The organism is Botrimarina sp. (genome assembly GCF_040219535.1).
Lineage (GTDB): Bacteria > Planctomycetota > Planctomycetia > Pirellulales > Lacipirellulaceae > Botrimarina.
In genome coordinates this window covers 115148-172818 of the sequence record NZ_JAVJSH010000006.1, presented here as the reverse complement: position 1 = coordinate 172818, position 57671 = coordinate 115148, and the positions used below count along the sequence as shown (strand labels likewise).

36 protein-coding genes and 1 pseudogene (1 of these 37 cut by a window edge) are annotated in these 57671 nt (G+C 69.1%); 21 read left to right on the top strand and 16 right to left on the bottom strand.

Translation table 11 applies throughout. The annotated features are described in order from the left end of the window. Positions 1-48 precede the first annotated feature (48 nt). Positions 49-209 (bottom strand): annotated as a pseudogene (locus tag RIC11_RS02520) (IS3-like element ISBlma5 family transposase); the annotation flags it as partial. Between the two features lie 309 nt (positions 210-518). Between RIC11_RS02520 and RIC11_RS02515 the strand changes: the two are divergent. Continuing rightward, entirely contained in the window at positions 519-1712 is a 1194-nt protein-coding gene (locus RIC11_RS02515; RefSeq protein ID WP_350208256.1) for an ATP-binding protein, read from the top strand. Positions 1713-2630: 918 nt separating this feature from the next. Here RIC11_RS02515 and clpX read toward each other — a convergent pair. Beyond that, positions 2631-3908 (bottom strand): ATP-dependent Clp protease ATP-binding subunit ClpX, encoded by a 1278-nt coding sequence (gene clpX / locus RIC11_RS02510; RefSeq protein WP_350208255.1) that lies wholly within the window; start codon positions 3906-3908, stop codon positions 2631-2633. 323 nt (positions 3909-4231) lie between these two features. Beyond that, positions 4232-4723 carry a hypothetical protein gene (locus tag RIC11_RS02505; protein WP_350208254.1) on the bottom strand — a complete coding sequence of 164 codons (492 nt, stop codon included), beginning with the start codon at positions 4721-4723 and terminating at the stop codon, positions 4232-4234. A 290-nt stretch (positions 4724-5013) separates the two neighbouring features. On the opposite strand from RIC11_RS02505, the gene RIC11_RS02500 reads away from it, so the two are divergent. From RIC11_RS02500 to RIC11_RS02465, 8 genes are all read left to right on the top strand, one after another. Then, on the top strand, positions 5014-6705 hold the full coding sequence (locus tag RIC11_RS02500) for a hypothetical protein (RefSeq protein WP_350208253.1): 1692 nt from the start codon (positions 5014-5016) through the stop codon (positions 6703-6705). A gap of 138 nt (positions 6706-6843) precedes the next feature. Then, positions 6844-7716 carry a dockerin type I domain-containing protein gene (locus RIC11_RS02495; protein ID WP_350208252.1) on the top strand — a complete coding sequence of 291 codons (873 nt, stop codon included), beginning with the start codon at positions 6844-6846 and terminating at the stop codon, positions 7714-7716. 54 nt (positions 7717-7770) lie between these two features. Next, on the top strand, positions 7771-8838 hold the full coding sequence (gene holA, locus RIC11_RS02490; protein ID WP_350208251.1) for a DNA polymerase III subunit delta: 1068 nt from the start codon (positions 7771-7773) through the stop codon (positions 8836-8838). 157 nt (positions 8839-8995) lie between these two features. Continuing rightward, a complete protein-coding gene (locus RIC11_RS02485) occupies positions 8996-10387 on the top strand; it encodes a hypothetical protein (protein WP_350208250.1) in 1392 nt (463 codons plus the stop codon). An 83-nt stretch (positions 10388-10470) separates the two neighbouring features. After that, positions 10471-10947 carry a hypothetical protein gene (locus RIC11_RS02480; RefSeq protein WP_350208249.1) on the top strand — a complete coding sequence of 159 codons (477 nt, stop codon included), beginning with the start codon at positions 10471-10473 and terminating at the stop codon, positions 10945-10947. A 180-nt stretch (positions 10948-11127) separates the two neighbouring features. Beyond that, complete coding sequence (locus RIC11_RS02475; protein ID WP_350208248.1) at positions 11128-11493, top strand: hypothetical protein; 366 nt, start codon at positions 11128-11130, stop codon at positions 11491-11493. A 170-nt stretch (positions 11494-11663) separates the two neighbouring features. Further along, positions 11664-14912: an ABC transporter permease gene (locus RIC11_RS02470; RefSeq protein ID WP_350208247.1), complete on the top strand. Its 3249-nt coding sequence runs from the start codon at positions 11664-11666 to the stop codon at positions 14910-14912. A 61-nt stretch (positions 14913-14973) separates the two neighbouring features. Next, entirely contained in the window at positions 14974-16122 is a 1149-nt protein-coding gene (locus RIC11_RS02465; protein ID WP_350208246.1) for a hypothetical protein, read from the top strand. A 43-nt stretch (positions 16123-16165) separates the two neighbouring features. Here the strand turns inward: RIC11_RS02465 and RIC11_RS02460 are convergent, their stop codons facing one another. From RIC11_RS02460 to RIC11_RS02430, 7 genes are all read right to left on the bottom strand, one after another. Then, on the bottom strand, positions 16166-16960 hold the full coding sequence (locus RIC11_RS02460; RefSeq protein ID WP_350208245.1) for an SDR family NAD(P)-dependent oxidoreductase: 795 nt from the start codon (positions 16958-16960) through the stop codon (positions 16166-16168). A gap of 10 nt (positions 16961-16970) precedes the next feature. Continuing rightward, positions 16971-17774: a sensor histidine kinase gene (locus tag RIC11_RS02455; protein WP_350208244.1), complete on the bottom strand. Its 804-nt coding sequence runs from the start codon at positions 17772-17774 to the stop codon at positions 16971-16973. Between the two features lie 120 nt (positions 17775-17894). Further along, a complete protein-coding gene (locus RIC11_RS02450; protein WP_350208243.1) occupies positions 17895-18458 on the bottom strand; it encodes a suppressor of fused domain protein in 564 nt (187 codons plus the stop codon). 404 nt (positions 18459-18862) lie between these two features. After that, positions 18863-20983 (bottom strand): polyribonucleotide nucleotidyltransferase, encoded by a 2121-nt coding sequence (locus tag RIC11_RS02445; protein ID WP_350208242.1) that lies wholly within the window; start codon positions 20981-20983, stop codon positions 18863-18865. A gap of 317 nt (positions 20984-21300) precedes the next feature. Then, on the bottom strand, positions 21301-21582 hold the full coding sequence (rpsO, locus tag RIC11_RS02440) for a 30S ribosomal protein S15 (protein WP_350208241.1): 282 nt from the start codon (positions 21580-21582) through the stop codon (positions 21301-21303). A 379-nt stretch (positions 21583-21961) separates the two neighbouring features. Then, entirely contained in the window at positions 21962-22861 is a 900-nt protein-coding gene (locus RIC11_RS02435; protein WP_350208240.1) for an acyl-CoA desaturase, read from the bottom strand. A gap of 359 nt (positions 22862-23220) precedes the next feature. Then, on the bottom strand, positions 23221-25788 hold the full coding sequence (locus RIC11_RS02430) for a ComEC/Rec2 family competence protein (protein WP_350208239.1): 2568 nt from the start codon (positions 25786-25788) through the stop codon (positions 23221-23223). 225 nt (positions 25789-26013) lie between these two features. On the opposite strand from RIC11_RS02430, the gene RIC11_RS02425 reads away from it, so the two are divergent. The 4 genes from RIC11_RS02425 to RIC11_RS02410 all read left to right on the top strand — a co-directional run bounded on the left by RIC11_RS02425 (position 26014) and on the right by RIC11_RS02410 (position 36216). Beyond that, positions 26014-28236, top strand: coding sequence for a S9 family peptidase (locus RIC11_RS02425; RefSeq protein WP_350208238.1), 2223 nt, complete (start codon positions 26014-26016; stop codon positions 28234-28236). A gap of 225 nt (positions 28237-28461) precedes the next feature. Beyond that, positions 28462-33459, top strand: a complete 4998-nt coding sequence (locus RIC11_RS02420) for a beta-propeller domain-containing protein (protein WP_350208237.1) — start codon at positions 28462-28464, stop codon at positions 33457-33459. 691 nt (positions 33460-34150) lie between these two features. Beyond that, the gene (locus RIC11_RS02415; RefSeq protein ID WP_350208236.1) at positions 34151-35254 is read left to right on the top strand and encodes a baeRF3 domain-containing protein; all 1104 of its coding nucleotides are present in this window, start codon (positions 34151-34153) and stop codon (positions 35252-35254) included. Positions 35255-35277: 23 nt separating this feature from the next. After that, positions 35278-36216, top strand: coding sequence for a diacylglycerol/lipid kinase family protein (locus tag RIC11_RS02410; RefSeq protein WP_350208235.1), 939 nt, complete (start codon positions 35278-35280; stop codon positions 36214-36216). Here RIC11_RS02410 and RIC11_RS02405 read toward each other — a convergent pair. Then, on the bottom strand, positions 36136-37038 hold the full coding sequence (locus RIC11_RS02405; RefSeq protein WP_350208234.1) for a metallophosphoesterase family protein: 903 nt from the start codon (positions 37036-37038) through the stop codon (positions 36136-36138). The two genes, RIC11_RS02410 and RIC11_RS02405, sit on opposite strands and share 81 nt — an antisense overlap. 571 nt (positions 37039-37609) lie before the next feature. Here RIC11_RS02405 and RIC11_RS02400 point away from each other — a divergent pair. Together RIC11_RS02400 and RIC11_RS02395 are read left to right on the top strand one after the other, a co-directional pair. Next, positions 37610-38941 carry a hypothetical protein gene (locus RIC11_RS02400; protein WP_350208233.1) on the top strand — a complete coding sequence of 444 codons (1332 nt, stop codon included), beginning with the start codon at positions 37610-37612 and terminating at the stop codon, positions 38939-38941. 105 nt (positions 38942-39046) lie between these two features. Next, positions 39047-39181: a hypothetical protein gene (locus RIC11_RS02395; protein ID WP_350208232.1), complete on the top strand. Its 135-nt coding sequence runs from the start codon at positions 39047-39049 to the stop codon at positions 39179-39181. Here the strand turns inward: RIC11_RS02395 and RIC11_RS02390 are convergent. Next, positions 39135-40706 (bottom strand): hypothetical protein, encoded by a 1572-nt coding sequence (locus RIC11_RS02390; RefSeq protein WP_350208231.1) that lies wholly within the window; start codon positions 40704-40706, stop codon positions 39135-39137. The genes RIC11_RS02395 and RIC11_RS02390 overlap by 47 nt on opposite strands. A gap of 349 nt (positions 40707-41055) precedes the next feature. Here RIC11_RS02390 and RIC11_RS02385 point away from each other — a divergent pair, with 349 nt between their 5' ends. From RIC11_RS02385 to RIC11_RS02360, 6 genes are all read left to right on the top strand, one after another. Then, positions 41056-42078: a LacI family DNA-binding transcriptional regulator gene (locus RIC11_RS02385; RefSeq protein ID WP_350208230.1), complete on the top strand. Its 1023-nt coding sequence runs from the start codon at positions 41056-41058 to the stop codon at positions 42076-42078. A 444-nt stretch (positions 42079-42522) separates the two neighbouring features. After that, positions 42523-43980, top strand: coding sequence for a hypothetical protein (locus RIC11_RS02380; protein WP_350208229.1), 1458 nt, complete (start codon positions 42523-42525; stop codon positions 43978-43980). A gap of 109 nt (positions 43981-44089) precedes the next feature. Continuing rightward, positions 44090-45322, top strand: coding sequence for a DUF1559 family PulG-like putative transporter (locus RIC11_RS02375; protein WP_350208228.1), 1233 nt, complete (start codon positions 44090-44092; stop codon positions 45320-45322). A 174-nt stretch (positions 45323-45496) separates the two neighbouring features. Beyond that, positions 45497-46939: a glucoamylase family protein gene (locus RIC11_RS02370; RefSeq protein WP_350208227.1), complete on the top strand. Its 1443-nt coding sequence runs from the start codon at positions 45497-45499 to the stop codon at positions 46937-46939. Next, positions 46936-48483 carry a sulfatase family protein gene (locus RIC11_RS02365; RefSeq protein WP_350208226.1) on the top strand — a complete coding sequence of 516 codons (1548 nt, stop codon included), beginning with the start codon at positions 46936-46938 and terminating at the stop codon, positions 48481-48483. The genes RIC11_RS02370 and RIC11_RS02365 overlap by 4 nt, the downstream gene beginning before the upstream one ends. Before the next feature lie 105 nt (positions 48484-48588). Then, positions 48589-50616: a hybrid sensor histidine kinase/response regulator gene (locus RIC11_RS02360; RefSeq protein WP_350208225.1), complete on the top strand. Its 2028-nt coding sequence runs from the start codon at positions 48589-48591 to the stop codon at positions 50614-50616. On the opposite strand, the gene RIC11_RS02355 is transcribed toward RIC11_RS02360, so the two are convergent. From RIC11_RS02355 to RIC11_RS02340, 4 genes are all read right to left on the bottom strand, one after another. After that, positions 50613-52073, bottom strand: a complete 1461-nt coding sequence (locus RIC11_RS02355; protein ID WP_350208224.1) for a DUF1501 domain-containing protein — start codon at positions 52071-52073, stop codon at positions 50613-50615. The two genes, RIC11_RS02360 and RIC11_RS02355, sit on opposite strands and share 4 nt — an antisense overlap. An 18-nt stretch (positions 52074-52091) precedes the next feature. Next, entirely contained in the window at positions 52092-54938 is a 2847-nt protein-coding gene (locus RIC11_RS02350) for a DUF1553 domain-containing protein (RefSeq protein WP_350208223.1), read from the bottom strand. A gap of 250 nt (positions 54939-55188) precedes the next feature. Next, positions 55189-57021 (bottom strand): polysaccharide biosynthesis protein, encoded by a 1833-nt coding sequence (locus RIC11_RS02345; protein ID WP_350208222.1) that lies wholly within the window; start codon positions 57019-57021, stop codon positions 55189-55191. Continuing rightward, positions 57018-57671, bottom strand: the 3' portion of a protein-coding gene (locus tag RIC11_RS02340; protein ID WP_350208221.1) for an O-antigen ligase family protein. Its footprint extends 2106 nt past the window's final position; only the last 654 of its 2760 coding nucleotides appear in the window; its start codon lies beyond the right edge, outside the window; its stop codon occupies positions 57018-57020. Before RIC11_RS02340 ends, RIC11_RS02345 begins: the two co-directional genes overlap by 4 nt.

Below are 57671 nucleotides of genomic sequence, written 5' to 3'. Positions count from 1 at the left end.
GGCCCCACGAGGGGCAGCGGGGCGACGCCTCCTCCGACTTCATGCCGGCTTCATCCCGCCGTACTGCCGGCGCCAACGCGCGTTCGTCGACTCTCCACCTCCATCGCTTGCAGCACGGCCGACGGGTCCTTCTCGGCGCTGGGCATCGCGTGCGCGTCGCGGAGCTTCTTCACGATCTGCTCCGGGCGGTGCCGCTCTCGATCGTAGATCCGTCGACGGGCTTTAGCCCCATATTCGTCAGCCGCCGACGGCGCGAACAACCTCCTGGGCTACGCCCACGGACAATCGGCCGACGACGCGTGTCACTCGATCACTGAGCCTTCCGCGGCCGACGGTCCGTGCCACCCGCGAGACTGAAAAACGCAGGGAATTCCGCCCACGAAACAACCCGATGGACCAAGATGCGACGATAAGTGGCTTGTTCGCGCCATCAGCGAAAGCGTAGAGTGCGGCTTGGTCCGCAGGGTAGGCTCCCGTGAAAGCGCCGCCCTTGCCCGTTTAATCTCGATTGAGAGTTCATGCGACTCGCTGATTTTATCACGGCCAATCGAGAGCCGATTCTCCTCGAATGGGAAGCGTTTGCTCGGGAGATTGACTCTAGCCACGAGATGGACGTGCTTGCCCTGCGCGACCACGCAGAAGAAATCTTGCTCGCGACGATTCAGGATATGCGGTCCGCGCAGAGTGCGTCCGAGCGTACGGCCAGGTCTCGGGGGCACTTCGGTGGGAACGACGGAGCGGCTCTGGAGGGGGCCTCCGAGCAACACGCCATCGATCGGCTCGGCTCCGGCTTCAACCTGCTAGAGGTGGTCTCGGAGTATCGGGCGTTGCGCGCGAGCGTGCTCCAGCAGTGGCACGATCATGGGTTCCCGTCGCATGATAGCGATGTCGACGACGTGACTCGCTTCAACGAGTCCATCGACCAATCTCTTGAAACGGCGGTTCGCAGTTACACGAAGCGGGTCGACCAGTCGCGCGACCTTTTCCTGGCGATCCTCAGCCACGACCTCCGGAATCCGCTGAACTCTATCTCTATGTCGGCCTCGTTGCTCCCGCACTTGGGCCCCCTCGCGAATGAAGCCATCGAGGTCGCTTCTCAGATAACAACCGACGCCGGCGTGATGGCGAGGATGATCAGCGATCTTCTCGACTACACACGCACGCGGCTCGGAGCGGGGATGCCCGTTTCACCGGCCCCGATGGACCTGAGAGCGCTCTGCCATGAGTTGCACCGAGAGTTCGTAACCGCCCACCCTGATCGGCAAATCCGACTCCGGGCAGATAGCGAAGTCCGCGGCAGCTGGGATCGGGATCGCCTGCGTCAGGCGATTTCCAACCTCATGGGAAATGCCATCCAGCACAGCCCCGACAGCGCCCCCGTTGACCTGACACTCCGTGGCGAGAACGCTAACGCCATCGTGACGGTCCACAATGGTGGACCGCCCATCCTCCCAGGGGAGCTGGCGAGGATCTTCGATCCTCTCGTGCGGGGTTCTAGCGCCGACCACCCCAGGGCCAACCGCACAGGCAGCATCGGGTTGGGCCTCTACATCGCCCGAGCCGTTATCGAATCGCACGGCGGCGCCATCACGGTGGTGTCCTCCCAGCAAGCCGGAACGACATTCACCCTGTCTCTGCCATGCGCATCGGCGGAGATATCGTCGCGAGTCAACGCGACGGCAAAGAACCTTCCTAGCGGCCGGTTGCAGTAATCAAACCGTGCGGTTGGTCCGTTGCTTGTGAGCGAAGCGGAATCGGCTGCGCCTCATCGGGGCGACCCAGCTGCGGATGGGGGGGCGGGTCGCGGAGCCGTTTCTCAAAGCCGGTGTGGCGCCGACTCAGCCAGTTCAGCCAAACAGGCTGTTAAGTAACGCCGGGTGATCCTGTGAGAGGAGGCCGCGGCGGGGTGGCACGCTAATTCGGGCGCCGCTGTTGGCTCGCCAGCAGCGCGAAGCGGGCGCCAGTCCACCACCCAACTCCGCGTGACTCAACCCGAGTAGTCTCGTCGTCCCGGCCAGCCATCGACCGGTAGCGGCCGCAGCAAGCCGGGTTCCTCGGGCTCTGCGGCGGAGTGTTGCAGCGGCGCCTTGCTGCCCCGCTTGGTCCGCGGGCACGCCTTCACCGCGTCGGCGGGTCAGCCACGGCAATAGATTAGCGCGGCCAATTCGCGTCGGCCACGCCGCGGGTCGGCGACAATTGGCGGATTTCGCGTTCGCCGGCTTGGCAGCGTATCGGCCGGGTTACGCGACACGACTGGCGACTGCGGAGCCGCGTTTCGTTACTTTCGGGGGCTCCAAGAGCGAGGTGTAACGGATCAGAAGTCGTTAATTGGCAGGCGCTTAGGATGAGAATTGGGGTTTTAAGCGTGGCGCGCGCTTCGACAGGCGTGTCGCGTTTCGTTTCGAAACCGCGGCGACGCGCAACAAAAAAGCCGGGCCCTACGAGCGAGCGGCTCGCGGGGCCCGGCCAGCTTGGATTAAGGCGACTCGACCTCCGACGGCGGCGCGAATAGCGCGGGCGCCCCGGGATTGAACGTCGCCTAGTGAGTGGGAGGCTTCGGGCTTCGGGCTTCGGGCTGTTGGCGCCATTCCTTTCCTGAAGCCCGGCGCCTGACGCCTGAAGCCCGGCCGTCAGGCCGACTTCTTCTCTGGTTCTCCGAACAGCTTTTCGCGGCCGGCGACGATCGCTTCGGTGACCGTGTAGTGCTCGCCGCGGGGTTGGTCGGGCAGGTCGAACATGATGTCGAGCATGACGTTTTCGATGATCGACCGCAGGCCGCGGGCGCCGGTCTCGCGCTCGTGGGCGCGTTGGGCGATCGCGGTTAGTGCGCCGGGCGTGAAGTGCAGCTCGGCGTCCTCCATGGCGAACAAGCGTTGGTACTGCTTGGTAAGGGCGTTGTTCGGCTCGGTGAGCACGCGGACAAGAGCCGATTCGTCGAGAGGACGCAAACTGCTGACAACCGGCAGGCGGCCGACCAGCTCGGGGATCATGCCGAACTCGATGAGGTCGTCGGCGTTGACCTGCGAGATCGCCTCGGCGAACGAGACCTCGTCGTTCTGCTCGAGGTCTTGGCTGAAGCCGATCGACCGCTTGCCCAGCCGCTTGCGGACCACGTCCTCCACGCCGGCGAACGTGCCGCCGCAGATGAAGAGGATGTTGGTGGTGTCGATCTGGATGTACTGCTGCTCGGGGTGCTTGCGGCCGCCTTGGGGGGGGACGTTGGCCGTGGTCCCTTCGAGCATCTTGAGGAGGGCCTGCTGCACGCCCTCGCCGGACACGTCGCGGGTGATCGACACGTTCTGGCTGGTTTTGCCGATCTTGTCGATCTCGTCGATGTAGAGGATGCCGCGTTGGGCGGCCTCGACGTCGAAGTCCGCGGCGTGGAGCAGCTTGAGCAGGAGGTTCTCGACGTCCTCGCCGACGTAGCCGGCCTCGGTCAGCGTGGTGGCGTCGCCGATGGCGAACGGCACGTTGAGGCTGCGGGCGAGGGTCTTGGCGAGGAGCGTCTTGCCGCAGCCGGTGGGGCCGACCAGGAGGATGTTGGACTTGTCGATCTCGACGTCGGACTCGTCCTCGGCGGCCACCAGGCGCTTGTAGTGGCTGTGCACGGCGACGGCCAGCACGCGCTTGGCGGAGTCTTGGCCGATGACGTAGTTGTCCAGCTCGGCGACGATCTCCCGCGGCGAGGGGATCTTGGTGAACAGCGCCTTGCTGGCGCCGCGGCGTTTGCGTTCTTGGTCGAGGATGCTCTGGCAGAGCTCGATACACTCGCCGCAGATGTAGACGTCGCCGGGGCCTTCGACGAGGGGCCCGACGTCGCGGTAGCTCTTGCGACAGAACGAACAGAATGCGTTCTTCTTCGACGCGCCGGTGCGACGCGTGCTCGTGATATCCTTACCCGAAGGCATGACAACTCCTTACCCGTCTTGCGTGACAGTGCCGCGGCGGTGTGCCGGGCGCCGTGGTTCGTGGTGCCGCTCGATGCTCGCTCGCCGAGGGGGAGGGGTCGCAACCAGCTTCGGGGGGAGGCGGCGTGCGTCCCGACGCCACGCCTCGGTCGATGAACCGGCGGTCCGCCGGGTCGTGACCGACCCAGCCCCGAACGCTCTTGACTCTCTGCGACAGCTCCTTCTCGGTTTGCTCACCTCACGCCAGGCGGGGCTTCCTTGTCCACGCTCTTCAGTTCGAGCAGTGCAAACGTCCGTGTGTACGAGACGCCGACGAGAATCGTTCATCGGTCCTCCCGCGTGCTATCGCCACCAGCAGGGGGCGCCGCGTCACAACCCCCCCGCGCGGCGCCGCCCGCCGCTCCGGACGGCTCTCGCTGTTCAGACTGAGCCGCCCTTCCCTCGCCGGGCGACGGGGCCCCCGCGGCCCGCTTCTGCTGCCGCTCCGCCACGAAGTGCGTCGCCTCGCGCAGCGTCTGCCGAGCGTCGGCCGACAGCTCCTGGGCCGCGGCGGCGCTGTTTTCTGCCTGCAGAAGCGGCGCCAGTTTGGCCTTGATGTGCTGGAACTCGCCCGTGCTCAGCCCGCCCCGCTCGTGCAGGTCGCGGAACTGGCTCATCAGCTCGCTCGCCCGATCGCCGGCGCCCTGGCCGTACGCGTCGCGCCAGCTCGGGGCCAGGCGCTTCGTCCAGTAGAACAACAACGCGCCGAGCAGCGTCGTCACGCCGAACAACGCGATCGCCTCGGCGGCGGCCGGTATGGTGAATGCGGCGAACAAGCCGTCCTCTCCCGTATCCTGCTGACTGACCCGCTAGCTTATCCCAATCGGAAGGGTTCCCGCACGCCCGTTCCGCGACTTTTTCTCTACCCCGCGGACTTCCACCCGAAGCCGCACGGTCCACCCTAAGCCCCACCGCAGCTTACCCCAACCGCGCGGACGACCGCCCGCGTGGAGGGTGGCGTTCCCCCCGGCCGATACCTGCCGATGGGCCGGCCGCGCCGCCCGCGCGTCGGCCATCGAGCGAGCGAGGCATTATTCGCGATCAACAAGCCGGTGGGACGGATCGAGTGACGACGCTGCCGGCCATCGACCGACCTACCCGCCGCGGCCTTGGGCTGCTGGCCGCGCTGGTGGGCGTGGCTTCGGCGGCGGCCGGGGCGCCGGTCCTGCCGCCGCCGGTGGTTTCGCCGCGGCTCGACTTCACGATCCCCTACCGCTGGACAGGCCCGACCACCGGCACGCAAGAAGTGGTCCTCTTCTACTCGGCCGACGAGGGCCGCTCTTGGCGCCGGGCCGGGTCGGCCGCCCCGCACGTGCGGGCCTTCGCGTTCAGGGCGCCGGCCGACGGGGAGTACTGGTTCGCGATCCGCAGCTACGACGGCGCCGGCCGCGCGACCCCCCCTGCCCCGCTCGGGCCCGAGATGCGTGTCGTCGCCGACACCGAGTCGCCCCGCGTCGAGCGGTTCGACGCCACGCTGGTTGGCGGCCGCCTGCGAGTCGACCTAGCCGCCACCGACGCGCGGAGCTTCGGCGAATCGCCGGCGACGATCTACGCGCGAGCCGACGGCCAACCCGCGTGGGCGCCGCTGGAGGTTCGCTCGGCGGCCACCGGCGGCGGCACGGCGCTGGAGGTCACCGCCGAGTGGACGCCGCCGGCCGGGACCAGCCGGGTCGAGGTCCGCGCGGCGGTCGCCGACGCGGCCGGCAACCGGGCCGAGCAGACCGCCACCGCGGGCCCGAGCACAAGCGGCCCGGCGCCGCAGAGCGTCGCCACCGGCTCGCCGCTCGACAGGGCGTGGTCGGCCTTGGCAGGCGCGGCGCCAGGCGGGCCGCCGCCACAACCCGCCGCAGCCAGCAGCGACCCGTTCGTCGTGGCCGAACGCAACCGCCCCGCCGCGCTCCCCGCCGCGCCGCCCGGCGGCGCCGCCGCCCCGGACGCTCTCCGCCGCGGCGAAGGCCGGTCGACGGCCTGGCCGGCCGAGGTCGCGAAGCTCACGCCGCTGGGGGGCGCCGATGGCCCGCCCGCCGGCCGCGGCGCGTCGGCCTTCCGCTCGGCCGGCTTCCGGGTCAGCGACCCCTTCGCCCGCTCCGACAGCGGGGCGCCCGCGCTGAGCGTTGGCGGCTTGGCCGACGCGCCGCCGGCTCGGCTGGTCAACAGCGCGGAATTCGAGTTCGAATACGAGCTCGAAGACTCCGGCCGCTGGGGAGTGGCGAACGTCGAGCTGTGGGGCACCGACGACGGCGGCCGCAGTTGGCGCCGCTTCGCGATCGACAGCGACCGCCAGAGCCCGATCCACGTGGTCACGCCGGGCGAGGGGACCTACGGGTTCCGCTTGGTCGTCGAGTCGGTCGGCGGCCTCGGGGCGGCGCCCCCGCAGCCGGGCGACGCCCCCGAGGCGGTCGTCCGGGTCGACCTGCACGCGCCGCGCGTGGCGATCCGCTCGGTCCAGCAAGGCGACGGTTACTTCGCCGACCAACTGTCGATCGATTGGACCGCCGACGACGAGCACCTGGCCGACCACCCCATCGCGTTGTCCTACAGCAACCGCCCGACCGGGCCTTGGATCCCGATCGCGACCGGCTTGGCCAACTCCGGGCGGCACGACTGGCGGCTGCAGCGACACCTGCCCAAGCGGCTGTACGTGAAGCTCGAAGCGGCCGACGCGGCCGGCAACACCGCTTCGGCCATCACGTCCGAGGCGATCGAGATCGACGTGCCGACCGCTTCGGGAAGCCTCAGGGGGGTCCGGTCACGATAGCTGGGCGGGCGAGGGGGATGACCGAAGGACGAAATCCGCGCCGCGCCGGGCCGGCCCCGTTAGAATGAGAGCCCGTCGAGCGGTCCGGACCGCGGCGACGCGGCCCCCTTGAGCCACCACTTTGACGAGCACCCCCTCATGATCCGGCCCCCCGTTGTGCGCCTCGGCTTGGCGCTCGGTCTTCTGGCGGCCCCGTCCGGCGCCGTGGCGGCCCACATCGATAGCTTCGCCGACGGCGCCCTCTCCGCGTCGGGCACGCCGTTGCTGGTCGCCCAAACCCAGACGGGCCTCGACGCCGCGGCGGTCATCGGCGGCGCCCGGTACGTGGAGGCCGAGCACCCGGGCGCGCTGGTCATCGACACCGCGTCGGGATCGCTGGCCTTCGATCATGCCGGACCGGGCGTCGGGATCCCGGTCGTGCAGTACGGCTCGTTCCGCGCGTCGCTCTCGCCGCTGGGGGCCGACCTGACCGACGGCGGCGCGTCGGACCGTTTGCTGATCCGCGTCAGGGAGAGCCTGCCCGACGGCCAGACGCCGCTGGGCGTCACGATCCAGCTCCAGTCGGGGGCCTCGCAGGGCGAGACTTTCGGCGCCGGGGGCGTGGCGGTCTTGCTGCCGGCTTCGGCCACTCCGTTCGTGATGTCGGTCCCGCTGGACGCGATCGACGGGCCCATCGACTTCACCGATGTCGACGGCCTGGCGTTCAACTACTTCCTGCAGCGCGGCGGGAGCCTGGTTATCGACGCGATCGAGTCGGGCTCGATCCCGCTTGGTGATCTCGACGCCAACGGCGCCGTCGAGCCGATCGACTACGTGCAGTACGAGCGCTTCTACGGCTCGGACACCTTCGTAGCGGCCGACGCCAACGGCGATGGCGTCGTCGACGCGGCCGACTACACGATTTGGCGCGACAACCTCGGGCCTCCCGCGGCGGCCGTCCCCGAAGCGGCGAGCCTCGCTATCGGGGTGATCGCGGCGGCCCCCTTGTCGATCGCGCGGCGACGGCCGTAACTGGGGGGGCTGCCTGCGACCCCCCGACCGGCGCCCCCCGACCGCGTGTGAAGGATGGCTACTCGCTCCGAGACGGGCCTCGCCTACCTGCTGTCGCCCACCGAGCCGCCCGGGGCGATGGTGGCGATCAGTGGCGACGACCAGTTCGTGCGCCGCGAGGTGCTCAAGGCCCTCCGGGGCGTGCTCTGCGCGGGGCCCGACGACCTCGACTGGCGTGTGTTCGACGGGGCGACCGCCGACTGGCGCGACGTCGCCGACGGGGTCGCTGCGCGGAGCCTTTTCGGCGGCGGCAGGCCGGTGGCCGTCGTCGAAGAAGCCGACCCGTTCGTGACCCGCTACCGCGATCAGCTCGAGGCGTTCGCCACTAGCAAGCCGGCCGGCGTGGTGGTGATCGACCTGAAGTCCCTGCCGGCCTCGACCCGGCTGGCCAAGGCCATCGGCGAGCACGGCCTGCTCGTCGCTTGCAAGTCGCCCGACCGCGGCGCCGAAGCGGCCCGCCACCGCCGCGACGCCGGCAAGTGGCTCACGAAGAGGGCCGCCGAAGCGCACCGCGTTCGAGTGACCGGCGAAGCGATCGACGCCCTGCTCGACCTGCTGCCGATGGACCTGGGCGTCGTCGACCAAGAGGTGGCGCGGCTCGCCCTGCTCGCCGGCGACGGCGCCGCGATCGACGCGAACCTGGTGCGCGACAACGTGGGCGGCTGGCGGGTCCGCACCGCGTGGGAGCTGGTCGACGCGGCCGCCGACGGACGCATCGCCGAGGCGATCGCGCAGCTCGACCGGTTGCTCCTTGCCGGCGAGCAGCCGATCGGCGTGCTCGCGCAGCTCGGGTCGACGCTCCGCAAGTTCGCCGCGGCCGCGGCCCACGTGGATGCGGCAGAGCGGGCCGGCGGCAAGCCCTCGCTGCCGGCGGCGTTGCGGGCGGCGGGCTTCGCCCCCTTCAAGCTGGCCGACGCGGAGCGCCAGCTCCGCCGGATCGGGCGCCGCCGCGCGTCGCAGCTGAGCGAGTGGGTGCTGCAAGCCGACCGCGCGATGAAGGGCCACAACAGCGCCCCGGCCCGGGCCCGTGTCGAGCTAGAACGGCTGCTGTTCCGCCTCGCCAACGAAACGCCCCGCCCCTAAGCCGGTCCTCTCGTCGGCCGCCCGCGTTTCCGTCGCTGCTCCTCCCACGACTGAGCTTGCCGCAGGCGGCGGCCCTCCCCTACGCTCGGCCGCCAATCGCCCGATGGGGGGAAGGACGCCTCCCGACATTGGCCAACGGACCACGGACGGCGCCGCGATGCGCAACGAGTTGACCCACCGATTGCTAGCGGTTGTCGTGATAGCCGCCGTGGGGTGCACCCCGTTCGGCCGCCGCAGCAGCGTGCTAGCCAAGGCGCACGCGATCGGGGAAACGACGCTCGGCCGGCACAAATCAGCGCCGTCCGGCGAGGGGATCGAAGCGGTCGTTAGTCCCCTCAGCGGCCCGGCGCCCGAGGTCACCGAGAAAGAAGCTATGGCGCAGATCGCGCCGGGCCTCGGGCAACTGGCCGAGGGAGACCCCGCTCTGCACGCGGAGGTCCTCGAGAAGCTGAGCATCGCGCCGCCCGCGTTGTGGTCGCTGACGGTCGAGCAAGCCATCGGCACGATGCGCTACCGCCAGCACATGGCCGCCCCGGACCGCCTGCTCGCCGAAACAACGCCGGTGGCTCTGCCCCCCAAGCCGGCGCAAGACCGCGAAGTCGTGCAAGCCAGCGCCGAGAGCCCCGCGTCCCTGCCGCCGACGGAGTCAGCGGCCAACGATTCGACGCGGGCGTACGTGGTCAACGGCGCCGGACAGCCCCACCCGGCCGTGATCAACAACGTGCACGCGGCGCAAGGCTCGGCGGCGTACCCGCTCACCAGCGAGCCCAGCTCAGCGGCGATCGCTTCGGCCACGGCGCCCCCTTCCGGCGCCGCCCGCCCCGCCCCGCCGGAGGAACCGACGGACTGGCGCGGGCGAGTGGCGTCGGCGATCGAGTCGCTCGAATCGACCGCGTCGCAGCGGCCGCGCAACACGGCCGAGGCGCACGACCAGGTCCGGCTGCGGCTGTTGCGGCTCGCGCTGGGCGAAACGGAACAAGCGGTCGAGCCGCCGGCGGGGCTGTCGGTCGCCGAGCAGCAGTTCTGGTCGAACGAGCTGTGGGCCCTGGCGACGTTGCTCGACGAGGCCAGCGGCGCCGACCCGATCGCCCGCGCCGACGCGGCGCTGCGGCACCAAAGCGAGGCCTCCGCGAAGCTGCGCGAGACAGGCAGCCTGCAGGTCCGCAACCTGGTGGCGGTCGAGAAGGTCTACGGCTTCGGCGCGTACGAGCCGGCGACCACGGCCGCCTACGCGGCCGGCGAGCGTGTGGTGCTCTACGCAGAGATCGACAACTACACAAGCAAAGCCGCTCCGGACGGCTACCGCACGTCGATCGCAAGCCGGTACCGGCTGCTCGACTCGGAAGGCCGAGAGGCGGCCGCCGGCGACTTCCCGGTCGACGTGGACGACCTCTGCCTGTCGCGCCGCCGCGACTTCTATATCCAGTACGCGGTTTCGCTTCCCAGTGACCTCGAGCCCGGCGAGTACCGCTTGGAGCTCACGGTGACCGACCGCTTGGGCGACAAGATCGGCGCCGACGAGTTGAACCTGACAGTGAAGCAGCGCTAGCCTGCAACAGCCCGCCCAATTCGTGCGGATTTCGCCCCCCGGCTCCGGAACCAGCGTGCGGCGGCCCACGTAACAACGAGACCATGCTCGCCATTGCCCGCAACCGCCGCCACCTGATCGCCCGCCTGTTGGTGGCGGCGCTCGTCGCGGTGCTGGTGACGCCCGCCGGCGCGTGGGAGACTTGCTGCTGCCAGCCAGCCAGCCAGCCGCCCGGCTCTTTGCAGTCGCAGGCGGCTGAACCGGCCGCATCGCAAGGCGGCGGCTGCCCGCATCGCAGCGAAGCGGCTGCCTGCAGCTCTTCCGGAGCCGCCGCCGCCGCCGAGTCCGACGCCTGCGGTCAGCCGCTGTCCAACGGGTGCGGATGCGAAGGCTGCCCAGTCGCCAGCCCGACCCCACCGCGGCAGGCCGCCCCGGTCGATCACCCGCAGCCCGTCGCAACCGCGGCGGCGCCGCCGGTGCTACTTACCGCCGAGGCGCCCTATTACAAGCATTCCCCGCCGCTGCCCGCGGCGTTTGCTCTGCGAGACTTTCAGGCGCTCTTCTGCCGGTGGGTCATTTGAATCGCGCAGGTCGACACCCCGTCTAGCGTGCTCTAAGCGCGCCATTGACGAGCGGTCGGCCAACCGAAGCTGTCTGCCAAAGCGTTTCGCGATTCATTACCTCTCTGGGCGCAGAACCGGTCGGCGAAAGACTCCGACCACGCCCGGAACCATTCCCACGATCTACCGGAGATTTCTCTCATGGCTCGTATCCTGATGCTGTTCGGCTTGGCGGCGATGCTCTCGTTTGGGGCTCGCGCGATCCCGACCGAGGCGGGGCCTGTCGACGACACGGCGGTTGCGGCTTGTTGCTGCGGCGATTCTTGCGAGTGCGAAGACTGCACCTGCGACGCCAACTGCCCGGGCGGCGATGAGTGCTGCTGCAAGTCTGGCGAATGCTGTGACGATGGCAAGTGCTGCGACGATGGCCAGTGCTGCGACGGCGACAAGTGCTGCGACGAAGGTTGCTGCGATGGCGACAAGGCCACGGCCGACGACGCCACCGCCAACGGGGCGAAGCCGTGCTGCGGCGGCGCTTCGTGCAAGGCCGACAAGTCGGCGGCGTGACCGTCTCACCGATAGCGGATTGAAGCAAACCGAACCCCTCGGTCCGACGCACGGGCCGAGGGGTTTTTCGTGCCGCCACGCCATGCTCTGCTGGACGGATGCAAAACCGGTTTACTCCTTGGCGCCTGGCCCGGCGCGGGCTTTGGGCGCGCCGCGCGGCCCACGCGACGGTGGCCGCTGGCGTCGTCGTGGCGACGGCCGTGTTGGTCGGGGCGTTGGTTGTCGGCGAGTCGGTCCGCGGCAGCCTGCGTGGCCTTGTCGAAGAGCGCCTAGGCAGGGTCCAGACGTCGCTCACCCCGGGGCGGTTCTTCGGCGCCGGGCTGGCGGACCTGCCCGACGCGATCGGAGCGGCCCCGCTGATCGTCGCGCCGGCCTCGATCGGCGCCCGCTCCGACGGCGAGAGCCGGCTCGCCAGCGGGGTCACCTTGATCGGCTGCGACGAGCGGTTCTTCTCGCTGGGTGAGTTCCCCATCGGGGGCGAGGCCCGCGGCGGCGCGGTGCTCACCGAGGCGGTCGCCACGGAGCTCGGCGTGAAGGAGGGAGACTCGATCGTGCTGCGCGCCGGGCTCGCGTCGGCGTTGCCGGCCGACAGCCCGCTCGGCGAGAAGCTCGACACGATCGGTTCGACTCGTGTGAAGGTAGCGGCCGTGGCGCCGCCGCGCGGCCTGGCGCGGTTCTCCCTCACGCCGACCCAAGCCCCGCCCCGCAATGTGTTCTTGCCGCTGGCGGCCGCTCAGCGTCTGGTGGGCGCCGAGGGAAAGGCGAACACCCTCCTCGCAGCGGCCGCTCCCGAGGAGGTGGCCGGCGCGCTGTCGCCGCGGCTCGTCGACTACGGCTTGCAGTTGGGCGAGGTCCGCCCCGGCGTGTGGCAGCTAGAGGCCGAACAACTCGTGCTGCCCGCCGCGGTCGTCGAAGCGGCCCGCAGCGCGTGGTCCGGCCACCCGATCGCCGAGGCCACCACCTACCTGGCGAACACGATCCGGCTGGGCGATCGCTCGATCCCCTACTCCACCGTGACCGGCGTCGATGGGGCCGCGTCGTTGGTCCCCGTCGCCGGCCTGGCCGACGGCGAGGTCGCCCTGTCGAGCTGGGCCGCCGAAGACCTCGGCGCCAAGGTTGGCGACCGGGTCACGCTCACTTACTACGAGCCCGAGAGCACGCACGGCGTGCTCAGCGAGGCGGCCCCCGTGACGCTCCGCGTCGCGCAGATCGCGCCGCTCGAGGGCCCCGACGGCGCGCCCACCGCGGTCAACGACCCGCGCTGGACGCCGGAGCTCGAGGGCGTCACCGACGCCGAGTCGATCAACAACTGGGACTTGCCCTTCGAGCTCGTCGAGCCGATCCGCGACGCCGACGAGGATTACTGGGACCAGTACGGGCCGACCCCGAAGGCGTTCGTTGCGTTGGACCTTGCCCAGCGCCTGTGGGGTTCGCGGTGGGGCCAGACGAGCCTGCTCCGCACCGCGGCGCCCGAGGCGAGTCGCGACGGGCTCGCCGAGGCGCTGCTGCGGGCGATCGACCCGGCCGATCTGGGCTTCGCCCCCGTAGCGATCCGCTCGGCGAGCTTGCGGGCCGCGTCGGGCAACACGCCGTTCGACGTGCTGTTCTTGCTCTTCAGCGTGTTCTTGATCGGGTCGTCGCTGCTGTTGATCGCGCTGCTGGTGTGGTTGGCGATCGACAACCGCCGGCGCGAGCTGGGGGTGTTGGGCGCGGTGGGGTTCGATCGCTCGGCGGTCCGCAGGGTGCTGCTCCGCGAGCTCGCGCCGGTCGCTGGCGTGGGGGCGATCGTCGGCGCGGGGATCGGCGTGCTGTACGCGGCCGCCATGCTGTACCTGCTGCGGACCGTGTGGGTCGCGGCGGTGGGCGCGCCGTTCTTGCGGCTGCACGTTGGCGCGGCGAGCCTGGCCGGCGGGGCGTTTGCTGCGTGGCTCGTCGCGCTGGGGGCCATCTGGTTGGCCGTGCGACGCGCTACCAAGGCGCCGCCGCGCGTGCTGCTCGCGGCCGGCGGCGACCAACGCCCGCCGCACGGCGGCCGCCACGCGGCTTGGTCCGGCGGGGCCGCGCTGGCGTGCTTGGCGCTGGCGGGAGTGGCCACGATGGCCGGCGGCCGGCAACAGGGCGAGGCGGCCGCCGGCGCGTTCTTCGGCGGCGGCGCGCTGGCGCTGGCCGGGCTCCTCTGTGGGATCTACTACCTGAACCAAAACGGATTCAAGCGAAGCGGCGCTGCGGGCCGTGAAGGGCTCACGCTCTCGCGCCTGGCGCGGCTCAACCTGCGGCGTCGGCCCGGGCGGTCGCTGTTGACGGTCGGTCTGATCGCGTCGGCCAGCTTCCTGCTGCTGGCCACCAGCGCGTTCCGCCTGCCGCCAACCGAGGAGGGCGTGGGGGGGTTCGACCTGATCGTGTCGACCGACCAGCCCATCTACTACGACCTGGCGACCGACGACGGGCGGTGGGAGCTGGGCTTCGGCGCGAAGCAGTCCGAGCTGCTGGCCGACGCGCGGGTGTACGCCATGCGTGTCGAGCCGGGGGAGGACGCCAGCTGCCGCAACCTGTTCCAGCCGCGTCAGCCGCGCGTGCTCGGCGTGACCGAGCGCTTCCGCGAAGAGGCCGCCGATTCGCCCACGCCCTTTGCGTGGGCCGAGAACGCCGCCGAAGACAGAGCGGCGCCGTGGTCGTGCCTCGACGCGGCGGTCGCCGACGCCGTGCCGGTGGTGCTCGACTTCAACACGGCCGTTTACTCGCTGAAGCTGTACGGCGGGGTCGGGTCGCGGTTCACGGTAAACGACGGGGCCGGCGCGGCGGTCACGCTGGAGGTCGTCGGGCTGCTGAAGAACAGCGTGCTGCAGGGCGACGTGCTGATGCGCGAGGCGGACTTCTTGCGGCTCTACCCGTCGGCTTCGGGCTTCCGCTTGTTCTTCGTCGACGCCCCCGGCGGAGCCGACCAGCTCGCGGCCGTGATCGAGGACGTGCTGGCCGACTACGGCGCCGACGCGGTCGACGCCCGCCGTCGGCTGGCCGAGTTACTCGCCGTGCAGAACACCTACTTGTCGACGTTTCAGGCGCTCGGCGGGCTGGGTCTGGTGCTCGGGGCGGTCGGGCTGGCGGTCGCCCAGTTCCGCAACCTGCTCGAGCGGCGCGGCGAGCTCGCGCTGATGCGCGCCGGCGGCTTCCCGCGGCGGCGGCTGCGGCGGCTGGTGCTGATGGAGAACCTCACGCTGCTGGGGCTCGGCTTGGCTTGCGGCGCGGCGGCAGCGGCGGCGACGCTCGCCCCGCTCTCGGCGGCCGAAGGCGCCCGCCCGCCTTGGCTGACGGTCGCGCTGCTGATCGGCTTCACGCTGGCCGTGGGCCTGGTGGCGGCGCGCCTGGCGGCCCGACGCGCGCTGGCCGCGCCGCTCACGGCGGCGCTGCGTGGCGAGTAGGCCCACGCTGGCCGTTGGGCCGGCGGCGCTTTAGAGTGCCCGGTTCGGACGCCCCCTCCCCGTGGTTGAGAAAGCTATGCAAGGCCCGCTGCTCATCGTCGCTTCGATCTGCCTGACGGTCCTGTCGTGGGGCTTGTACGGCCCGACGCTGCACCGCGGGCAAGATGGCATGGCGCTGGTCGATGGCGAGTTTGCGCGGCTGCGGCCGCTGATGTGCGTGGGGCTCGCTTACTTCCTGATCGCGGTCATCGTGCCGACGGTCTTGCTGTCGACCCGCGGTGAGAAGGGCGGATGGAGCGCCGGCGGGATCGTTACGAGCCTGCTCGCGGGTTGCCTGGGGGCGGGCGGGGCGCTGGGCATCATCACGGCGTTCACGTTCGGCGGGCGGCCCTCGTACGTGATGCCGCTGGTGTTCGGCGGCGCGCCGGTCGTGAACGCGTTCATCACGATCTTCCTCGCCGGGAAGCTCAAGGAGATCGGGCCCGTTTTCTTGGCGGGCCTGCTGATGGTGGTCATGGGGGCGGTCACCGTGCTCGTGTTCAAGCCGGCGCCGCACAAGCACGTCGACCCGACGCTCGTCGAAACGGTCGAAGTCGACAACGCGCCGCCGGACAACCGGAACGTGCCCGGCGGCAACTTCATCTTGCAAATCATGGCCACCTGCGGCGTGATGCTCTGCTGGGGCTCCTACGGCCCCGTGCTGCACAAGGGGCAAGCGCTGATGGGCCAGAGCAAGATGCGCCCCTTCCTGTGCGTCGGCCTTTCCTACTTCCTCATCGCGGTGCTGGTGCCGTGGCTGTTGCTAGGCGGGCCGGTGGAGGAAGCGAGCGTGTTCAACTGGTCCGGCACGCTGTGGAGCCTCGGCGGCGGCGCGCTGGGGGCGTTCGGCGCGCTGGGCATCATCATGGCGTTCACGTTCGGCGGCCGGCCGGTCTACGTGATGCCGCTGGTCTTCGGCGGCGCGCCGGTCATCACCACCATCGAGGCGCTCACCGTCGGCGGCGGCTTGGAGCGGATGAGCGCGTGGGGGCTGGGCGGCTTCTTGGCCGGGCTGATGCTGGTGATCGCCGGGGCGGCGCTCGTGTTGATCTTCGCCCCCAAGGGCGGCCCGCCGAAGAAGCCCGCGAAGCCCGAGCCAGAGCCCACCAATCCGCCCGAGACGGCGCTCGGCAAACCCGACGAGCCGACCGGCGTCCCCTCGCCGAGCTGACGCCCCCGGGGCTTGGCAACCCTGCCTGGCCGCCGCGGTGGGATCAAACGATCGTGTCGACGATCCCGCCGTCGACTCGCAACGCGGCGCCGGTCGTCGCGCTGGCCAAGTCGGAACAGACGTAGGCCACGAGGCTCGCGACTTCGGCCTCGTCCGCGAACCGCTCGATGAGCGACCCCGGGCGGTTCTTTTTGACGAAGCTCTCCTTCATCTGCTGCTCGCTCACGCCTTCGGCGTCGGCCATCTCCCGGACGAACTGCTCGACGCCGTCCGACCAGGTCGGGCCGGGGAGCACGCAGTTCACGGTGACGCCCGACGCGCGGAGCGTCTTCGCCAGGCCGCGGGCGACGGCCAGCTGGGCCGTCTTGCTAACGCCGTAGTGGACCATCTCGGTCGGGATGTTGATCCCGGACTCGCTCGAAATGAACACGATCCGGCCCCACCCGCGGTCTCGCATCGCGGGGGCGAGCAGGCGGCTCATGCGGACGCCGCTCATGACGTTCACCTGGAACATCCGCTCCCACTCGTCGTCGGCGATCTCGAAGAACGGCCGCGGTGTGAACACGCCGGCGTTGTTAACGAGGATGTCGACGCCGCCCGCTTGGTGGCCGGCTTCCGCGACACGGGCGGCGCCCTCGGCGGTCGAGACGTCGCCCGCGGCGGGCCGGGCGTCGCCGTGGGAGGAGAGCCGCTGGGCGGCTTGCTGGGTGCGGTCGTCGTCGCGTCCGTTGACGAGCACGGCAGCGCCCTCGTCGAGCAGCCGCGCGGCGATCGCCGCGCCGATGCCGCTCGTCGAACCGGTCACGAGCGCGACCTTGCCTTGGATGCCGAGGTCCATGATTGGGTTGTCAGTTGTCAGTGGTTGGTTGACGGGTGTCGGCGGCGGGCTTGTCGGGGACGGCTTTGCCCAGCCGCGCAACGGCCGGCAGCTCGATCGTGAACCGCGTGCCGCGGCCCAGCTCGCTCTGCACGGTGATCGTGCCGCCGTGGGCCTCGATCAGCTTGGCCGTGGTCGGCAGGCCCAGCCCGCTGCCGCCCGGCTTGGTGCTGAAGAAGGCCTCGAACATGCGGCTCGCGGTCGCGTCGTCCATACCCGCGCCGGTGTCGGTAAGGTAGATCGCCACCCGGTCGCCCAGGCCGCGGGTCTGCACGACGATCTGCCCCCCCTCGGGCATCGCCTGCACGGCGTTCAGCAGCAGGTTGGTGAGCGCGCCGCGGAACGCCTCGCGGTCTAGGCGCACGGTCGGCAGGTCGGAGTCGAGGAAGGCCTCGACCTCGACCCCCGCCCTCTCGCACTCGGGCTCGAAGAAGTCGAGCGCGTCGACGATCTCGAGGTTCAGGTCGCGCGGCTGGAGCTCGACGCGGCGGACCTTCGCGTAGTTGAGGAAGTCGTCCAGCAGCTCTTGCAGCCGCGTGCACTCGCGCTGCACCGCGGCGATCCGCTTCGCGGCGCGGCGCTGCTCGGCGCTGAGGATCGCCCCGTCGTCGGCCTCGTCGGGCAGCACGTCCTCGGCCAGCAGCTGCATGTTGAGCCGGATCGTGGAGAGCGGGTTCTTGATCTCGTGCGCAAGCCCCCCCGCGAGCCGCGCGATCTCGGCGTACTGGTCCATTAGCCGCTGGACCGTCTCGTCGGTGGTGGTGTCTTCGCTCATGCGGCTTGATTAACCGCCAAGACGCCAAGAGCGCCAAGGTCGCCAAGGGGGTTGGGCCCACGAATCGAGCGGATCGTCGCGAATCACGATTCGTGGGGATTCGGTCGATTCGTAAACTCTTTAAACAACAGGGGTGCGGTCGGGCTCAGTGAAAGGGTACACGCCCTCCTGCTTCAGCAGGTCGATCAGCGCGTCGCCGCCGTACTGTTGCTTGTACTCGAACTCCGTCGGGAGGATTTCGATCACCGCCAGCAAACCGAAGGTGGTGTTGGCGTCGATCTCAAACCGGGCGAACTCGTCGAAGACCACGAGCGGGTACTCAGACTCGTCCACGTTTTCGGTCGGGATCGCGCACGTCTCGAATCGATTGAGTGTTGCTTCCTCGCTGTAGCGCGCGATTAAGTTCAGAAAGCTGCGGAGTCGGCGTTCCACGATGCCAGCGGGCGTGTTGGGGTTGTTTACATCTTCCCGTGCGAACGGGCCCCGCATGAAGCCGACCAATTCGTAAGTGGTTAGCCGGTCGTTCGACGGACCTTGATGGGGTAGAAGCGAAAGTTCTTTGGTGGCTACTGCCGTGCCAGAAGTCGGTGACCGGTAGTAATACGAGTCTAGTGAACCGCCGATCTCGTACGGAATCAAAGCGTGCAAAACCCATTCGGCTTCTTCGCCGAGCACGGAATTCATCAGCGATGACTTCCGCTCGTACCAAGCTTCGCGCTCGGCACCCTCTGGGTCGTGAGCAGATTCTGACATGGTTCTGCAAACTCCCGATTCGTGGGCAAACTAGTCGGTAGGATGGGTGGTTCTGACGGCGTTTCGCTGTTTTCACGGGTGAGCTCGCCACCGACAGGTTCACCCATCGCCTGCAACGCAATTGATGGGTGCGAGCACGCCATCCTACTTCGGAACGAATGGCCTCGGCTTCATCGTCCGAAGCCGATACCGCCGCACCCAGATTCGCGAACATTCGCTCGATTCGTGGGCGCCCTTTCTTGGCGGCCTTGGCGCTCTTGGCGTCTTGGCGGTTCAAAAAAAGCCGGGCCCCGCAAGCGGAGCCCGGCTCTGGTTGTTCATCCTGTCACGGGAACTCAGGCCTTCGACTCGGCCGGCTCGGCCTCGCCCTCTTGCTCGGCCATGGCGGCCTTGCGGCTGAGCTTCACACGGTCTTGTTCGTCGACGGCGATGACTTTGACCTTCATCCGGTCGCCGACCTTGCAGATGTCGCCCACGCTGCCCACGTACTCGTTGGACAGCTCGCTGATGTGGCAGAGGCCGTCCTTGCCGGGCAGGATCTCGACGAACGCGCCGAAGTCCTTCACGCTCGAGACCTTGCCCTCGTAGATCCGGCCGACCTGCACGCTGGCCGTGAGGGCCTCGACGCGGCCGAGGCCGGCGGCGACGGTCTCTTGGTCCGGGCCGGCGATCGTGATCGTGCCGTCCTCGTCGACGTCGATCTGCACGCCGCAGTCCTCTTGGATGCCGCGGATGGTCTTGCCTCCGGGGCCGATAAGCAGGCCGATCTTCTGCGGGTCGATGCTGGTGCGGACCAATCGCGGCGCACTAGCCGAAGTCGACTCGCGCGGGCGCTGGATCGTGGAGAGCATGCTGCGGAGGATCTCGATTCGCGCCTCGCGGCTCTGCTGCAGCGTCGCGCGGATGATCTCCTCGCTGATGCCCATGATCTTCAGGTCGAGCTGGATGCCCGTGATGCCGTTCTGGGTGCCGGCGATCTTGAAGTCCATGTCACCGAAGTGGTCCTCGTCGCCGAGGATGTCGGTGAGGAGGGTCCAGTCGTCGCCCTCTTTGACGAGGCCGATCGAGATGCCCGCCACCGGGTTACTGATCGGCACGCCGGCGGCCATCAGGCCGAGCGTGGCGCCGCACACGCTGGCCATCGAGCTGGAGCCGTTGGACTCGAGGATGTCCGAGATCACGCGGATCGTGTAGGGGAACGAGTCGTGCTCCGGCAGGATCGGGTTCACGCTTCGTTCGGCGAGCATGCCGTGGCCGATCTCGCGGCGGCCGGGGCCGCGGATCGGGCGGCACTCGCCGACGCTGAAGCTCGGGAAGTTGTAGTCCAGCATGAACCGCTTGCTGTACTCGTCGCCGAGGCCGTCGACGCGTTGCTCGTCGCGGCCGGTGCCGAGCGTCACGGTGATCAGGGCCTGGGTCTCGCCGCGTTGGAACAGCGACGAGCCGTGCACGCGCGGGAGCAGGTCGACCTCGCAGTAGATCGAGCGGAGGTCCTTGCCGCCGCGGCCGTCGGGGCGGGTCCCTTCGAGGATCGTCTGGCGGATGACCTTGGCCTCGAGGTCGTGCCAAGCCGACTTGAAGCGGCCGACTTCGATCGCTCCCTCGGCGTGGGGGTCGGGGATGAACTCGGCCATCGCCTCGGCCTTTAGCGCGCTGCACGCGTCGGCGCGGTCTTGCTTGCCCTTGGTGAGCTTGGCCTCCTTGAGCTTGGCGCCGTAGGCCGAGTCGAGCTTCTCGAGCAGGCCATCGCCCTCGGGCGGCTGGTACGTGCTGTCGGGCGTGCCGACCTTCTTGCGGAGCTCGAGCTGCAGGTCGCACAGCTCGCCGATGAGCTTGTGGGCGTACATCAGCGCGTCGACCATCTCGTCTTCGGGCATCTCGCGCGCGAAGCCCTCGATCATCAAGATCGCGTCCTTCGTGCCCGACACGATCAGGTCCAGCTCGCTGAACTCGAGTTGCTCGGCGGTCGGGAAGGCGACCAGCTTGCCGTCGACCTTGCCCAGGCGGACCGAGCCGAGCGGGCCCTCGAAGGGGAGCGTCGACACGGTCAGCGCGGCCGACGCGCCGTTCATCGCGAGCACGTCGCCGTCGGTCTGGCGGTCGCTCGCCATGACGAACGACTGGATCTGGACCTCGTCGTTGAAGCCCTCGGCGAACATCGGCCGGATCGGCCGGTCCATCAGGCGGCTGGTGAGCGTTTCCTTGGTGGTGGGGCGTCCCTCGCGCTTGAGGAAGCCGCCGGGGAACTTGCCGGCCGCCGCGAACCGCTCGCGGTAGTCGCAGGTGAGGGGGAAGAAGTCGATGCCGGGGCGCGGCGCGCTGGTCGCCACGGCGGTCAGCACGACGGTCTCACGCAGCGTGACCACCACGCAGCCGGCGGCTTGTTTGCCGAGCACGCCGGTCTCGATCGTGACGGTCTCTCCGCCGATGTCTCTCTTGACTACTTGCTTTTCCAACTTCGAGTTCCTTAACGGCTGAGCCGGACCGAGCGGCGATCGCGTGGCGCGGGGAGCGACAGGCGGGCGTCGCGGTGCGGCGCGGCGTCGAGACGCGTGGCAATTGCACACGCCGAGGAGCAGAGGCAGTCCCACGCCGAAACGACCGAGAACGGCCGATCGGCCCGCCCCGCACGGGGGGCGGCCGACGCGAGCCCCTCTGGCTCGCGGGGCGATCGGCTGGGTCGCAATGAGGGTTCGGTAGGCGATTCCGCCAGACGCTACTCGGCGCTTCGCCGGGCGCCGGTTCTGCCGGGCACGCAGCGACAACGACGCGACTACTTCCGGATGCCCAACCGCTGCAACAGATCGAGGTACAACTGCGGGTCCTTCCGCTTAACGTAGTCCAAGTGCCGGCGGCGACGGCTCACCATCCGCAGTAGGCCCCGGCGGCTTGCGTAGTCCTTGTGGTGGACCCGCATGTGCTCGGTCATCTGCTGGATACGGCTGGTCAACAGCGCGATCTGAACTTCCGGCGACCCGGTGTCTTGCGAGTCGTCGCCGTCGGTGCGGCCGAACTCACTCACGATCTGGGCGGTCTGGTCGGTCGTCAACGCCATCGAATGTCGCCTATCGCCTTTAAGGGGGGTTGGACCCGACGCCGCTGCGAGGGGCCGCCAACGCCAACTGAGGGGCGGGCGGGCCAACCGCAGACCGCGGGGAATCTCGATCTGGAGCACGCCCTCCCGCGACCCTCTGCGGGCCGACATGCGGGGGCTGCACCTGCTCCTGGGCGGGGCTGCCACAGCCCCAACACCAAACAAACTACGGGTTTACGAAAACAACACTCAGCAAACCGCAGAGCCTAGCGTGGCGGGGTTCGCTTGGCAACCGGCCCTGCGGACCATTTTGCCCGGCGAGCGCGCACACCGCTCGCGAGGCGTCCCGGTCCCACGACGGCGCTCGTGGCCGGGGCTCGTGGCCGAGACTCCTCACCGGTCAGTCGGGCTTCTGGCCTTTGGGGATGTCACTCAGACGCACGACATTCCACGCCAGGCCCGTCTTCTCCATCAGCAAGATGATCCAGTACGTCACGTCGACCTCCCACCACTTATGGCCCTGCGAGGCGACCCGCTGGTAGGCATGGTGGTTGTTGTGCCACCCCTCGCCGAAGGCCAGCAGGCCCACCCACCAGAGGTTGCGGCTGTCGTCGGTCGTTTCGTAGTTGCGGTAGCCCCACAGGTGGGTCGCCGAATTCACGAGCCACGTGATGTGCATCACGTAGACCATCCGCAACGCGAGGCCCCAAGCGACCATCGACCACCCGTACCACGCGCCGCCCATGCCGAGGGACGTGCCGAAGTAGCCGATCGCGAACAGCACCAACCCGAGCGCGATGTGCGACGGCAAGAACAGCTTGTGGAGCAAGACCATGCCGCGGTCCCGCAACAGGTCGGGGGCGTATCGCTTCAGCAGCTCGTTCCGCCACTTCAACCCGCGGTTAGGCATGAACCAAGTCATGTGCGCCCACCACGTGCCGTGTCGCGGCGAGTGGGGATCGCCGTCTTTGTCGCTGTACTTGTGGTGCTTGCGGTGGTTGGCCACCCACGTGAGCGCCGACCCTTCACCGGAAAGACCGCCGAGGAAGGCGAGCAGCCAGCGGATCGGCTTGTAAGTCTGGAAGCTGCCGTGCGTGAGCAGCCTGTGGTAACCCATGCAGATGCCGAGCGAACCGGTCGCCACCCACAGGACCAGGAAGCTCACGAAGGCTTGCCAGCTCCAGAAGAGCGGAGCGGAGAGGGCGGCCACATGCGCCGCGGCGATCCACAACACGGTCGGCCAGTCGAGCCCCTGACGCCACAACGCCCAGCTGTTGGCAGGCGGCTCAAGGGCGTCCATCGGGCAGTTCTCTTTGCTTGATGCGTCGGGCTTCGTACCGCCCGACAACCGTGCAACTCGCGAGCCAACCGACGGCGACGCCGTCGCTGGCGAAGCGTTCTCTAGCGCATCTAACGACATCCAACCCGTCCTCTTGGTTGACCCCGCGGTGGACCGCCCCCGGTCTACTGGGAGCTGGTGAATCCGTACGGCCTCGGCTGAGACATGCCCCTCTCAAGGGATAATCCTGTCCAGAAATGTCCCTGTTGAGACATGCTCTCAGAAGCGCCAGCAGGTGCCGCTAAACTAGGCCGCTTTGCGGCGATTGCCTACCCCAGAAAGTCGTTTCGGGCCGCTTTTTGCGGCCTCTGACGCGCGCGTCAATCCCAGTCGTGGCCTTCAGTCGGGGCATCGGCGAAGGCGTTGGTACGCACGCTAGCGGCTGAGAGTTCGATTCTCACCATGCCACTGGCGTGCGTATTGAGAACCCGCGCCCCGCGGCGGTCGTACGCCCCGGTCGCTTGCTGGCGCGGCTCGCCGCTGCTGATAGCGACCACTTTCGGCTGACACCACGCGGCCAGCCCCGGCGGGTCGCTCCGTTGGCTGCCGTGGTGCGGGGCGAGCAGCACGTCGCAGCGGTAGGGCTCTTGTTCGAGCAACCGCTCGAGGCCGGGCCCCTCCAGATCGCCGGGCAACAGCAGGCGTCGGCCCGAATACTCGACCCCCAGCACCAAGCTGTTGGCGTTGTCAGAGCCCAGCACGCCCAGTGCATCGGGGTGGAGGACGCGCACGAGCACGTCGCCGATCTCCAGCTCGTCGCCGAACTCGAGTTCGCGTATCGGCACGCGCCGCTCGTTGAGCAGGTCGAGCAGGGCTTCGGGCGCGGCAGGATGGTCGGGTTCGAGCCAGGGCTCGAACATCAGGGCGGTCGTCCAGACCGCGTCGATGCGGAAGCGGTCCAGCAGGCCAGGCAATGCGTTGTAGTGGTCCAGGTCCGCGTGGGTCAGCACGACCGCATCGAGCCGTGTCACGCCTTCGGCCCATAGGGCGCGGGCGATCGTGTCGGCGACCCGACCGGGGTCGCCCAGCGCGCCGGCGTCGACCAGCAGATTGCGACCGTCGGGCAGGCGGAGCAGCGTCGACGCGCCGTGCCCAACGGCCAACACCCGGCACCCTAGGGCCGGGGGCTTCGTAGCTGTTTCCCACAGCAGCGGGCCGACGCCAGCCGCTGCGACCGCCAAGCCGCTCCGCCAGATCCAGCCGCGGCGGGCCGGCGCGTGTGCCGCAATCAAGCCACCGGCCAAGAGCCAAGCGATCCAAAGACCGGCCCACCATCGGTACGGGCCGGCCGTGTAGAGGCCGGCCGCGGGCATCGCCGCCGCGGAGTTGACCAGGGCATCGATCGTCCAAGCCGCTCCGCCGGCGAGCTGGCCTGCGAGCCACGCCAGCGGCCATAGGCCGGCGGCGTCGAGCAGGATGGTCGACAGGCCCACACCTACCACCACCGGCGCGAGCGGAGCGATCAGCAGCGACAACGGCCCCGCCGCGGGCGAGACCAAGTGGAATTCGCTAGCCACCAGCGGCCACGTGGCGAGCTGGACCGAGAGCGTGGCCCCGAGGATCCAGGCGACTCGGCTGAGCGACGCCCGGGCGAGCCGCTCCGCCGGCGAACGCGCCGACCGGACGAGCCGATCCAGCGGCGGAGTGGGGCGAGTCGCCCTGCGGCGGGCCACCGCGGCGACGCCCAGCAGCACAGCCGTCGCCAAGAAGCTGAGCCGAGTCCCGGCTGAGACCCAAGCGCCCGGCGCGACGCAGAACACGAGCACCGCGGCCGCCGCCAGCGAGTTGAAGCCGATCGCCCGCCGGCCTGCGAGCACCGCGACACAAACCGCTCCGGCCACGTAAGCGGCCCGCAGCGCCGGGGGGCGGCCGCCGACGAGGGCCGCGTAAGCAACGACCAACAGCAGCGCGCCGAGCCACGCGACACGGCGGGGCGCCAAACCGGCCGCCGCGAGCAGCGGCAGCAGCGCCGCCACGATCCCAACGTGCAGCCCGGAGACCACCAACACGTGCAACACGCCGGCGCGGCGGAAGGCCTCGATGGTCTTGCGCGGCGCCGCGCCGGCGTCGCCCAGAACCATCGCCCGCGTGACCGGGGCAGACGGGGCCGGCGTCCAGCGGCCGATCGCTTCGCTCGCTTGCCGGCGCCAGTCCGCGAGGGCGCCTTGGGCCGGCGCCGGGTCGACGACGCTCAGGCACTGGCCGGCCTCCGCCCACACCCGCGACAGGCGGCGCTCGGCCCGGGCGGCGGTGGCCGCGTCGTGTTGGCCGGGGTTCATCGCCGGGCTGGGCCGCGCGAGTTGGCCAAACACACGCACCCGGTCGCCCTGCCGCAGCGATTCGACGCGGCCGGCGACGGTCACCTCGCACCGGCCCTCGGCGGTGGTCCAGCGATCGCCATCGCGCAGCACGTGGACTTGCACCTCGACGACGGTTTGTTCGGTCGAAGGGATCGCGCGAAACGGGCTGGGCGGGTCCGCCGGGTACACGACCCCCGGGGTTCGAGCCACCGCTTCGACACAAACCGGGTGGGCGTCGCGCGGCGCGTAGCGGCCCAGCTCGTCCGCGGCGAACGAGCGCCAAGCGGCCCCGGCCCAGCCGCACGCCGCCACGGCGACGGTCAGCAGCAGCAGCCACTCGGCGAGCTCGTCGCGGCCCTGCCGCCAAGCGAAGGCCCAGCCGACGAGCACCACCCCGGCCCACACCAGCGGGGCTTCGGGCCGCACGCCCAACAGGCCCGCTACCGGCGAGAGCAGCCCGCCGACCGCGACCGCCGCTGCGACCCACACCATCGGGGTCTGGCTTGGCTTGCAGGGCGCCAGCCGGCGCTGGGCGAGCCGCTGCTCGGCTTCGCGGCGCGTCGGCGTGCTAGCGGCCTGGGGCGACATGGCCCAAGCAGCCTATCCGGCCGGGGCGCCGCTGGCTACGAACTCACCGCCGACGACCCGCGTAGCCAACCCAGCTGCTATCGGGTTACCATCCAGCAGCCGCTGAGCACGCGGACCCCGCGAGCCAGAACCGAGCGTCAAGGAAGACGGCCGCCGCCCGCCGCCCACCCCGCCAAGAAGGCGCGTCAGGGACCGGCCCACCGCACCACAGGGAGGGAATCGCCCATGGCCCGCCGTCACTCGCCCAAGCCCCGCCGAGCGGCCTCGCCGCCGAGCGGGATGGTCTTCGAACTGGCGCTGTTTGGCGCTGCGCTCGCCGCGTTGCTATCCGTTGGTTGTCAACATTCCCAGGCGGCGGCCGCTTCCGAAGCGGCCGACCAGGGCGAATCGCAAGAGGTCGAATCGGTGAACGACGACGGTCGCCACGCCACGCGGCTGATCCCCCGCGACGTGTTGTTCGGCAACCCGGACCGCGCCCAAGCGCGGCTGAGCCCAGACGGGAAATGGCTGTCGTACCTCAAGCCGGTCGACGGCGTGCTGAACGTGTGGGTCGGCCCCGCCGAGGACCCGGACGCCGCCAAGGCGGTGACCGACGACAAGCTGCGCGGCATCCGCTCGCACAGCTGGGCGTACAACAGCGACTACATCGTGTACACGCAGGACAAGGGGGGCGACGAGAACTGGCACGTGTACGCCACGAACGTCGAGACCCAGGAGACGATCGACCTCACGCCGATCGAGGGCGTGCGGGGCGAGATCTCCGGCGTGAGCGAGCGGTTCCCGGACGAGGTGCTGATCGGCTTCAACGACCGCGACGACCGCTTCCACGACCTGTACCGCGTGAACTTGCTCTCCGGCGAGCGCGAGCTGATCCAAGAGAACCCGGGCTTCGCGGGCTTCGTCACCGACGACGACTACCAGGTCCGCTTGGCCGTCACCTTCACGCCCAAGGCCGGCCAGGTCTGGCTCAAACCGACCGCCGAGGAGCCGACCGACAAAGGCTACGAAGATTGGGCGCCGATGGAGGAGTTCTCGAGCGTCGACGCGATGTCTAGCGGCCCCGCGGGCTTCGACAAATCGGGCCGCGTCCTCTATTTCCAAGACAGCCGCGACCGCAACACGTCGGGCCTCTACGCCCGCAACCTCGACACCGGCGAGACCACGCTCGTCGCCGACGACCCGCGCGTCGACGTGGGGGGCGTGCTCACGCACCCGACCGAGAAGACGCTGCAAGCGGTGTCGTTCACGCTCAGCAAGACCGAGTGGCGCGTGCTCGACCCGGCGATCCAGCCGGACGTCGACTTCCTCGACAAGCAGCTCGACGGCGCCGAGTGGATCGTCACCAGCCGCACGCTCGACGACACGAAGTGGACGGTCGCCTACGTGCAGGACGACGGGCCGCTGAAGTTCTACGTGTACCACCGCCCGGCCGAGGGCGAGGGCGAGCGGCGCCTGGAGTTCCTCTTCAACAGCCGCGACGACCTGGGCGACTACCAGCTGGCCACGATGCACACGCCGATCATCGAGTCGCGCGACGGCCTCGACCTGGTCAGCTACCTGACGCTCCCGGTCGGGACCGATCCGGACGGCGACGGCGTGCCCAACGAGCCGCTGCCGCTGGTGCTCGACGTGCACGGCGGCCCCTGGGCCCGCGACGGGTGGGGCTACAACGCGAGCCACCAGTGGCTCGCCAACCGCGGCTACGCCGTCCTGTCGGTCAACTTCCGCGGCTCGACCGGCTTTGGCAAGAACTTCCTCAACGCGGCCAACGGCGAGTGGGCCGGCCGCATGCACGACGACCTGCTCGACGCGGTCCAGTGGGCGGTCGACCAGGGCGTCGCCCAGGAGTCGAAGGTCGCCATCATGGGCGGCTCGTACGGCGGCTACGCGACGCTCGTCGGCCTGACCTTCACGCCGGAGGTGTTCGCGTGCGGCGTGGACATCGTCGGCCCCTCGAGCCTCGTCACGCTGCTGAACAACGTGCCGCCGTACTGGTTCCAATTCATGCCCGTGATGAAAGAGCGTGTCGGCGACTGGACCACCGACGAGGGGGTCGCCTACCTCGAAGCGAAGAGCCCGCTCAACTTCGTCGAGCAGATCGAACGGCCCCTTCTGATCGGCCAAGGCGCCAACGACCCGCGCGTGAAGCAGCAAGAGGCCGACCAGATCGTCGACGCGATGCGCCAGAAGGGCATCCCCGTGACCTACGCGTTGTACCCCGACGAGGGGCACGGCTTCGCGCGGCCCGAGAACCGCACGAGCTTCAACGCCGTGACCGAGGCCTTCCTCTCCGAGCAGCTCGGCGGGCGGTACCAGCCGCTTACCAAGGCCGACCTGGAGAACAGCAGCCTCCACGTGCCGGTCGGCGCGGGCGACGTGCCGGGCCTCGCCGAGGTGCTGCCCGAGCAGCGCCAACAAGCGCCCACGGCCGACGACGCGGCCCGTTGACGGCGGACCGCTCCGGGGCCCGTTCGTCTTGGCGGCCCAGGAAACGTCCCGAATCGACCGCTTGGGCCAGAAAGCCGTGACGCGGCGGCGATAGATCGGCCTCTGTAAGCGCGTTAAGCTGGCTCGGGCGGCGAAGTCTTCGCCGTCTGGTCGCGGCTTCTCGCTGCTGTTGCGAACGCAATCCAACGGCGTTCTGACCCACGGAGGCCTCAGGTGGCGCGGATCTTGAGCAAAGCTGCCCGCCGCGGTGCGCGGCAGACCCTGCGCGTCGAAGCCCTCGAGGCACGGCTCGCCCTCGACGCGCACGGCGCCACGCTGCTGGGCGACTCGTTCGATCTGCGGCAGAACGGTTCGCAAATCGAACTCGACGTGCTCGCCAACGACCTGTTCGATCCCGACTACGCGGGCGAGCGGCGGATCACGTCGGTCAGCTACGGCGACCAGGGCGGGCGGATCGAGATCGCCGAGGGCGGCGCCTCGCTGCTGTACACGCCGCCGGCCGACTTCGCGGGCGTCGAGTCGTTCGTGTACGCGGTCGACGGGCGGCACACGGCGCCCGTGTCGGTGTCGATCGCCGCGCCGCTGGCGGACGATCGCTTCGACGTCGTCCCGAACGGCGACGAGGTCACGCTCGACGTGCTCGCCAACGACCCGTTCTGGAGTGGCTACGACCTGCCGGGGCGGATCACCTCGGTGAGCGTCGGCACGGGGGGCGGCGCGATCGAGATCGCCGACGATGGGCGCTCGATCCGCTACACCGCGCCAACCGATCCGATCAGCAGTGAGTCGTTCGTCTACGTGGTCGACGGCAAGTACCCCGCCCGCGTGCAGATCGACGTGCCGAACCCGCTGCGCGACGACGATTACTACTCGGCTATCCAGGGCGACGCCGAGCGGACGCTCAACGTGCTCGCCAACGACCCCTTCTGGGAGGGCTACACCGGGCAGCGCCGCATCACGAACGTCGTCGCCGGAGACGGCGTGGGCGTCGAGGTGGCGCCGGACGGCAAATCCTTGCTGTACACGGCCCCCGACCAGATCGCGGGCCACGTGCGGTACGATTCGATCCGCTACGTGGTCGACGGGCAGTTCGAGGCGACCGCCCGTGTGCGGGTCTACCGGCCGGTACAGGACGACCGATTCGAGATCGACGAGAATAGCACTGCGTTCGGGCTCGACGTGCTGGCGAACGACACCTTCGCGGGGTTCAATCCGCGGCCGCCCGGTCCCTACGACATCGTCGACCGGGTGACCTCGGTCACCCAACCAGAGAACGGCACGGTCTCGGTCTCGGCCGATGGCCAGCGAGTCCTTTACACGCCTGAGCCCGGCTTCACCGGGACCGACACGTTCACCTACACGGCCGACGGCAAACACGTCGCGTCGGTTTGGATGGATGTCACCCGCCCGGTTCGCGACGACGTTTTCTCCGCCGGCGTGTACCAAGACACGCCCGACGCGGTCCTCGGTGTGCTGCTGAACGACTTCCTCGGCGACGGCTACGCCGGCCCGCGCGTGATCACCGGGATCGGCCCCACCGACGCCGGCGGGACGGTGACCATTGCGCCCGGCGGCGCGTTGCTCTACACCCCCGCGCCCGGCTACTCCGGCGCGGACCGGTTCTCTTACACGGTCGACGGCGAATTGACCGCCGAGGTGAGCGTCGTCGTGACGCCGCTCGCCCAGAGCGACGGGCTGAACGTCCGGCACTACCGGCTCGGCTCTACTTACACGATTCAGGCCTTGGCGAACGACTACTTCGCCAACGGGTACGCGGGCGAGGGGCGGGTGACCGGTGTGGAATTGGTCTCGGGCGACGCGTCGTTCACCTACTCGCCGACCGGTGAGGTGCGCATCACGCCGGAGTCATCCGGCTCGGTCGTCCTGAGGTACACGGTCGACGGCCGCTACGAGTCGGACGTCCGACTGACGGTGGCGTCGCAGACGACATCGGACCGCCTGGTCGTCGACATGAACTCCGACCTCAATCCGCTCGGCGTTCTCGGCAACGACTTCAACCTCTACAACAGCTCCTACACGGGCGGCGCTCGGCTGGTCACCGGCGTGAGCGCCGGCGCCGCTGGGGGCGTGGCGACGATCGCCGCGGACGGCAGGTCGGTCCGCTACACCCCGCCCGCGGACTACCACGGCGCCGACTCGTTCACCTACACGGTCGACGGCTTCTGGACCGAGACCGTCAGCGTCGACGTGATCCGCCGCGTCCGCGACGACCTCTTCCGCGTCGATCAGGCCGACGGCCAGCAGGCGTTGCCGGTGCTCGTGAACGACCTGTTCGGCGCCGACTACTCGGGCGTCGGCGTGGTGACGGCCGTGACGGCGTCGGCGTCCGGCGCTTCGGTCGCTGTCGGTCCTGACGGCAAGTCGGTCCTCTACGCGCCGGCGGCCGGCTTCAGCGGCGAGGACACGTTCCAGTACACGGTCGACGGCAGGCTCATCGCCGAGGTGACGGTCGTCGTCGACACGCCGGCCGAGGAGCGGTACGGGAAGTTCGACGGCGTCGACGACTACTTCCAGTTCCTCCTCGAAGACGCGCTCGACCGCTACGAGCACCTGTTCGGGCAGACCGCGTGGGGCTGGAGCGTGTATCCAACGCTCTACACCGACGCCGCCTTCGACGCGGGCGTTCCGAGCGAACGCGGGCACTCCGAGACGAACGTCCAGGTGGCGGGCGTCGACGAGGGGGACATCGTCGAGTTCGACGCCGACTACGTTTACGCATTGACCGACACGGGCGTAACGATCTTCGACGCGTGGCCCGCCGAGGAGCTGAGCGTCGCCTCGCGGGTCACGGTCCAGGGGCGCCCGGTCGTGGAGTACTTGTCGGGCGATCGGCTCACGGTCATTTCCGAGGTCGGCGGCTATCGGGGCTATCCGATTTATCTCGGCGGGTCCCCGGTGGGCGGCTTCTCGGTCGACTTGATCGATATCGCTTACCCCGGCTGGCCGCCGTACCCCGCGGCGCCGCCGGAGACGATCGTCACCGTGTTCGACGTGTCGGACCGCACCGCGCCGGAGGTCGTTCAGACGACGACGATGGAAGGCCGCTACGTCGACTCTCGGTCGGTCGAGGGCCAGGTGTACACGCTCGTGAGCAGCCAAGCGGTCGCCGACGCGCCGCGGGTCATCGACGAGGACGACGACCCCGAAACGCCGGGCCGGTACGAGACCATCGAAGAGTACACCGAGCGGCTCTCGGCGGGCCGCGGCGAAGCGATCGAGGGCGCCCTGCCCTCTTACACGGCGACGGGCCCCGGTGGCGAGGCGGTCCGCAGCGGCCTGCTGAACACGCCCGAGACCCTCTACAAGCCGCTCACGCCGGACGCCGACACGCTGATCTCGGTGGTCTCGATCGACGCGCTCGCCGACGCGCCGGGCCTGACCGATACGGCGGCTGTCTACAGCACCGGTGGGGGGACGATCTACGCGTCGCTCGACAACTTCTATGTGTTCGACGCCGACCACAACACCGAGGACGGCGCCCTCACCCGGATCGCCAAGTTCGACTGGGACCCGGACTCCGGCGGCATCGACTTCGCCGCGACCACGACCGTGCCCGGCTCGATCATCAACCAGTTCTCTGCCGACGAGTCCGGCGAGCTTCTGCGGATCGCGACGAGCGTCTCCAACTGGAACTCCGGCAACCACAGCGGCCGCCGGGAGAACCTCTTGTTCGTGCTCGGCGACGACGACGGCGTGCTCGAGCCGGTCGGCTCGATCCAGAACTGGGCCCTCGGCGAGTCGATACGCTCCGTGCGGTTCCTCGGCGACCGGGCGTTCGTCACGACCGCGCGTACGATCGACCCGCTGTTCGCGCTCGACATGAGCGACCCGGCCGCTCCCGAAGCGGTCGGCCACGTGACGCTGCCGGGCTTTACGAGCTACCTCCATCTGGTCGACCAGGATCACCTGCTCGCTGTCGGCAAGAACACGCCCAACGGCGCCTGGGGCCCGACGCAGGTGTCGTTGTTCGACATCTCGGACCTGTCGCAACCGGTGCGACTCGCCGAGCACACCTTCTCGCGCTTCTCGACCAGCGAAGCAGAGGTCGACCACCACGCGTTCGGTTACTTCGCCGAGCACGGCCTGCTCGGGATGCCGGTCGCCAGCACCCTCTACGAGCGCGAGGACACCGACGGCGACGGCTACGCCGAGTCGCGGGTCGCGCGGCGGCTCGATCGGCTGGCCGTGTTCACGGTCGACGTCGGCGCCGCGCTGCCGGCCGATCGGCTGACGCTCTCAGCCGAGGTCCCGCACGAGGGCCAAGTCCGCCGCAGCGGCTACATCGGCGACACCCTCTATTCGGTCGGCCGCGACGCGATCAAAGCCCTCCACGTGGCCGACCTGTCGACCGTCGTCGCCCAGGCGCCGCTGGTCGATCCCGACGCCGAGCCCCCCGCGGCGGCGCCGGTTGGCTGGATCGAGTACGACGCGTTCCGCATCATCGACCTTGCGCCAGCCAACGCCAATTCCGAGCCACCGGTTGACCCGCGGGCCGCCGCCGTCGAGGCCGCGCGCTCTCACCTGGCCGAGCGGCTCGGCCTGGCGCCGGGGGCGCCGCTGCTGGTCACCGCCGAAGCGACGCCCGGCTTGCCAGGCGGCGGCGAGGTCGTCGGCTTCCGGGCGGGCGGATCGACCCACTGGTACCGGATCGGCGAGCGCGGCCGCTTCGAGCCGGCCGCGGCCGCCCCGCGTCCGACCCGCGCCGCTTGGAATGCGGTGGCCGTGCGACCGGCCGAAGACCGGCGCGGCGGGGCGGGCGACTTCCACCGCGACGGCATCGTCGATCAGATCGACCTCGCCCTGTGGCGGGCCGCGTATGGTGAGTGGTCGCTCAACCACTGGCTGCCGGCCGACGGCAACTCCGACGGCCGGGTCGACTCGGCCGACTTCACGCTCTGGCGCGATCACCTGGGCGACCGGTACGACCGGGCTCCCCAAACCGAATCACCCACCGAGCAAGCGTTCGCCGTCTGGAGCGTCGCGCCGGACATCGGCGACTATCCGTCTGAGCTCGTGGGCCCCAGCCGACCCGCCCCCGCTGCCCCGCGCTCCGCCGCGACGCTGCTGTTGCTCGACAGCCAACCGCAGAGCGACACGCCGGCCGCGGTGTCGCTGGAGTCGGAAGAGCAAGGCGAGACCCAAGAGGAAGAGAGCACGCCGGCATTCAGCGCCCCGATGGAGCGGGCGTTCGAAGCGTTCTGATCGAAGCCTCGCGGCGCGCCATCGGGTCGCCGGGGCAGCGCTTCCTCATCGCCCCGCCGCGGGGGCGTCGCGGCGCGGCAGCCGCTGTAAGGGTCGCGGAGATCTGGTGGATACCACCAGGTTGGGTCGCCGGCTGCCGCTTTGGGCTCCGGCCTGTCGCCGCGGTCCGGGAATACTCCGCCGACACGCACCGGCCCTCCTGTCGGCTCGCGGATGGTCTGCTGCTGGCTGTGCCGACGACTTTTTTGGCTAGCGCTCGATCGGAAGGCGGATTCATGCGAGAGAGCGCGGCGATCAACCGCACTTGGCGCCGTAGTTGCTCTAACCGGAAAAGGCCCTGGGCCCGGCTGCGTTGCCGGCCCGCTCACGTGTGTTCCGTCGATCGCTCCGAAGAACCCGCTACTGGGCAACCCGCTGCGGGGCGATGTCGGGCAGTTCTGTCGAACAGGGAGGATCACGATGTCCGATATCGCTTGCCGTTGGCTCACCTACGCCGAAGCCATCGCGACCCTCGCTCACGCGGGCAGCGAGCTGATGTCGTGGCTCACGCCCTAGCAGTGGAGCCGCACCCCACGGGCCAACTTCGACTCCGTCGAAGCTGTGTATCCGCTCCGCGGCCGAATCGCTTTTTCTTGCAACGACCCCGGCGGGGAGGCACGGTCCCGGTCGAGGCCTACAGCTTGGTGCATAAATGCTTACTCGCGCAGACTTAACGAAACTGGCTGAGAAGGAATCGCGGCCTGCGGTCACGCTCTACATGCCGACGCACCGGCGGGGGCGCGAAACACGCCAGGATCCGATCCGCTTCGGGAACCTGCTCAAGCAGGCGGACTCCCAAGCCGCGGAGCAAGGCGCCGAGGAGGCGGAGAGCGTGAGAGAGCTGCTAGCAGCGGTCCAGGGCTTGGAAGAGGACCAAGACTTCTGGGCGCACCAGTCGGACGGCCTTTGCCTGTTCCTTGGCGAGGGCGTTGAACGCGTCGAACGCGTGCCAATCAGCCTCGAAGAGCACGTGGTTGTGGGCGAGCGGTTTGACGTCGCCCCGTTGCTGCCGATTCTCTCGTGGCGCCGCCCGTTCTTCATTCTGAAGATCGATCAACACGGCGCCGCGCTGCTGAAGGCCGACGGTGAGGCGCTCGTCGAGCAGCCGCTCGACAGCGAGTACGATTCGATCGCCGCCGCCGCTCCCGGCAGGAACCGCGAGGGAGCGCTGCAATTCCACTCGGCCTCGAGCCCCCGCGCCCAACGACGCGGCGAGGGCCCGATCTACCACGGCAACGCGGCCGACAAAGACGCCCACGCGGCTGACATGCGGCGGTACCTGGCGGCGGTCGACGCGGCGGTGACCGACTCGCTCCGCGACCAGGAGGGGCCGCTGGTCTTGGCTTGCGTCGAGGAGACGAATTCCCTCTACCGCGAGCTGAGCGAGTGCGACCGCCTCGTCGACGATTACGTCGAAGGGGCGCCCGACGGCAAGTCGGAGGACGAGCTACGCCTCAACGCCCTGGCGCTGGTCAAGGGCCTGGAGCGGCGAGACACCCAGCAGGCCGTGCAGCGGTACGGCGACGCCACCGGTCAAGGCCTCACGCTCGACACGCCCGAGAGGATCGTCGAGGCGGCCAAGGCCGGCCAAGTCGACACGCTGCTGCTGTCTGAGGCCGACGGGACTTCCTACTCGGGCCAGCAGTCAGACGCCGCCCGCGCCGCCCTGTTGACCGGGTCGGACATCTTCGTCGTCGACGAGGACCTGATGCCATCGCCCTCGGGCATCGCCGCGCTGCTACGCTACCAGGTCTGACGCAGGGTCGCGGGGTTTCGTGAATGGACCACACCGATTTGGAGCGCCCTCCCTCGGCGGACCGCTACCTCGTCGTCGTGAACGAGAGCGCACGGGCGTGCCGGCAGGGTGACCTAGAGAGAGCCCTCGGCGCCGCCGGCCTGCTGGAACGATGCGAGGTCGTAGCGACCGGCTCGATTGAGGAGGTTGGCCCGGCCGTCGAGCGGGCCGCGGCAGAGGGATTCGTCGTGGTCGCCGCCGGCGGCGACGGGACGGTCCACGCGGTCATCAACTCGCTGGCGACGCTCCAGGAGCCGCCCCCCCTTGGCCTCCTACCGACCGGCACCGCCAATAACTTCTGTCGCGCGCTCGGGGTCCCCCTGTTGCTGGAAGACGCCGCGCAGGCGCTGCACGACAGCCGCCGCACCCCCGTCGACCTCATCCATGCGGCAACGTCGGACGAGCAACGGTGGTGCGCGACTATCGCGACGACCGGCAACACCGAACGGGTCATGCAGCGGCTCGACGATCGGCAGAAAAAACTCTGGGGCGCATGGTGCTTCTTGCAAGCGGCCCTGCCCGTTGTGGCGGACCTGCAGTCGATCGCCGTGCGGATGTCGGTCGACGGGCGGCCCTTCGAGAGCGCGTCGCTATGGAACCTGATCGTCGCCAACACGCCGATCGCGGGCGGGGGGTTGCTCGTGGCCCCGAAAGCGCAGATCGACGACGGGCGACTCGACGTGATCGCCGTCCGTGAGGGCGAGGGGATCGACCTGGCCTCGCTCGCTTCGCACTTCCTAACGGGCGACTACACCGAGCACGAGCGGGTGAGCAGCGTGAAGGCCCGCAGCGCCACGGTAGAGTCGGATTCGCCGCTGGAGTTTCTCGTCGACGGCGAAAAGCTAGAGGGTAGCCGCTTCGTCTTCAGGGTAGCGCCCGCCGCTATCCGTGTGGTCGGCGTCGGAGAGCGAGAGCGGGCTTAGGCTGCTCTGACCGACGCGGGGGAAGGTGTGCCGGCTCATGGGAGCGAATCGAGACTGGCTCTCCAGGTGCATCCAGTGTGTGATGGTGATCGTCTCGTCGCACAGGTCAACGACGTTGAACGAGTTCTTCTCCCGCTCCCGGGCCCGGCCCCGGCGAGATGTCGACGTGCCGCTCTGCGCGATCACGATCCCCCGGTCCCGCCGCACGCCCGGGTACACGTCGAGCGAATTGCCCACGTAGGCGCGGTGAAGGTGGCCGCCGAGTATCAACTCGACGCCGGACGCGGCGAAGCGATCGAGCGCCCGCTTCGCGCCGGGCAGGGTGTCCGATCCTTCGTAGTCGGGCGCCGGGGCGAAGTGATGGTGGGCCACGACGATCCGGACGTGCTCTCCCGGGGCGGCGGCCAACCACTCGTCGCAGCGGTCGAGCTGCCAGCGGCTGATGCGGCCGTTGACGATAGCCCGGCGGGGCGCCGTGGAGTCGATCGATACGATCGTCGCCCCGTCGATCGATAGGGCGTAATCCAGTTCGTCGGCAATCGCCCTGCGGTAGTTGCGGTGGGGCTGGAAGAGCCGCTCTAGCACGCGGTAAAGCGGCACGTCGTGGTTGCCGGGTGTCACCACGAGGGGCGCCCGGGGGAATTTGTCGAGGTACCGCCGGGCGTCTGCGAACTCCTCGCTGGTCGCCCGCTGGGTGAAGTCTCCGCTTGCCACGATCGCGTCGGGGTCGGCCCCTGCCACGGCGTCCAGCAGCCTGTCGGCGACCTCCGGCAAGAAATAGGGGCCGAGGTGCAGATCGGAGACGTGGACCAGCCGTGTCATGCCGCGTAACGGGTGAGGTGAAAGGATCGGCGGTCGAGCGGCCGCGTGACGAGAACCCCGCCCCACGGTCGGCTCAGCTTAGGCGTAGCCGAAGCGCACCCCGTACCAACTGCGCGAGCGGCTGCTATGTCAATCTGTGCCGCCGCAGCCTGCCAGCGCGGCTTGCCGATTGGTCGGGAAGCGCTCACCTCGATATGCCCGGAACCAGCGAAGACGCGTTCGCGAACGACCGCCAGCAAGGGGGCCAATCGAGCGAGCTCACACCTAAGAGCAAGGCGCCCGGCTCTTGTGCGGCGCCTTGTTGCGGCTGGTGTAGCTAAGTGCTGGCGCAGCAAGGATCTAGCCCCGATGAGGGGGGGCCCGATCGGGTGGCGTCCTCGCCACCAGGTGGACGGCGTCGGCCGCTGTGCACGGCCGCCGCGGTCCTCACCAACACCAATCCGAGGCCTCCCGCAGAGATTGGCAAGCGGGTTGCGACACGTAGCGATCGACCCCGTTTTTTCCGCGTGTCGTCGCAGACGGCCGGCGTCTACGCCGCGCTTCGCCAGAATCCAACCGAGGTAACAACACGATGCACGAGTCCGAACACCATCATCACGATCACGGCGTGGAACACGGCCACCGTGAAGAAATCCGCACCAACCTGCCTAGGCCCGAGCGGGTGAGTTGGGGGGCGTTGTTCGCCGGCCTCTTCGCTGTGCTCGCCGTCAGCTATCTGCTGTACCTGCTCGGTGGGGCGCTGGGTCTCAGCATCGCCGACGCGTCGGACTCGACGCTTATCGGAGAGGGCCTGACCGAGGGCGTCATTATCTGGATGCTCCTCACCGCTTTGGTCGCCTACTTCATCGGCGGCGCCACTGCCGCGCGGCTGTCGGGTACGACCGATGAGATGATCGGGATGATGCACGGCTTTGTGCTGTGGTCAGTCGCCACCGTCGTGCTAATGCTCTTCGGCTACGTCGGCCTGAAAGGCTTCCTTCAGACGGGTCAGTCGCTGGTCGTCGCAGCGGCAGAGGCAACCGGTACGGCCGCCAGCGCGGTCGGCTCGGCCGCCTACACGGCCGGGGCGTCGATCGATGATGCGGTCGGCGGAGTGGCCCAGGCAGCGACCGGCTTCGCAACCAGCGACTCGAAGCTAGCCAACACCATCCAGAAAGAGCTGAGCCAACAAGCGGCTCAGGCCATTGCATCGGCCGAGGCCGAGGGTGGCCCCAGCGTGTCCGCCGAAGAAATCCGTAAGTCCTTCAACGACCTCGACCGTGAGACCCTCAACCAGATTGTCCAGCAACTGTTGGACAACGAACAAGAGAGTGCGGCCGAGCTGATCGCGTCGCAGACCGAGCTAACCGCCGATCAAGCGCGTGACTTGGCCGAGGGGGTCTACAACTCGCTCGAACGGCAACTGGGCAACCCGGACAACCAAGCTAGCCTCGCGGAAGACCTCCGCCGCCAACTCGTTCGTCAGAGCGCCGACGTGATCGCCGCCGCCGACGCCGAGGGCGGCCCGCAAGTCACCGACGATGATATTCAGAAAGCGCTGAACGACCTGAACACCGACCAGATGGCCAAGGCCGCGCAGCTGCTCGCTTATGGCAAGGTCGACGAGGCCAAGAACGTCTTGACCGAGAACACCGATCTGAGCGACGCCGAAGTGAACGAGTTGGTTGAAGGGGTACAAAACACTTACCAAGCGCAGATCGAGAAGCTCTCGCAAGCGGCCGAAGAGGTCGGCGAAACGGCGAACGCCGCCGTCGAAGAGCTGAACGACTACGCGCAGGCGGTCACCTGGTCCGCGTTCGCCTCGGCTGGCATCGGCTTGGCGATCGCCATCCTCGGCGGGTGGTGCGGCGCCGACACCTCGCGTCGCTACTACTACGAACGGCACACCGCCGGCAGCGCTTGATCACCGAGGGGTGAGGGCCGGCGGCGAGCAGCCGCCGGTCCGCCCAGCCGCGACCGCCCACAGGGCGGGATCGTCCATCCAATCCACCCACCGAGGTATAAGAAAATGCGTTTCGGACTCATCGGCGTTGTGCTCGTCATCCTGCTCATCGCCGCGATACTGGAGAGTGTGCCGCTGGGCGGCATCGGCGGGCTTATCCTGCTGATCCTGGTTGTCCTCTTGCTGCTCGGCAAGATCTGAACAGGAGCAACCAGCAAGCGGCCGCGCACGCAGCAAGCGTCGGCGCCGACGGCTCGGGAACGGGCCCGCCGGCGCCGGCGTTCTGCTTTGCCAACGCGTTGCTTGCCAATGCGTGGTTTGCCAATGCGTGGTTTGCCAGTGCGTAGCGGGTGGACCAGACAGAGTAGTCCTGGCCGTCGACCACGCCGCTCAGGTCGCCGTCCGGCGCGAGGTTGTCGAGGAGGCCGCCCCGCACGTCGCGCCAGACGGTGTAGTCGGCCGCGTCGACCACCCCGTCGAAGTTGTAATCGGCGGCGTCCAGCGGCGCGAAAACGCGCGACGAGAAAAAACTCGGGTCGATCGACTCGACGAGCCCGAACAACAGAAAAAGGTGGTCGACGAGGCCCGCGTCGCCGGGGACCCAGCCCGGTTGGTCCGCGGAAACGCGGACCAAGCCGTAGCGGTACCGCGGGTCCGAGTCGGGCGGCTGGTCCGCCGCGAAATCGAGCAGCGTCGCCAGGTCGCCCCACGCGGCCACCGCCTCCGGCGAGAACACGTTGTTCGGGTGGTCGGCGATGCGGTCGGCGTGGTAGCCCTGCGGGCTAACGCCGGCCGTCAGCCCGTAGCGGTACGGCTCACCCAGCACGCTGCGGCTGTAAGCGCGATCGACGGTCGCTTGGTTCGCCAGGTAGGCCTGGAACCCGTCGCTGTGGCGGAAGTCACCGTTGAAGTAATTGGCTTGCTGGACCCAGAAGGCCGGCGCGAAAGCGTCCGGGTTGTCGGTCAGCGTGGGCGTCCGACCGAGGTACTTGATCGGCGCGGCGTCTGGGTTGAGCCACTGCCGGCGGACCGCCACGGCCCGGTCGTTGTCGCCCCGTTGACGCAGCGCGAGGCTCACCACGAGTTGGTACTCGTTCCACGGCCGCACCGCCCCGCCGGCGCCGCCCCCTTGGGGGGTCATGTCGAGATAGACCCGGCCGTCGAGGCTCGGGTGGATCGCCGCGTCGAAGTCGATCGACGCGGTGAGTGACTCGGACACCGACCGGATGTCCCCGGCCACCGGAGAGCCAGCCGCGTCGAAGTGGTTCGCCGCGAACAACGCGCCGGCCGCGAGCAGAGCCGAGCCGATGGGGCTGTAGCTGTCGTCCCAGCCCGGCGTGTCGGCGCCGGTCACCGGATCGATGAAGTGCAGGAAGTGGCCATCGGCCGACCGGGCCGGCGCAACCCCCGCGGTCCTCCCCGCGTACGCGTTCAAGACCTTGAGCGCCTGCACGTCGGCATCGGCGATCGCGTCGACACGATCCAGCGCGGCCAAGGCGACCAGAGCGAACCCTGCCGCGTCGGGCGTGGCGGGGTGGAAGCTCGGCCGGGTCGGGTCAAGCACGAGCGAGTCGCGCACGAGCCCCGAAGGCTGTATCGCGTCCGCCACGTAATGAGCCAATCGGCCGATCTGGTCCGACCGGAACGCGCTGAGGTCTTGGCCCGGAGCGTTTGCCGCCCCGACCAAGAGGAGGAGGGTCGTGGGAGAAACGAGTTTTCCGCACATGCCGCGTCCTGCATGAATCGCCGCGAAGGGGTTTCGTAGAACGACGCCGCGGCTCTCGGTGTTGGATGCCTATCCTAGCTGAGAAGGGGCCGCCGGAGGCGCGCTTATACCATTAAACCCCGCTATGAAACCGCTTGCAATTGATCTGTCGGTAGTCTCATATGCCCAAGCAGCTCCCATAGCAGCGGCGCGAAACCGCTACAGAGCGTCCCCCGCATCGAAGGTGGTTCTGCCCGCCACCCCAACCGATTATGGGTGGGGAACCCCACCCGGTCCCCCTGCCGCTGCCGGCGCCACGGCGTCAGAGCTGGTCGCGAAAAAAACGAGAAACCAGAAGCCGAGAACCTGTATGGCCACGTCCATCGAAGACGTCGCGCGCCGAGCCGACGTGTCGATCAGCACGGTTTCTCGGGTGCTGAATCGTCACAACGTCGTGAACGCGCAGACCCGCAAGCGGGTCGAGGAGGCCATCGCCGAGCTCGGCTACCGCCCCAACGTGTTCGCCCGCGGCCTGATGCTCCGCAAGAGCAACGTGCTGGGGCTCGTGCTCCCCGACCTGCACGGCGAGTTCTACTCGGAGATCATCCGCGGCGCGAATCTGAAGGCCCGCGAGTGCGGTTACCACCTGCTGATCTCTTCGGTCACCGCCGACGACGACGGCCAAGACGTCCTCGCGACGATCGGCGCCCAGGGGCTGGTCGACGGGATGATCGTGATGGTCACCGAGATGAGCTCCCGCATACGCACCTCGCTCGGCGACGCCCCCGTCCCGCTGGTGGTGCTCGACGGCGACATCCAAGGCGCGACGCACGACACCGTGGCGATCGACCACCGCAACGGCGCGGAGTCGCTCGTCCGCCACCTGTTGTCGCTCTATCCCACCAGCCCGATCGTGTTCCTCGGCGGCCACGCCACGAATCTCGACACGATCGACCGGCTCAACGCCTACCAAAAGGTCCTCGCCGAGGTGGGCCGCGAGCCGTCCCAGAAGGACATCGTCTACCTAGACTACAGCTACGAAACGGCGTTCCGCTACGCGTCGGAGCGGGTCTTGGAGTGGTCCGCGGCGCGGTCGGTCGTGTTCGCGGCGAATGACGAGATGGCCGCCGCGGTGGTCGACGCCGCCCTGGCCGCGACGCTCGACGTGCCCGCCGACCTACCCGTGGCCGGCTTCGACGACACCCGCATCGCCCAGCTCACCCGTCCGCGGCTGACCACCGTCCGGACGCCCATGGCCCAGATGGGCGCGAAAGCCATCGAGCTGCTGTGCGAACGCCTCGAATCGCCGGACCGCCCCCCCAACCGGGTGACGTTGCCCACCGAGGTGGTGGTCCGCGAGTCGTGCGGCGGTCCGCCGGCGCCGGGATCATGACGACAAGTCGCAAAATGAACTGAAAGCGCTTGCAGGAAACACTTTCTTTCGCGTATTGTCATGGCTAGCGGGATAGTTCCCCTAAGTACCGGAACAGCCGGGAATTTCCCGCATACGGGTGCGCCCGTAGGCAGCGGCAGGCGAAGGTCGGGCTGGGTCAAATCGAAGGGTCTGCGAAGAGGCAACCCGCCCGCTCCCTAGCCGGTAGCGCTCGCCTGGCGTGGCGCCCCGGCGAGTGATGCTTATCCGAGAGCTCTTCCTGCGGTCAAAGACTTGCCCAGCGAAGGGCTGACCCGCTCGTCGGTGGCCCCCGTTTTTCGTCAGGAGGAACGGCGGTTGCAAGAGCGGGCTGACAGCGCAGCGCGACACGACCACCCCCACTCGGTCGGTGCGAGAGCGCCGATCCGAACCGCTCGTCTGATTTTTCTCTATGGGATGCCAGCTATGACTCACCCCCGCTATCGAATCTTGCTATGCCTAGCCGTCGCGGCCGTCGCCGCGCCGCGCTTCGCCGCCGCTCAGAACCTGCTGACTTATGGCGACTTCGAGACGCCCGCCGTCGCCGAAGTTCCCTTCTGGACGCTCGAGGAAGTTGTCTCGGGCACGACGACTCAGCGCAACGCAGCGGCTTTGGCCGGCTTCGCCGACAATCCCATCGACCCGCTCAACCCCGACCCGAACCACCGGGGGCTTTGGTTCCAAGCCTTCAACGGCGACCCCGACCCCGGCTTCGTCGACGCACGCCTCACCCAAGTGGCGCCCGCTACCCCCGGTGAAAACTACGTGTTCTCCGGGACCGCCGCGTTCGAGACCAACTACTCGGGCGGCGTCGCGACGCTCGACCCCGCGTCGCCTTGGGGGGCGATCGAGTCGCCGACCGAAACCGAATTCGAACTGGCGTTCCTCGACGCGGGCGGCACGGTCATCGGGACCCCCCTGGTGCGCGACGTCGCGAGCGAGGTGTTCCCCGGCTTCGGCTACACGGCGGTGACGCCGCTCTCGGCGGTGGCGCCGGAGGGCGCCGCGTCGGTCCGTGTCCAAGCCCGCGCCCTGCAGATGGCCGACGCGGGGCTGAACCCGCAGTCGGCGTTCGTCGACAACTTCTCCCTGACCACGAGCAGCGCCCCGTCGACGGAGCTGCTTGCGAACGCCAACCTCAATGAACTACCCCCGTCTATCGAAGACTTCCTTCTCGAGGAGTTTGAGTTGATCGAGACGCCCGACACGGCCGACTCGATCTCGATCGCCACCTTCGCGAACAACCCCGACACGGGCGGGGCGAACGGCATCTGGGTGCGTCCGTTCGTCGCCGACGCGGAGTCAGCCGTCGTTCAGCAGACGGTCGATGCGATGGCCGGCGAGGAGTACATGTTCTCCGCGTCCGCCCGATGGGAGGTCAACTACCTCGGCGACGGCCTCACCGGCGGCGAGAACGAGACCCTCATCGAGCTGGCGTTCCTCGACGACATGGGCGCCGTGCTGGACAGCGTCTCGCTCGATCTGCGGGCCGACGGCAAGACCGCCGCGGCGAACAGCTGGACCACGCACAGCGTAACAGGCGTAGCCCCGGCCGGCACGGTGCAGGCCCGCGTGGGGGGGATCGTCAACAACATCACGGCGAACACCGAGAACACCGGCAACCAGTCGGCCTTCTGGGACGACTTTTTGCTGACGCTCGTCGGCGACCTGCCCGGCGACTACAACAACGACGGGCAAGTTGACGCCGCGGACTACACCGTGTGGCGCGACGGCGACTCGCCCGACAGCTCGCAGGCCGGCTACGACCTGTGGGCGCAGAATTACGGCGCCGGCACGGGCGGCGCCTCGGCCGTGCCCGAGCCGACCGCGGCGGTCCTGGCGCTCGTCGCGCTGCTAGCCGCTGGCGTTCGTCGGCAGAGCTAACGCTCCCTGATCGGATGGCGCCCCGCCGGCAGCGTGCCGGCGGGGGCGCCGCCATCCGCGGGCCCGGCAGCCCGAGGGGGAACCCAACCACCGACCTTAGGGAAGTTCGATGCGACCCACCAACCGCCGACCTATCGTCAACGGATTCACGCTCGTCGAGCTGCTGGTGGTGATCGCCATCATCGGCATCCTCGTCGCGTTGCTCCTGCCGGCCGTCCAAGCGGCGCGTGAGGCGGCCCGTCGCACCCAGTGCAAGAACAACCTGAAGAACATCGGGTTGGCGGCGCAGAACTTCTACGACTCCCAAGGCCAGTTCCCCACCGGTGGCTCGACGCCCGGCGCGGTGATCGAGAACTACTTGGCGGACACCTTATCTCAGCCCAATCCGGATCTGCGCCGCGGCCCCGCGAACGGCCCCGAAAAGCAAGGCCTGAGCACGTTTTTCCAGCTACTCCCTTTCATGGAAGAGGGAGCCATCGCAGACATCGTTGACAGCGCCCAAATGCGTCGGCTGCCTGTCGGCCTCTACAACTGCCCTTCCCGGCGTGGGGTGACCTTCCAAGCTAATTCTCTAATCAGCTTGATTGACTACGCCGGTGTGATGGCGGCCCCGGCACGCAGCGAGATGCCCAATCCAAGTGACATGGACGCAATGCTCGCAAACCCCATGTCCAACAGCCCGTTGGATCGGCTGCGACAGTCGACCTGGGGATGCCCGTTTCCGGCGTGCACCTTCAACTTACCGAGGTCCGACAATGGGTTTTATCAAGGGCTTGTGAGTCAGTCGCAAACCCGGGGCGATCAGATTTTAGTGCGGTTCCGCGGGGTAATCCAGCGGACTGGATGGTTCAGCGATGGCAGCACGGGCTACTCTAGCGGCACCGGCCTGGAGATGACGTTCGCCAAGATTCCCGACGGCTCTAGCAAGACGATGCTGATCGCCGAGAAGTGGCTCGTCCCCGACCTCCACCCCGGCAACGGTGTTTCGGCCGGGTCCTTCAACATCAATGCCGGTGACGACCTCGGGTGGGCGGACGGCTGGGACTGCAACAACATGCGAACCACTCTGTTCCCCCCCCGACCCGACTCAGACCTTTCACAAGTGCCGGGACGGCCTAGCGTCAACGGACAGCCCTACGAAGCACAGCTCGCCGCGTTGTTCGGTCCGAGCGGCGCGTGCGACAACGCCGGCGACTGGATGATCGGCTCCTCACACCCCGGCGGCTTCAACACCGTGTTCGCTGACTCCAGCGTGCACACGCTCAATTACGACATCGACCCGGAGATGTTCAACCGGCTTGGCCACCGCTTCGATGGCGAGGCCATCGACGGCGTGTTCTGATGCCGCTTATCCGTTGTCGCGAGGTTGAGGTCGGCCCGAGGCTAGCCCCTTCGGGTCAAGCGCAGGTCGGCCCGAGGCTAGCGCCTTCGGCTCAAGCGCGGCGGCCGGCCTTTTTGGGGGCGGCACGCGAAAACCGCTCTTCAACCTTCGATCGACCCTGCGAGGTAGAACGTGATGGACCGCCTCCGACGGGCGTCGCTCACCGTGCTTGTGTTGGCCTCGCTTGGAGTCGCGCGGCCCGCGGCGGCGGCCGATCAGCAGGCCTTCCTCGACGACCTGCAGCGGCGCACGTTCGACTTCTTCTGGGAAACCACCCCAGCCGAAAACGGCCTCACGCCCGACCGCTGGCCGAGCGATTCCCCCAGCAGCATCGCGGCGGTCGGCTTCGGCCTGACGGGCTACCTCGTCGGCGTCGAGCGGGGCTGGGTCGACCGGGCCGCGGCTAGCGAGCGGGTCCTCGCCACGCTCCGCTTCTTCCACGACTCGCCGCAGTCGGACGACCCGCAGCGCGCCGCCGGCTACCGCGGCTTCTACTACCACTTCCTCGGGCAAGAGTCCGGCCTGAGGTGGCGCCGCTGCGAGCTCTCGAGCATCGACACCGCGCTGCTGATGATGGGCGTGCTTGCCTGCGGCGAGTACTTCGACGCCGACGACCCGCGCGAGGCCGAGATCCGGCGGCTCGCCGACACGCTGTACCGCCGCGTCGAGTGGGACTGGATGCAGCCCCGCGCGCCGCTGGTCGCGATGGGGTGGAAGCCCGAGGAGGGCGGCTTCGGACGGGCCGACTACAAGGGCTACAACGAGGCCATGTTCCTCTACGTGCTCGCGCTGGGGTCGCCCACGCACCCGGTCGAGCCAGCCGCTTGGGACGCGTACACCAGCACCTACGACTGGGCCGAGTTCTACGGCCAAGAGCACGTGAACTTCGCGCCGCTGTTCGGGCACCAGTACACCGCGTGCTGGGTCGACCCGCGCGGCCTGCAAGACGGCTACCTCCGGGCGCGCGGGATCGACTACTTCGAGAACTCCCGCCGCGCGACCCTCGCGCAACGCGCGTACGCGATCGCGAACCCGGCCGGCTGGCGGGGCTACGGCGAGGACTTCTGGGGGCTCACCGCGTGCGACGGCCCGGCCAACACCGAGCTAGAGATCAACGGAGAGCCGCGCCGGTTCCACTCCTACTGGGCGCGGGGCGCGAGCGCCGAGCGTGTGCACGACGACGGCACGGTCGCGCCGACCGCGGCCGGCGGCTCGATCCCCTTCGCGCCGGACGAGACCCTGGCCGCTCTGGCCGCGATGCGTGACCGCTACGGCGACCGGCTCTACGCCCAATACGGCTTCCGCGACGCGATCAACCCGACGTTCCGCGACGGCGGCGTCAAACTCAGCCACGGGGTGGTCGACCCGCAGACGGGCTGGGTGGCGGACGACTACCTGGGCATCGACCAAGGCCCGATCTTGCTGATGGCGGAGAACCACCGCTCCGGGCTGGTCTGGGAACTGATGAAGAAGTCGCCGGCGATCCGCCGAGGCCTGACCCGCGCCGGCTTCACGGCCCCTTGGCTCGGAGCCGGCCCCCCCGAGGCCGCCCCACCAACCGAAGGCGAGTCCCCATGATCCGAAGCGCCTGGCTGGTTGTGCTCGCCGCGATGGCTTGGTCCGCCGCCCAAGGGGCGCCGCGGCCGAACCTCGTGTTCATCATGAGCGACGACCACGCCTACCAGGCGGTTTCGGCGTACGACGACCGGCTCATCCACACGCCCAACATCGACCGCATCGCCGCGGAGGGGCTGCGCTTCGATATGTGCTACGTCCCCAACTCGATCTGCGCGCCCAGCCGAGCGAACATCCTCACCGGCAAGCACAGCCCGGTGAACGGCGTCGCCGACAACTACACCGAGTTCGACGGTTCGCAGTGGACGTTCCCCAAGGCGCTGCAGCGGGCCGGGTACCAGACCGCGATGATCGGCAAGTGGCACCTGAAGAGCGACCCGACGGGCTTCGATCACTGGGACATCCTGCCCGGCCAGGGCAAGTACTACCGCCCCGACTTCCGCAGTCCCTCGGGCCGGCGCGCCGTGGATGGCTACGTGACCGACGTGACGACCGACTTGGCGATCGATTGGCTCAGCGGCGAGGGCCCGACCGGGCGAGCCGAGGGCAAGCCCTTCCTGCTGATGCTGCACCACAAGGCGCCCCACCGCCCGTGGGACCCCGCGCCGGAGCGCCTCCGCGAGTTCGAAGACAAGGACCTGCCCGAGCCCTCGACGCTGTTCGACGATTACGCGACGCGGACCGAGGGCCCGCGCCGGGCCGAGATGCGGATCGGCGACCACATGCGGATCGACCGCGACGTGAAGGCCTGGGCCGCCGACAGCAACCACCGCAAGTGGCTCTACGGCCACATGGACGACCAACAACGAGCGGCCTGGGAGGCCGCCATCGACCCCCGGCACGAAGAGTTCGAAGGGGCCCGCCTCACCGGCCGGGACCGGACCCGATGGGTGTGGCGCCACTACATGGAAGATTATCTGGCGTGCGTGGCGAGCGTCGACGAGAGCGTCGGCCGCGTGCTGGATTGGCTTGACGAGAACGGCTTGGCGGAGAACACGCTGGTCGTCTACACGAGCGACCAGGGCTTCTACCTGGGCGAGCACGGCTGGTTCGACAAGCGTTTCATCTACGAGGAGTCGCTCCGCACGCCGATGGTCGCGCGGTGGCCGGCGGGGACCGCCGAGCCGGGGCGCGGCGTGGACCGGATCGTCTCGAACCTCGACGTCGGACCGACCTTTTGCGAGCTGGCCGGCGCACAGGCCGACCCGGCGATGGTGGGGTACAGCCTGGCCCCGTTGTTCCGCGGCGCCGAGCCGGACGAATGGCGGCAGGCGTTCTACTACCACTACCACGAGGGCCCGGACCGGGACCACGCGGTGGCGCGGCACGACGGCGTGACCGATGGCCGGCACAAGCTCGTCAGTTACTACGAGCTGGGCGACTGGGAGCTGTACGACTTGGGGTCCGATAAGGACGAGCTCCGCAACCTCTACGGCGAGCCGTCGGTGCGGCAAGTGCAGCAGCGGTTGACCGAGCGGTTGCGCGAGTTCCGTCGGGAGTACGGCTTCGAAGCGCCCCGCGACACCGCCGATCAGTCCGGGGGCTAGCCCTGCCCCAGCGGAAACCCGATCGGAGCGCTTGCGACTGGCGCAATCTGGCCGGACAATACGCCGCTTTGCGCATCCGCGTCGCACTCCGGCGGATTGACGGACATGTTCGGCTACTTCTACGACACCGAGGGGTTTCCCGCTCGGTGGAACTGCGGCACGGCCTGGGCGGAAGAACCGTGGCTCGGTTGGACGCACGTCGTCGCCGACCTGATGACCGCGGCGGCCTACACGGCGATCCCGCTGCTGCTGATTGTGGTGCTGCGCCGCGTCCGCCACGTCCCCGCGCCCCACGTGGTGACCTTGTTCGCGGTGTTCATCCTCGCGTGCGGCACGGTCCACCTGATCGACGCGATCATCTTCTGGTGGCCGATCTACCGGCTGTCGGCGGTCGCCAAGGTGACTACGGCTGCCGCGTCGGTGATGACGGTCATCGCGGCGTCGATGCACTGGCCCAAGCTGCTGCTCTACCGCAGCCCCGAAGAGCTGCAGGCCGAAGTAGAGCTACGCACCCGGCAGCTCGAGGAGACCAACCAGAGGCTCGGCCTCGCCCTCGAAGCGGGCGCGATGGGCACCTGGGACTGGGACCTCGACACGGGCAACGTCTGGTTCGACGAGACGCAGCAGGGCCTGATCGGATTGGCGGGGCACGAGGATCCGGTCACCGGCGAGCCGGTCGTCAAGGCATCGGATTTCTTTGAGCTTGTGGCCGCGGACCACCGCGGCCCGCTGAGCGAGGCGATCGACGCGGCGATCCACAGGGGCGAGCCCTACAACCACGAGTTCTTGGTCACGACGCCGCAGGGGACCGACAGGTGGCTGTCGGGGCGGGGCCGTGTCGTCTACGAAGACGGCCGGCCACGACGGGTCGTCGGCGTGAACTTCGACATCACTCGGCAGAAGCGGTCGCAGGAGGAACTGGCCAAGGCGCGTCGGGAGGCCGAGGCCGCCAGCCTCGCGAAGAGCCGCTTCCTGGCGAACACCAGCCACGAGATCCGCACGCCCCTCACCGCGATCCTCGGCTGCGCCGAGGTGCTCGCACGCGACCCGAAGGACAGCGACACAGCCGCCACCGCGGACCTCATCCAGCGCCAGGGCCGGCTGCTGCAGCGCCTGCTCAGCGACGTGCTCGACCTTTCGAAGATCGAAGCCGGGCGCCTGACGGTCCACCGCAAGGGCGTGTGCGACGTGCCGGCGTTGCTCGAGGACGTCCGCTCGCTGATGCAGCCGCTCGCCACCGAGAAGGGACTCGACTTCCGAATCGACCCGAACCGCGCCCCCCTGCCCTACCTGCAGACGGACCCGATCCGGTTGCGCCAGGTCCTCGTCAACCTGCTCTCCAACGCGATCAAATACACCGAAGCGGGATCGGTCGAGATGATGGTCGCCACGCGGCGCGACGGCGAGCCGAGCGTCGTGTTCACCGTGTCGGACACCGGCATCGGGATCGCGCCCGAACAGCAGCAGGCCGTCTTCGAGGCGTTCCACCAAGTCCAGGCCGGCCCCGCTGCCGACGAGTTGGCCCACAGCCTCAACGAGGGGGTCGGGTTGGGGCTGGCGATCTCGGCGAAGCTCGCTCGGTTGCTCGGCGGAGAGATCGCGGTCGACAGCCAACCGGGGAGGGGATCGGCGTTCCGCTTGCGATTGCCGTTAGTGGTTCCCTCACGGGAGAAAATCGAATCGGCCAATCGCCGCCTCCAAGAAGCGACGGGGCCGTCCCCCGCGGCGAGCGGCGAGGCGGTCCGCCGCGGCAAGCTGCTGGTCGCCGAAGACACGGCGAGCATCCAGCACCTGCTGAAGCGGATCCTCGCCCGCCACGCCGAGGAACTGTGCTTCGTGCAGGACGGGGCGTCGGCGTTGAGCCAGATCTCGGCCGCCAAGGAAGCAGGACGGCCTTTCGACGTGCTGCTGCTCGACATGAACATGCCGGTCATGTCGGGCTACGAAGCGGCCCGCCGGCTGCGAGACGCCGGCGAGACCCTCCCGATCATCGCCCTGACCGCCAGCGCGATGGTCGGAGACCGCGAGCGGTGCCTCGAGGCGGGCTGCACCGAGTACGTGGCGAAACCCATCGACTGGGGGCTGCTCGAGTCGGCCGTGCAGGCTAGCCTCGCGTCGAGGGCGCCGCTCTAGGCGAGCAGCTGCTCGACGACCCGGGCGGGCTTCACGCCGGTCAGTTTTTGATCGAGGCCCTGGAACGGGAAGGTCATCCGCTCGTGGTCGACTCCCAGCAGCCTCAGCATCGTCGCGTGGAAGTCGCGTAGCGGGACCGGGTCGCGCACGACGTCGTAACCCATCGCGTCGGTCTCGCCGTGGGTGTAGCCGCCCCGCACGCCGCCGCCGGCCATCAAGACGGTGAACGCGTTCGGGTTGTGGTCGCGGCCGTAGTAGGGGCTCGTCACGCCGCCGCGGTTCTCTTGCATCGGGGTGCGGCCGAACTCTCCGCCCCACACGACGAGCGTGTCTTCCAAGAGTCCCCGCTCGCGGAGGTCCTCGACGAGGGCGGCGGTGGGCCGGTCGACTTGGCGGCACTTGGCGCGGAAACCGTCGTCGAGCGCCTCGCTCGCGTTGGAGCCGTGGCTGTCCCAGCCCCAGTCGAAGAGCTGAACGAACCGAACGCCGCGCTCGACGAGCCGCCGCGCCAGCAAGCAGTTGTTGGCGAACGACTCGCCGCCCGGCTGCGCGCCGTAACGCCCGAGGACCTCGGCCGGCTCGCGCGAGATGTCCATCGCGTCGGGCGCGGCGGCTTGCATGCGGAACGCGAGCTCGTACTGCTCGGTTCGGGTGAGCGTCTCCGGGTCGCCGAACTCCTCGTAGGTCTGCTCGTTCAACGCGTCGAGCGTGTCGATCAGCGCGCGGCGGTCGGCGCGGGTCACGCCGTCGGGGTTGGCGATGTTGAGGACCGGGTCGCCCTCCCCGCGGCACTGCACACCTTGGTAGACCGAAGGGAGGAAGCCCGAGCTCCACAACGCCTTGCCGACCCGCGGTTGCCGCCCGCCGGAGAGCAGCACGATGAAGCCCGGCAGGTCGGCGTTGTCGGTCCCGAGTCCCCAGGTCACCCAAGAGCCGATCGCGGGGTAGCCCATCCGCGGCTGGCCCGCGTGGACCATCAGCTGGGCCGGGCCGTGGTTGAATTGGTCGGTCTGCAGCGTCTTGACGACACAGAAGTCGTCCGCGCACCGAGCCATGTGCGGCAGCCGGTCGCTGAACCACGCGCCCGACTCGCCGTGCTGCTTGAACGGGTAGATCGGTCCGAGCATCCGCGGTCGGCCTTGGAGGAACGCGAACCGCTTCCCTTCGAGGAAAGACTCCGGGCAGAGCTCGCCGTCGACGCGTTTCAGCTCGGGTTTGAAGTCGAACAATTCGAGCTGGCTCGGCGCGCCGACCATGTGCAGGTAGATGACGCGTTTGGCGCGCGCCGGGGGGGCGAGGAAGCCGGCCGGCGCGCCGGACGCCGCCGCGGGCCGCTGACTCTGCATCGCGAACCACATCGCCCCTAGCCCGGTCGCGCAGTCCTTAAGGAAGTGACGCCGAGTCGCGTGCCGCAGCCGCCGACTGGCGAATTCGTGTTGCAGGTTGTCGCGGCCCATGTCGCGTCGCCTCGGTTGCTACTTCGTCAGGAACTCGTCGCGGCTCAACAGCGCGGTCGCCACGTCGCGGAGGGCGTCGTCGCCCGAGGAGCGCTGCGCCAACCGAGCGAGCACCTCGACCTCGGCGTCGGTCGGCTCTCGGCAAGCGGTAAGCTCAACGCCGTACCGGATCTGATCGGCCAACGCGCCGCCGTGGGACCGCATCCGGTCCGCGAGCGCCGCCGCGCACTCGACCATCGCCTCGCTGTTGAGCGTCTCTAGCGCTTGCAGCGGCGTGTTGGAGCGCAAACGCCGCGGCGTGCAGAACTCTCGCGACGGCGCGTCGAAAGCCTGGAACATTGGGTACGGGATGGACCGCTTAGTGTACGTGTAGATCGACCGCCGGTATCGCTGCGCATCGCCCGGCGCCGTGTCGGCCCACTTGTCCGCGCGAAAGAACGGCTTCCAAACGCCCTCGGGTATCGGCGGACGGACCGGCGGCCCGTAGAGCGTGCGGTCGAGCAGCCCGGCGGCCGCGAGCGCCTGATCCCGGGCGGTCTCCGCGGGCAGCCGGTGGCGCGGGCCACGGGCCAGGAGCCGGTTCTCGGGGTCGCGCCGATAAGCGTCGGGCGACGCCTTGCTCGTTTGGCGGTAGGTGCTCGACAGCACGATCTCCCGCAGGATCGATTTGACGCTCCAATCGAAATCGCCGGAGAATCGCGTGGCGAGGTGGTCGAGCAGTTCCGGGTGCGACGGGCGCTCGCCCGAGGAGCCGAAGTCTTCTTCCGTGCGGACCAGCCCCACGCCGAACAACCGCGCCCAGAGCCGATTCACGGCGACCCGCGCCGTGAGGGGGTTGGCGTCGTCGACGATCCACTCGGCCATGTCCAGCCGGCTGGGCAGCCCCTCGGACGCCATCTCGTGCAGCGCGGCGGGCGTGCCGGGCCGAACCAGCTCGCCCTTGTCGAGGAACAAGCCCCGCTCGAACACGCGCTGCGTGCGCCGCAACCGATCGGGCCGCTCGGCCATGACGGGCGTTTCTACCGTTGGGATCGACGCTAGCTCCGACTGGAGCGCCGCGAGGCGGTCCCGCAACACCCGGAGGCCGTCGTCGGACGCCAAACGGGTCAGCCGCGGCGAGTCGGAGACCTCGATTGCGCCGCGTCGGGTCACCAGCGGGAAGGTGCCCAGCGCCGACTGGCGGTGGTTGATCGTGATCCGCAAACGCGCGTCGGGTCCGAGCTCGATCGGCTCCCGGAGCAACAGCGTGGCCACGCGCGGCCCGTAAACGCGGCTGTAAGCGGCGAAGCCCTCCACGGAGTCGCTGTTGAGGCTCTCCTGCGGATCGAGGAAGGGGTGGGGCTCGTCCCCCACCAAGCGAGCGATCGGCACGCTCTCGGGCGCGGCGCCGGGGCGGACGACTTCCAACTCGACGTGCGACCAGACGAACCCCCATTCGGAATCGTCGGCGGCCTTCTCCGGGTCGAGCGGCATAGCGATCACCCGAACCGCGGCCACCCGTTCAAGGCCCTCGGGCGGATTGGCTTCGACCGTCTCGACGGTGCGCCGCGGGACGACGCCCAACGTGCGGAACTCCTCGCGCCCGTCGCGGCGCTCGACAACGAGCTTCGCGTCGTTGTTGGTCCACGGCCGCAGGGCGTGTGCCGGGCGCCACAGAGAATCCTCAGCCACGACAGAGAATTGTCGGCGCCAGAGCTGTTCGCGTAGCGTGTGGATTTCCTGGAGAAGCTCGCTGACTCGCTGGTGATCCGCTCGGTCGGTAGGGGCGGGGATGGTCGGGTACTCTTCGGTCGCGTCGGTGTCCGTGGTGTTGTTGAGCAACGCGGCGAACTGGTAGTACTCTTCGTGGCGGATCGGGTCGTAGGGATGGCTGTGGCACTGGGCGCAGCCGAACGTCACGCCCTGCCAGACCTGCCAGGTGGTGTTGACCCGGTCGAGCACCGCGGCCACGCGGAACTCCTCGTCGTCGGTTCCGCCCTCGTCGTTGGTCTGTGTCAGGCGGTGCGCGGTGGTCGCGACGAGGTCGTCGACGCTCGGCGCCGGCAGCAGGTCGCCGGCGAGCTGCTTGGTCGTGAACTCGTCGTAGGGGAGGTCGTCGTTTAGCGCTGCGATCACCCAGTCGCGGTACTTCCACGCGTTGCGCGGCGCGTCGTTTCCTAGGCCGCGTGAGTCGGCGTACCGCACCTGGTCCAGCCACACGCTCGCCCAACGCTCGCCGAAGTGATCCGAGCCGAGCAAACGGTCGACCGCCGCCGCGTAGGCCGCCTCGCCACGTCGAGCCACGTCCTCGAGAAACGCCCGCCGCTCGTCGGGCGTGGGCGGCAGGCCGACGAGGTCGAGGCTCACCCGCCGCAGCCAACGGCTCGGGTCCGCGTCGGGCGAGGGTTCGAGGCCTTGTTCTTCGAGCCGCCGCAGAACGAACCGGTCGAGCTCCTTTCGCGGCCACGCGCTACGCGACGCTTCCGGCGGGGCGGGCGCCGTCGGCCGCTCGAAGGCCCAGTGCTCTCGCCAAACGGCGCCTTGCGCAATCCAGCCGCGTAGCAAGCCGACTTCTTCGTCGCTGAGCGCCGGCCCGTGCTCCGGCGGCGGCATACGCAAGTCGGGGTCGGTTTCGGTCACGCGGTCCAGCAGCGGGGAGGCCGCCGGGTCGCCGGGTTCGACGATCCACCCGTCAGGCGGGAGGACTTGGTCTCGGTAAACGAACGACACGCCGGCGGCTTGCTTAACGCCGCCGTGGCACGCGAGGCAATGGGCGACGAAGATCGGCCGGATGTCGCGGTCGAAATCGACGCGCGGCTCCTCTGCGCGAGCCGAGAGGACAGCAAGCGCCGCCGCTGCAACGGATAGCGATAAGCGTCGACGCATGGCGGTCGAGAAGAGGAGGGGCGTTCCTGCTGTAGCGGCCCGCCGTGCAGGAGTTCCGCGGGCCGGCGACTCCTCCACTCTACGCGCCAGAGCCTACCGGATCACGCCCCGTGTCTCGTTGCGAGGCTCCGTCGCAGCCCCACTGAATCGCCCGCGGGCGGCAATAGGGGCTATTTCGCAAGCGTCACGAGCGGGCGACGAACGAAAGGCTCGTCCGGCTCCCCCCCAACCGAGCCCAACTGGTGCGGCCTCAGGCCGCGCGGCTCATCAGGCCGCTGTCGAACCGTGGCACGATGACGTCGAGTTCGGCTAGAACGTCGCCGTCGCTGCGGTCAACCGCTAGACTCAAGCGGTTGATGCTGTTCAGCACCGTGACGAGGGGCTCGGGCTGTGCGTCGGCCGCCAGGATCTTCTCGTGCGCGGTCGGCTTGTGCCGCTCGCTCTCGTGGTAGAGCTCTTCGTAGAGCTTTTCGCCGGGACGCAAGCCCGTGATGCGGATCTCGATGTCTTCTCCTTCGACGAGGCCCGACAGGCGGATCATGTCGCGGGCGAGGTCGAGGATCCGCACCGGCTCGCCCATGTCGAGCACGAAAACCTCGCCGCCCCGCCCCATCGCCCCGGCCTGGATGACCAACTGGGCCGCTTCGGGGATCATCATGAAGTAGCGGTTGATCTCGGGGTGGGTCACGGTCACGGGTCCGCCGGCGAGGATCTGCTGACGGAAGATCGGGATGACGCTGCCGGCCGAGTCGAGCACGTTCCCGAATCGGACGGTCACGTATCGGCAGGCCGAACCGACCGACTTCGCCTGCACATACCGCTCCGCCAACTGTTTGCACGCGCCCATCACGCTCGTCGGCCGGACGGCCTTGTCGGTCGAGACCATGACGAAGCTCTCGGCGCCGTGGCGCTCGGCCGCGTCGGCCACGTTCGCCGTGGCGGCGACGATGTTCTTGACGGCCTCGCCCGGGTGCCGCTCCATGAGGGGCACGTGCTTGTAAGCGGCGGCGTGGAAGACCACGTCCGGTTGGTGCTCGGCGAACACGGCGTCGATCCGCGCCGGGTCGGTCGTGTCGCCCAGCACCACCTCGACCGAGTCGCCGCCGACGCGCTGGAGCTCCTGCTCCAAGAAGAACTGGGCGGTCTCGGCCCGGTCCAGCGCGACCAAGCGGGCCGGCCCGTGTTTGAGCAGTTGCCGACAGATCTCCGAACCGATCGAGCCGCTGCTGCCGGTGACCAGGACCGTCTTGCCGGCGATCTGGTGGGCGATCGCGGCGCCATCGATCCGCACCGGGTCGCGCCGCAGCAGGTCTTCGATCGACACGTCGCGCGGCCCAACCGAGACCGTTCCCCCCAACAGTTGGGCGTGGGTCGGGAGCACGCGGACCGGCACGCCGATCGGTTCGGCGTCGGCCATCACGCGACGCACCACGCGGCCCGGCAGCGACCCGGTGACCAGCACCTCCTCCACGCCGAGCGACGCGGCCAGCCACGGGATCTCCTCCGGCGCGCCCACGACGCTCACACCGCCGATCCGCTGGCCGCGGTGCGACGGATCGGGATCGACGAAGCCCACCGCGCGGTACGCGTGCCGGCGGTCGAGCGAGAGCGACCGCAGCAGCGCCTCGCCCTCGTCGTTGGCGCCGACGATCAGCACGCGTCGCCCCTGCTCGCGACGCAGCCGCCGCCGCCAATCCCGCACCGCGCGGGGCGCCGCTCGGAGGAGGCCGAACGCCAGCAACGTGGTCCCCCAATCGATCAACAGCACGCCACGCGGCGCGTTGACGCCGGGCAGCAGGACCGCGTCGGCGAACGTGAGCCCCAGGGTGCTCCAGGTGGTCGCCGCGGCGATCGCGAGCAAGTCGTGGAACCCGATCGGGCGGCTCAACCCCCGGTCCAGCCGCCGCCACGAGAAGACCACCAGCTTGATCGCGACCGCGCAGGCCGCCAGCGCCCACATCGCCTCGCGGTGAACAGCCGCCGGCGGCCCGCCGAACCGAAGCAGGTAAGCGCCCAAGAAGGCGCCCGCCGCAACCGTGGCGAAGGCGATGAGGACGGCGGCGCGTCGGAGGACACGGCTCATTTGATCATGCCTTGGTGAGAAGACGTCCGGCACGGTACGACCTGCGCTGGGGCGTTCGGGTCGCGCCCCGACTGTTCCGATGAACCGTACAGCGGCCGGCTACCACCCCGCCCTCGATCCGCAACCACCCGGCGACGGGCGGAGTCCGTGAGCCATTCTCGCAGGTGTGCAAGGTCCGGACGCCTGGCAAGACACCACCTGGTGTGGGCATCGGCTTCGTCGTGACGGCCAAGCTCCCTCAGGCAAACGGCGAGCTCGTGACGCGAAGAGAAGACGTGCGGGGCCAACGCCACGGCCTTTTCGGCCGCCTCCGTAGCCTCTTCGTATCGCCCGATAGATCGCAAGGCTCGGCCGGCGTGACGCCATCGATAGGCGAGGCGAGCGGGCGGTTCCTTGCCCCCTTTCTCGGCACGCTCAGCCTCCCCGTACGCGTATTTCGCCAGGGCCACCATGTCGTCCTGGTTCCCCCGCCGGCTGTATTGCTGCAAAGCGATCTCCAGCGCTTCGAAGTCTGGCTGGAGCGCTCCGATAAACGCGGAGGCGGGCGTCGTTTGCGACACCCACAATACCAATCGCGTGACGTGGCCTCCGCGGACGTTCAAGCAACGCTGCCACAGGTCAAACTGCCGCCGGATGTCGCCGTGCAAAGC

What these genes read in the sequence shown, in the direction of transcription:
- RIC11_RS02515 (WP_350208256.1), top strand. Translation starts at nt 519, where the DNA reads ATGCGACTCGCTGATTTTATCACGGCCAATCGAGAGCCGATTCTCCTC.
- clpX (WP_350208255.1), bottom strand. Translation starts at nt 3,908, where the DNA reads ATGCCTTCGGGTAAGGATATCACGAGCACGCGTCGCACCGGCGCGTCG.
- RIC11_RS02495 (WP_350208252.1), top strand. Translation starts at nt 6,844, where the DNA reads ATGATCCGGCCCCCCGTTGTGCGCCTCGGCTTGGCGCTCGGTCTTCTG.
- holA (WP_350208251.1), top strand. Translation starts at nt 7,771, where the DNA reads ATGGCTACTCGCTCCGAGACGGGCCTCGCCTACCTGCTGTCGCCCACC.
- RIC11_RS02485 (WP_350208250.1), top strand. Translation starts at nt 8,996, where the DNA reads ATGCGCAACGAGTTGACCCACCGATTGCTAGCGGTTGTCGTGATAGCC.
- RIC11_RS02480 (WP_350208249.1), top strand. Translation starts at nt 10,471, where the DNA reads ATGCTCGCCATTGCCCGCAACCGCCGCCACCTGATCGCCCGCCTGTTG.
- RIC11_RS02475 (WP_350208248.1), top strand. Translation starts at nt 11,128, where the DNA reads ATGGCTCGTATCCTGATGCTGTTCGGCTTGGCGGCGATGCTCTCGTTT.
- RIC11_RS02460 (WP_350208245.1), bottom strand. Translation starts at nt 16,960, where the DNA reads ATGGACCTCGGCATCCAAGGCAAGGTCGCGCTCGTGACCGGTTCGACG.
- RIC11_RS02455 (WP_350208244.1), bottom strand. Translation starts at nt 17,774, where the DNA reads ATGAGCGAAGACACCACCACCGACGAGACGGTCCAGCGGCTAATGGAC.
- RIC11_RS02450 (WP_350208243.1), bottom strand. Translation starts at nt 18,458, where the DNA reads ATGAATTCCGTGCTCGGCGAAGAAGCCGAATGGGTTTTGCACGCTTTG.
- rpsO (WP_350208241.1), bottom strand. Translation starts at nt 21,582, where the DNA reads ATGGCGTTGACGACCGACCAGACCGCCCAGATCGTGAGTGAGTTCGGC.
- RIC11_RS02435 (WP_350208240.1), bottom strand. Translation starts at nt 22,861, where the DNA reads ATGGACGCCCTTGAGCCGCCTGCCAACAGCTGGGCGTTGTGGCGTCAG.
- RIC11_RS02430 (WP_350208239.1), bottom strand. Translation starts at nt 25,788, where the DNA reads ATGTCGCCCCAGGCCGCTAGCACGCCGACGCGCCGCGAAGCCGAGCAG.
- RIC11_RS02425 (WP_350208238.1), top strand. Translation starts at nt 26,014, where the DNA reads ATGGCCCGCCGTCACTCGCCCAAGCCCCGCCGAGCGGCCTCGCCGCCG.
- RIC11_RS02415 (WP_350208236.1), top strand. Translation starts at nt 34,151, where the DNA reads ATGCTTACTCGCGCAGACTTAACGAAACTGGCTGAGAAGGAATCGCGG.
- RIC11_RS02410 (WP_350208235.1), top strand. Translation starts at nt 35,278, where the DNA reads ATGGACCACACCGATTTGGAGCGCCCTCCCTCGGCGGACCGCTACCTC.
- RIC11_RS02405 (WP_350208234.1), bottom strand. Translation starts at nt 37,038, where the DNA reads ATGACACGGCTGGTCCACGTCTCCGATCTGCACCTCGGCCCCTATTTC.
- RIC11_RS02400 (WP_350208233.1), top strand. Translation starts at nt 37,610, where the DNA reads ATGCACGAGTCCGAACACCATCATCACGATCACGGCGTGGAACACGGC.
- RIC11_RS02395 (WP_350208232.1), top strand. Translation starts at nt 39,047, where the DNA reads ATGCGTTTCGGACTCATCGGCGTTGTGCTCGTCATCCTGCTCATCGCC.
- RIC11_RS02390 (WP_350208231.1), bottom strand. Translation starts at nt 40,706, where the DNA reads ATGTGCGGAAAACTCGTTTCTCCCACGACCCTCCTCCTCTTGGTCGGG.
- RIC11_RS02385 (WP_350208230.1), top strand. Translation starts at nt 41,056, where the DNA reads ATGGCCACGTCCATCGAAGACGTCGCGCGCCGAGCCGACGTGTCGATC.
- RIC11_RS02380 (WP_350208229.1), top strand. Translation starts at nt 42,523, where the DNA reads ATGACTCACCCCCGCTATCGAATCTTGCTATGCCTAGCCGTCGCGGCC.
- RIC11_RS02375 (WP_350208228.1), top strand. Translation starts at nt 44,090, where the DNA reads ATGCGACCCACCAACCGCCGACCTATCGTCAACGGATTCACGCTCGTC.
- RIC11_RS02370 (WP_350208227.1), top strand. Translation starts at nt 45,497, where the DNA reads ATGGACCGCCTCCGACGGGCGTCGCTCACCGTGCTTGTGTTGGCCTCG.
- RIC11_RS02365 (WP_350208226.1), top strand. Translation starts at nt 46,936, where the DNA reads ATGATCCGAAGCGCCTGGCTGGTTGTGCTCGCCGCGATGGCTTGGTCC.
- RIC11_RS02360 (WP_350208225.1), top strand. Translation starts at nt 48,589, where the DNA reads ATGTTCGGCTACTTCTACGACACCGAGGGGTTTCCCGCTCGGTGGAAC.
- RIC11_RS02355 (WP_350208224.1), bottom strand. Translation starts at nt 52,073, where the DNA reads ATGGGCCGCGACAACCTGCAACACGAATTCGCCAGTCGGCGGCTGCGG.
- RIC11_RS02350 (WP_350208223.1), bottom strand. Translation starts at nt 54,938, where the DNA reads ATGCGTCGACGCTTATCGCTATCCGTTGCAGCGGCGGCGCTTGCTGTC.
- RIC11_RS02345 (WP_350208222.1), bottom strand. Translation starts at nt 57,021, where the DNA reads ATGAGCCGTGTCCTCCGACGCGCCGCCGTCCTCATCGCCTTCGCCACG.